Source organism: Stenotrophomonas sp. STEN021, assembly GCF_056760175.1.
In genome coordinates this window covers 1-57,671 of record NZ_JBRREH010000015.1, presented here as the reverse complement: position 1 = coordinate 57,671, position 57,671 = coordinate 1, and the positions used below count along the sequence as shown (strand labels likewise).

At 62.8% G+C, this 57,671-nt stretch carries 48 protein-coding genes (1 of these 48 running past the window's edge); 20 read left to right on the top strand and 28 right to left on the bottom strand.

Annotated features, from left to right (window positions below; genetic code table 11):
- From ACVOL0_RS05050 to ACVOL0_RS05030, 5 genes are all read left to right on the top strand, one after another.
- Positions 1-609: the 3' portion of a C13 family peptidase gene (locus tag ACVOL0_RS05050; protein ID WP_481548150.1), read on the top strand. Its footprint begins 387 nt before the window's first position; the window shows 609 of its 996 coding nt (coding positions 388-996); its start codon lies off the left edge, out of view; its stop codon occupies positions 607-609.
- 87 nt (positions 610-696) lie between these two features.
- Positions 697-2,073: an ATP-dependent RNA helicase DbpA gene (gene dbpA / locus ACVOL0_RS05045; protein WP_481548149.1), complete on the top strand. Its 1,377-nt coding sequence runs from the start codon at positions 697-699 to the stop codon at positions 2,071-2,073.
- 36 nt (positions 2,074-2,109) lie between these two features.
- Entirely contained in the window at positions 2,110-3,201 is a 1,092-nt protein-coding gene (locus ACVOL0_RS05040) for a sensor histidine kinase (RefSeq protein WP_481548148.1), read from the top strand.
- Positions 3,198-3,905 (top strand): LytR/AlgR family response regulator transcription factor, encoded by a 708-nt coding sequence (locus ACVOL0_RS05035; protein ID WP_481548147.1) that lies wholly within the window; start codon positions 3,198-3,200, stop codon positions 3,903-3,905. Before ACVOL0_RS05040 ends, ACVOL0_RS05035 begins: the two co-directional genes overlap by 4 nt.
- A gap of 121 nt (positions 3,906-4,026) precedes the next feature.
- Entirely contained in the window at positions 4,027-5,364 is a 1,338-nt protein-coding gene (locus tag ACVOL0_RS05030; RefSeq protein WP_481548146.1) for an acyl-CoA thioesterase/bile acid-CoA:amino acid N-acyltransferase family protein, read from the top strand.
- A gap of 7 nt (positions 5,365-5,371) precedes the next feature.
- On the opposite strand, the gene ACVOL0_RS05025 is transcribed toward ACVOL0_RS05030, so the two are convergent.
- The 6 genes from ACVOL0_RS05025 to ACVOL0_RS05000 form a co-directional block, all read right to left on the bottom strand.
- Positions 5,372-5,716, bottom strand: coding sequence for a hypothetical protein (locus ACVOL0_RS05025; protein ID WP_481548145.1), 345 nt, complete (start codon positions 5,714-5,716; stop codon positions 5,372-5,374).
- A complete protein-coding gene (locus ACVOL0_RS05020) occupies positions 5,716-6,498 on the bottom strand; it encodes a thioesterase family protein (RefSeq protein ID WP_481548144.1) in 783 nt (260 codons plus the stop codon). The genes ACVOL0_RS05025 and ACVOL0_RS05020 overlap by 1 nt, the downstream gene beginning before the upstream one ends.
- A gap of 32 nt (positions 6,499-6,530) precedes the next feature.
- Positions 6,531-7,073, bottom strand: a complete 543-nt coding sequence (locus ACVOL0_RS05015) for an adenine phosphoribosyltransferase (RefSeq protein WP_481548143.1) — start codon at positions 7,071-7,073, stop codon at positions 6,531-6,533.
- 14 nt (positions 7,074-7,087) lie between these two features.
- The gene (locus ACVOL0_RS05010; protein WP_481548142.1) at positions 7,088-8,650 is read right to left on the bottom strand and encodes a protein adenylyltransferase SelO; all 1,563 of its coding nucleotides are present in this window, start codon (positions 8,648-8,650) and stop codon (positions 7,088-7,090) included.
- Between the two features lie 51 nt (positions 8,651-8,701).
- Positions 8,702-9,394 (bottom strand): glutathione S-transferase family protein, encoded by a 693-nt coding sequence (locus ACVOL0_RS05005; RefSeq protein ID WP_481548141.1) that lies wholly within the window; start codon positions 9,392-9,394, stop codon positions 8,702-8,704.
- 166 nt (positions 9,395-9,560) lie between these two features.
- A complete protein-coding gene (locus ACVOL0_RS05000) occupies positions 9,561-9,770 on the bottom strand; it encodes a cold-shock protein (RefSeq protein ID WP_054659637.1) in 210 nt (69 codons plus the stop codon).
- A 309-nt stretch (positions 9,771-10,079) separates the two neighbouring features.
- On the opposite strand from ACVOL0_RS05000, the gene ACVOL0_RS04995 reads away from it, so the two are divergent.
- Entirely contained in the window at positions 10,080-10,565 is a 486-nt protein-coding gene (locus tag ACVOL0_RS04995) for a YaiI/YqxD family protein (RefSeq protein WP_481548140.1), read from the top strand.
- A 3-nt stretch (positions 10,566-10,568) separates the two neighbouring features.
- Here the strand turns inward: ACVOL0_RS04995 and ACVOL0_RS04990 are convergent, their stop codons facing one another.
- Positions 10,569-11,438 carry a pseudouridine synthase gene (locus tag ACVOL0_RS04990; protein WP_481548139.1) on the bottom strand — a complete coding sequence of 290 codons (870 nt, stop codon included), beginning with the start codon at positions 11,436-11,438 and terminating at the stop codon, positions 10,569-10,571.
- 63 nt (positions 11,439-11,501) lie between these two features.
- On the opposite strand from ACVOL0_RS04990, the gene ACVOL0_RS04985 reads away from it, so the two are divergent.
- The 3 genes from ACVOL0_RS04985 to ACVOL0_RS04975 all read left to right on the top strand — a co-directional run bounded on the left by ACVOL0_RS04985 (position 11,502) and on the right by ACVOL0_RS04975 (position 15,535).
- Positions 11,502-12,050, top strand: coding sequence for a YaeQ family protein (locus ACVOL0_RS04985; protein WP_481548138.1), 549 nt, complete (start codon positions 11,502-11,504; stop codon positions 12,048-12,050).
- 6 nt (positions 12,051-12,056) lie between these two features.
- The gene (locus ACVOL0_RS04980; protein ID WP_481548137.1) at positions 12,057-13,247 is read left to right on the top strand and encodes a BaiN/RdsA family NAD(P)/FAD-dependent oxidoreductase; all 1,191 of its coding nucleotides are present in this window, start codon (positions 12,057-12,059) and stop codon (positions 13,245-13,247) included.
- A 218-nt stretch (positions 13,248-13,465) separates the two neighbouring features.
- Positions 13,466-15,535 carry an EAL domain-containing response regulator gene (locus ACVOL0_RS04975; protein WP_481548136.1) on the top strand — a complete coding sequence of 690 codons (2,070 nt, stop codon included), beginning with the start codon at positions 13,466-13,468 and terminating at the stop codon, positions 15,533-15,535.
- 228 nt (positions 15,536-15,763) lie between these two features.
- Here ACVOL0_RS04975 and fabV read toward each other — a convergent pair whose 3' ends face one another.
- The 7 genes from fabV to ACVOL0_RS04940 all read right to left on the bottom strand — a co-directional run bounded on the left by fabV (position 15,764) and on the right by ACVOL0_RS04940 (position 23,521).
- Positions 15,764-17,023: an enoyl-ACP reductase FabV gene (gene fabV / locus ACVOL0_RS04970; RefSeq protein WP_481548135.1), complete on the bottom strand. Its 1,260-nt coding sequence runs from the start codon at positions 17,021-17,023 to the stop codon at positions 15,764-15,766.
- A gap of 189 nt (positions 17,024-17,212) precedes the next feature.
- Positions 17,213-18,181, bottom strand: coding sequence for a protein translocase subunit SecF (gene secF, locus ACVOL0_RS04965; RefSeq protein WP_481548134.1), 969 nt, complete (start codon positions 18,179-18,181; stop codon positions 17,213-17,215).
- 61 nt (positions 18,182-18,242) lie between these two features.
- Entirely contained in the window at positions 18,243-20,087 is a 1,845-nt protein-coding gene (gene secD, locus ACVOL0_RS04960) for a protein translocase subunit SecD (RefSeq protein ID WP_481548133.1), read from the bottom strand.
- Positions 20,088-20,144: 57 nt separating this feature from the next.
- Entirely contained in the window at positions 20,145-20,474 is a 330-nt protein-coding gene (gene yajC, locus ACVOL0_RS04955) for a preprotein translocase subunit YajC (protein ID WP_481513552.1), read from the bottom strand.
- A 128-nt stretch (positions 20,475-20,602) separates the two neighbouring features.
- Positions 20,603-21,742, bottom strand: a complete 1,140-nt coding sequence (gene tgt / locus ACVOL0_RS04950) for a tRNA guanosine(34) transglycosylase Tgt (protein ID WP_312915162.1) — start codon at positions 21,740-21,742, stop codon at positions 20,603-20,605.
- Positions 21,743-21,880: 138 nt separating this feature from the next.
- Positions 21,881-22,942 carry a tRNA preQ1(34) S-adenosylmethionine ribosyltransferase-isomerase QueA gene (queA, locus tag ACVOL0_RS04945; RefSeq protein WP_481548132.1) on the bottom strand — a complete coding sequence of 354 codons (1,062 nt, stop codon included), beginning with the start codon at positions 22,940-22,942 and terminating at the stop codon, positions 21,881-21,883.
- 147 nt (positions 22,943-23,089) lie between these two features.
- Positions 23,090-23,521, bottom strand: a complete 432-nt coding sequence (locus ACVOL0_RS04940; RefSeq protein WP_282271858.1) for an Lrp/AsnC family transcriptional regulator — start codon at positions 23,519-23,521, stop codon at positions 23,090-23,092.
- A gap of 118 nt (positions 23,522-23,639) precedes the next feature.
- On the opposite strand from ACVOL0_RS04940, the gene ACVOL0_RS04935 reads away from it, so the two are divergent.
- A complete protein-coding gene (locus ACVOL0_RS04935) occupies positions 23,640-25,136 on the top strand; it encodes an aminotransferase class III-fold pyridoxal phosphate-dependent enzyme (RefSeq protein WP_481548131.1) in 1,497 nt (498 codons plus the stop codon).
- Positions 25,137-25,343: 207 nt separating this feature from the next.
- Here the strand turns inward: ACVOL0_RS04935 and ACVOL0_RS04930 are convergent, their stop codons facing one another.
- From ACVOL0_RS04930 to ACVOL0_RS04915, 4 genes are all read right to left on the bottom strand, one after another.
- Positions 25,344-26,762, bottom strand: coding sequence for an efflux transporter outer membrane subunit (locus ACVOL0_RS04930; protein ID WP_481548160.1), 1,419 nt, complete (start codon positions 26,760-26,762; stop codon positions 25,344-25,346).
- Complete coding sequence (locus ACVOL0_RS04925) at positions 26,762-27,499, bottom strand: SDR family oxidoreductase (RefSeq protein ID WP_481548130.1); 738 nt, start codon at positions 27,497-27,499, stop codon at positions 26,762-26,764. Before ACVOL0_RS04925 ends, ACVOL0_RS04930 begins: the two co-directional genes overlap by 1 nt.
- Before the next feature lie 130 nt (positions 27,500-27,629).
- Positions 27,630-30,800 (bottom strand): efflux RND transporter permease subunit, encoded by a 3,171-nt coding sequence (locus ACVOL0_RS04920; RefSeq protein WP_481548129.1) that lies wholly within the window; start codon positions 30,798-30,800, stop codon positions 27,630-27,632.
- Positions 30,801-30,906: 106 nt separating this feature from the next.
- Positions 30,907-32,100: an efflux RND transporter periplasmic adaptor subunit gene (locus tag ACVOL0_RS04915; protein WP_481548159.1), complete on the bottom strand. Its 1,194-nt coding sequence runs from the start codon at positions 32,098-32,100 to the stop codon at positions 30,907-30,909.
- Between the two features lie 513 nt (positions 32,101-32,613).
- Between ACVOL0_RS04915 and ACVOL0_RS04910 the strand changes: the two genes are divergently transcribed.
- Together ACVOL0_RS04910 and ACVOL0_RS04905 are read left to right on the top strand one after the other, a co-directional pair.
- A complete protein-coding gene (locus ACVOL0_RS04910; RefSeq protein WP_481548128.1) occupies positions 32,614-33,636 on the top strand; it encodes a LysR family transcriptional regulator in 1,023 nt (340 codons plus the stop codon).
- A gap of 1,236 nt (positions 33,637-34,872) precedes the next feature.
- Positions 34,873-35,094: a hypothetical protein gene (locus tag ACVOL0_RS04905; RefSeq protein WP_481548127.1), complete on the top strand. Its 222-nt coding sequence runs from the start codon at positions 34,873-34,875 to the stop codon at positions 35,092-35,094.
- Between the two features lie 601 nt (positions 35,095-35,695).
- Here the strand turns inward: ACVOL0_RS04905 and ACVOL0_RS04900 are convergent.
- The 5 genes from ACVOL0_RS04900 to ACVOL0_RS04880 form a co-directional block, all read right to left on the bottom strand.
- Entirely contained in the window at positions 35,696-36,184 is a 489-nt protein-coding gene (locus ACVOL0_RS04900; RefSeq protein WP_481548126.1) for a hypothetical protein, read from the bottom strand.
- Positions 36,185-36,386: 202 nt separating this feature from the next.
- Complete coding sequence (locus ACVOL0_RS04895; RefSeq protein ID WP_481548125.1) at positions 36,387-36,998, bottom strand: inorganic diphosphatase; 612 nt, start codon at positions 36,996-36,998, stop codon at positions 36,387-36,389.
- Between the two features lie 4 nt (positions 36,999-37,002).
- Positions 37,003-38,331 carry a purple acid phosphatase family protein gene (locus ACVOL0_RS04890; protein ID WP_481548158.1) on the bottom strand — a complete coding sequence of 443 codons (1,329 nt, stop codon included), beginning with the start codon at positions 38,329-38,331 and terminating at the stop codon, positions 37,003-37,005.
- 59 nt (positions 38,332-38,390) lie between these two features.
- Positions 38,391-39,467 (bottom strand): NHL repeat-containing protein, encoded by a 1,077-nt coding sequence (locus ACVOL0_RS04885; protein WP_481548157.1) that lies wholly within the window; start codon positions 39,465-39,467, stop codon positions 38,391-38,393.
- A 29-nt stretch (positions 39,468-39,496) separates the two neighbouring features.
- Positions 39,497-42,016, bottom strand: coding sequence for a TonB-dependent receptor (locus ACVOL0_RS04880; protein ID WP_481548156.1), 2,520 nt, complete (start codon positions 42,014-42,016; stop codon positions 39,497-39,499).
- A gap of 451 nt (positions 42,017-42,467) precedes the next feature.
- Here ACVOL0_RS04880 and upp point away from each other — a divergent pair, with 451 nt between their 5' ends.
- Positions 42,468-43,100, top strand: a complete 633-nt coding sequence (upp, locus tag ACVOL0_RS04875) for a uracil phosphoribosyltransferase (protein ID WP_481548124.1) — start codon at positions 42,468-42,470, stop codon at positions 43,098-43,100.
- Between the two features lie 53 nt (positions 43,101-43,153).
- On the opposite strand, the gene ACVOL0_RS04870 is transcribed toward upp, so the two are convergent.
- Complete coding sequence (locus ACVOL0_RS04870; protein ID WP_481548123.1) at positions 43,154-43,990, bottom strand: alpha/beta hydrolase family protein; 837 nt, start codon at positions 43,988-43,990, stop codon at positions 43,154-43,156.
- A gap of 223 nt (positions 43,991-44,213) precedes the next feature.
- Here ACVOL0_RS04870 and ACVOL0_RS04865 point away from each other — a divergent pair, with 223 nt between their 5' ends.
- A complete protein-coding gene (locus ACVOL0_RS04865) occupies positions 44,214-44,615 on the top strand; it encodes a PsiF family protein (protein WP_481548122.1) in 402 nt (133 codons plus the stop codon).
- Between the two features lie 78 nt (positions 44,616-44,693).
- Here the strand turns inward: ACVOL0_RS04865 and ACVOL0_RS04860 are convergent, their stop codons facing one another.
- Positions 44,694-45,584 carry an MBL fold metallo-hydrolase gene (locus ACVOL0_RS04860; protein ID WP_481548121.1) on the bottom strand — a complete coding sequence of 297 codons (891 nt, stop codon included), beginning with the start codon at positions 45,582-45,584 and terminating at the stop codon, positions 44,694-44,696.
- A 1,488-nt stretch (positions 45,585-47,072) separates the two neighbouring features.
- Here ACVOL0_RS04860 and ACVOL0_RS04855 point away from each other — a divergent pair.
- From ACVOL0_RS04855 to ACVOL0_RS04840, 4 genes are all read left to right on the top strand, one after another.
- Positions 47,073-47,603 (top strand): fimbrial protein, encoded by a 531-nt coding sequence (locus ACVOL0_RS04855; protein WP_481548120.1) that lies wholly within the window; start codon positions 47,073-47,075, stop codon positions 47,601-47,603.
- Positions 47,604-47,728: 125 nt separating this feature from the next.
- On the top strand, positions 47,729-48,430 hold the full coding sequence (locus ACVOL0_RS04850) for a fimbrial biogenesis chaperone (RefSeq protein ID WP_481548119.1): 702 nt from the start codon (positions 47,729-47,731) through the stop codon (positions 48,428-48,430).
- 32 nt (positions 48,431-48,462) lie between these two features.
- Positions 48,463-51,075: a fimbria/pilus outer membrane usher protein gene (locus ACVOL0_RS04845; RefSeq protein WP_481548118.1), complete on the top strand. Its 2,613-nt coding sequence runs from the start codon at positions 48,463-48,465 to the stop codon at positions 51,073-51,075.
- The gene (locus ACVOL0_RS04840; protein WP_481548117.1) at positions 51,072-52,145 is read left to right on the top strand and encodes a fimbrial protein; all 1,074 of its coding nucleotides are present in this window, start codon (positions 51,072-51,074) and stop codon (positions 52,143-52,145) included. Before ACVOL0_RS04845 ends, ACVOL0_RS04840 begins: the two co-directional genes overlap by 4 nt.
- A 74-nt stretch (positions 52,146-52,219) precedes the next feature.
- On the opposite strand, the gene ACVOL0_RS04835 is transcribed toward ACVOL0_RS04840, so the two are convergent.
- On the bottom strand, positions 52,220-52,672 hold the full coding sequence (locus ACVOL0_RS04835) for a helix-turn-helix domain-containing protein (protein ID WP_481548116.1): 453 nt from the start codon (positions 52,670-52,672) through the stop codon (positions 52,220-52,222).
- A gap of 79 nt (positions 52,673-52,751) precedes the next feature.
- On the opposite strand from ACVOL0_RS04835, the gene ACVOL0_RS04830 reads away from it, so the two are divergent.
- Positions 52,752-53,243, top strand: a complete 492-nt coding sequence (locus ACVOL0_RS04830) for a DUF2938 domain-containing protein (protein ID WP_481548115.1) — start codon at positions 52,752-52,754, stop codon at positions 53,241-53,243.
- Position 53,244: 1 nt separating this feature from the next.
- On the top strand, positions 53,245-54,048 hold the full coding sequence (locus tag ACVOL0_RS04825; RefSeq protein WP_481548114.1) for a class I SAM-dependent methyltransferase: 804 nt from the start codon (positions 53,245-53,247) through the stop codon (positions 54,046-54,048).
- A 280-nt stretch (positions 54,049-54,328) separates the two neighbouring features.
- Here the strand turns inward: ACVOL0_RS04825 and guaA are convergent, their stop codons facing one another.
- On the bottom strand, positions 54,329-55,894 hold the full coding sequence (guaA, locus tag ACVOL0_RS04820; RefSeq protein WP_481528763.1) for a glutamine-hydrolyzing GMP synthase: 1,566 nt from the start codon (positions 55,892-55,894) through the stop codon (positions 54,329-54,331).
- Positions 55,895-55,998: 104 nt separating this feature from the next.
- Positions 55,999-57,456 carry an IMP dehydrogenase gene (guaB, locus tag ACVOL0_RS04815; RefSeq protein WP_481548113.1) on the bottom strand — a complete coding sequence of 486 codons (1,458 nt, stop codon included), beginning with the start codon at positions 57,454-57,456 and terminating at the stop codon, positions 55,999-56,001.
- Between the last annotated feature and the right edge of the window lie 215 nt (positions 57,457-57,671).

The window sequence follows — 57,671 nt, the reverse complement described above, 5'->3', positions numbered from 1 at the left end:
GACAGCATCGGCCATGCCCTCAAGGGACTCGGGCAGAAACTGGATCCGAATGAAGACGTGCTGTTCCTCTACCTGACCAGCCACGGCCTGCATGACAACAGCGTTTACCTGCATACCGGCCGCGACCAGGAAGACTATCTGGCACCGGCACAGCTAGCGCGGATGCTGGATCAAGCCCAGATCGGCAATGCGGTGATCGTGGTCTCGGCCTGTTTCTCTGGCGCCTTCGTCCCGGCACTGATGTCCCCGCAACGCATGGTGATCACCGCCGCGCGCAAGGACCGCCCATCCTTTGGCTGCGGCAATACCGACAGCGCCACCTGGTTTGGCCGCGCCTTCCTTGTCGAGGCCCTGAACGCCACCAATGACTTTGCCCGGGCCTACACGCTTGCGGCAGGCAACGTACGGCGCCGCGAGAAGGAGCAAGGCGAGCTCCCCTCCGAACCGCAGTTCAAGAACGGCAGGACGGTGGCTGCCGTGCTGGAACAATGGCGTGCGGGCTTGCCAGAAACAGCTGCCGTGCCCTATCCCTTCGTTTACCAGCGGCCAGCCGGGGCCAAGACCCTCACACCCAAGAGCAAGCCCGTCACCAACAATCGCAAGAACTGAATCCATTCCTTGGGCGCTGGATGAAGCCGACCGGGCTACCCATTCAGGATGGCAAGCGCCGCCGCCCGGCTTCTGCGAAAATATGGCATGACTGACTTCTCTTCCCTGCCGCTGTCGCCGGCACTCGCTCCTGGCATCGACGCGCTGGGCTATACCTCGATGACGCCGGTACAGGCGCTGGCCCTGCCGCCGATCCTGGAAGGCCGCGACGTGATCGCGCAGGCCCCGACCGGCAGCGGCAAGACCGCCGCCTTCGGCCTTGGCCTGCTCAACCGGCTCGACCTGTCCGTCAGCCGCACCCAGGCGCTGGTGCTGTGCCCTACCCGCGAACTGGCCGACCAGGTCGGCAAGCAGTTGCGCAAGCTGGCCACCGGCATCCCCAACCTGAAACTGCTGATCCTCACCGGCGGCATGCCGCTGGGCCCGCAGCTGGCCTCGCTGGAAGCGCATGACCCGCAGGTCGTGGTCGGCACCCCCGGCCGCGTGCAGGAACTGGCGCGCAAGCGTGCATTGAACCTGGGCCAGGTCCGCAGCTTCGTGCTGGATGAAGCCGACCGCATGCTCGACATGGGCTTCGAGGAGCCGATCCGCGAAATCGCCGGTCGCACCCACAAGGACCGCCAGAGCCTGCTGTTCTCGGCCACCTTCCCGGAAGCGATCCGCGAACTGGCCCGTGCCCTGCTCAACGAGCCGGCCGAAGTCACTGTCGATGGCCAGGCCGAAGCCCCGGCCATCCAGCAGCTGTTCTTTGAGACCGAGCCGGCCAACCGCCAGAAGGCACTCGGCGGCTTGCTGCTGAGGTATACGCCGGAATCGGCGGTGGTGTTCTGCAACACCCGCAAGGATGTCGACGAAGTGGCCAACTCGCTGCGCCAGTTCGGCTTCTCGGCGTTGGCGCTGCATGGCGACATGGAACAGCGCGACCGCGACGAAGTGCTGATGCAGTTCTCCAACCGCAGCTGCAACGTGCTGGTCGCCAGTGACGTGGCCGCACGCGGCCTGGACGTGGAAGACCTGGCTGCGGTGGTCAACTACGAGCTGCCGACTGACATCGACACCTACCAGCACCGCGTAGGCCGTACCGGCCGTGCCGGCCGCAACGGCCTGGCATTGAGCCTGGTTGCCGGCCGCGAGCGCAGCCGTGCCGACGCACTGGAAACACAGCAGGGCAAACCGCTGAACTGGCAGAAGACCCCGCTGGCAACCGCGCGTCCGGCAGAACTGCCGCAGGCGGCAATGACCACCCTGCGCATCGACGGCGGCAAGACCGACAAGCTGCGTGCTGGCGATATCCTCGGTGCACTGACGGGTGATGCCGGGCTGTCGGCCAAGGCGATCGGCAAGATCGACATCTTCCCGACCCGCTCCTATGTGGCCATTGCCCGTGAGCAGGTTGGCAAGGCTTTGGCCCGCCTTGAAGCTGGCAAGATCAAGGGCAAGCGTTTCCGCGTTCGCAAGATGTAAGCAGGCGCCGGCCCAGCCCGGCGCTTGAACGCATATATGTCCACACGGCCTGATCCCGGCACTTCCAGTTCTACTGGAGACACGCATGCCACGGTGTTCCCGTGGCCTGCGGTATGTGCCGGCTGGCTGTTGCTGACCCTGGTCACCTTGCCAGCAGTGCAGCTGACCGGGCCAGCGGCAGGCAGCACCACACCAGCCTCACTGGCTCGCTCGCTGCTGTTCCTGCTCGGCATCTACAGTCCCTGGCTGCTGGCAACACCTGCTCTTTGGCAACTGTGCGCGCGCTGGCCGCTGGGCATGGGCAGCGACGCCCAAGCAGCGGGCAAGCTGTTGGCAGCCGGCATCTGCATCATTCCGGCGCTGTCGCTGACGGGTTGGATGTTTGGTTATCACCTCTCGCAGTTGGCGCTGCCTCGCGCGCTGCCGGACAACTGGCTGCACGCGGTCATCGCCACCAGTCTGTTTGCGCTGCCAACCTACATCGGGGCTATCAGCATCGGTCAGACACTGGCCTATATCCGCCGCTATCGCCGCCGTGGCGAGCTGCTGGCGCAGGCACGCGAGCAAGCATTGCGGGCACGCCTGAATCACCACTTCCTGTTCAACGCACTCAATGCGATCGGCGCGCTGGGTTATCGCGATGCAGAGCGCGCCGACGCTGCCTTGGCGCAGCTGGGTGAGTTGCTACGCAACCTGCTGCAGAGCGAACCGTTCGTCGCCCTGCGCGAAGAAGTGGCGCAGGCGATGGCCTTCATCGAACTGCAGCGACTGCTGCAACAACAGCCCGTGCAGGTGCAACTGCAGGCCAGCGCCGATGCATGGGATGCGCGCGTGCCCAGCCTGCTGCTGCAGCCATTGATCGAGAACGCTGTGCGCTTCGCCAGCAGCTCGGACGCGGACGACGCCATGATCAGCCTGCAGTTCGAGTCACGCGATGATCTGCTTCACCTGCAGATCCGCAACCCGCTTGGCGACGCTGCCGCCGGCATGGGGATAGGCCTGCAAGCCAGCCGCGAACGCCTGCAGGCTATCTACGGCCCGCGCGCCAAGCTGCATGCGCAACGCGACGGTGCGCACTACCAGGTCAGCATCCGGCTACCGCTTGCCCGCAGCGAGCCCACCGCATGATCCGCACCCTGCTGATCGACGACGTCGCACTGGCCCGCGAAAAGCTGCGACACCTGCTGGGCGCACATGCCGATATCCAGATAGTCGGCGAAGCGCCCAGCATCGCCCAGGCCCGTTCGCTGCTGGCTGCCGAACCGGTCGAGCTGTTGTTGCTGGACATCCAGCTGCCCGATGAAGATGGCCTGCAGCTCGCGCGCAGCCTGGCCGCGCCTGCACCGGCGGTCATCTTCACCACCGCCCATGCAGAACATGCACTGGCCTCCTACGAACTGGGCGCGGTCGATTACCTGCCCAAGCCACTGGATGCCAACCGTCTTGCCGTCGCACTGGACCGGCTGCGCAGGCATCTGGCACGCGAGACCATCAACCCGCTGGCACCGCTATGCATCCGCAATGGCAGCCGCAGCGACTACGTGCCCCCCACCGACATCGACTACATCGACAGCGCCGGCCATTACGCCTGCCTGCATGTCGGCAAGCAGGTGCACCTGCTGCGCGAGAGCATTGGCCGGCTCGCAGAGCAATTGGCGCCGGCCGGCTTCGTGCAGGTGCAGCGCGCGGTAATCGTCAATTGCGCACGCGTGCGCTGTCTGCTGCCACGCCGCAATGGCGATGCGACGTTGGAACTGCTGGATGGCACCAAGCTGCCGTTGAGCCGGATTCATCGCGAAGCATTTGAAGCGAAGATGCATCAGCGCAGCTGATCACGCATCGCGCACGGCTCATGCCAAGCCCGGCACGGCCTGCGCCATTGGTGGCGTCCAGCTGTTCCGTTGCATTTCCAGCAGCGGCAACATCGCGGGCCGCTCCTCGCTCACCGCACCCATGCTCAAGCATCTCCTGCTTCCGCTGCTGCTCAGCTGCAGCTCCCTGGCCCTTGCCGCCGAACTGCGCGTACATCCCGTGGACGGCCCAGCCGATCAACCGGTGCAGATCAGTGTTACCGGGCTGCTGCCAAGCCAAGCGGTGAAACTGCAGCTCTCCATGCAGGACAGCAACGGCAACCGCTGGCTGGCGCATGCCAACTACCGTGCCGATCACAACGGCATCGCCGATACCGCCACTGCTGGCGCCGAGGCCGGCAGCTACGCAGGTGTCGATGCGACGGGATTGTTCTGGTCGATGCGGCCGGAATCGGGCAAGGGCCGACCCACGCCACTGCCCATGCGCAATGAAGCCAACGGCCTGCGCCATGCGCCAGCGACGATGCAATTGGAGGCTTTCGTCGATGGTAAACGGATCGGCCAACAGACATTGCTACGGCGGATCAACGCGGCGGACGTCATTGCCACGCCATTGCAACTGCACGGCGTGGTGGGAAATCTTTATCACCCTGCAGGAGCCCTGGACGATGGCCGCCAACATCCTGTCGTGATCACCCTGGGCGGCGCCGAAGGCGGCATCGATACCGCGAATCTGTATGCCGCCTGGTTGGCGTCCAACGGTTTCGTCGCAGTAGCTGTCGCCTATTACCGGATGCCCGGACTGCCCAAGGATCTGATCCGCGTCCCCATCGACCCGGTCAGCGACACGGTCGACTGGCTGCGCGCCCAGCCCTTTGCCGGCAAGGTCGGGGTGATGGGCGGTTCCTGGGGCGGCATCGTGGCGATGGCGGCCGCCGCGCATGATCCGCGCCTGCAGGCAGCGGTGTCGTGGGTAGGCAGTCCTGCGCCATTCCGCGGCATCCGCCGTGATGTGCCGCCTGCCGACTTCCGCGCCGTGGATGAGCCCGCATTGAGCGTTGCTGGCCGCGATCTGCCGTTCTTGCCCTACGTGGAACAGTTCAACTGGAATCAACCTGGCGCGCACGCAGCAGCATTGGAGCAGGCAATGCTGCCGATCGAACGCATCAACGGGCCGCTACTACTGGTCGCAGGTGGCGACGACCAGCTCGGTGTTTCCGGCGAGATGGCGGCATTGGCGATGCAACGCCTGAAGCGCCGCAGCGCGCCGCAAGCGGACGCCCTGCTGTACTACTCCGACGCAGGCCACCTGATCACGCCCTTCCTGCAGCCCACCACCTTCCGCAGCGACACCGGCCCTTACATCCCGGTTGGCGGCACGGCCGAAGGCTATGCCCGCGCCGACCGGGAAAGCGGCCCGGCAGTATTGGCATTCCTGCGTCAGGCGTTGGCCGAAGGGGACATCCGGCTGACCCGCTGAATCCGCTTCAGGCAGCGCGAGCGCGTAGCAACACTCGGAATGCCGCGCCAACAACCGCTACGCTGGCTGCGCCGAACAGCGCCAGCGCAGTGGTCTCGCCCACGCCACGATGGATCAGCAGCAGGTACACGCCGACGCAGCTTGCCTGTGCAAACAAGGGCCAGGCAACACGGCGAAGACCGCTGCGGAACACGCGCCAGACCAGTACCGCACTCAACAACCAGCCGCAGGCAAACGCCACCGGGTCCAGTGCTGGTGAGAATTCGTACACATTGCAGATCACGAACCACGCGCTCCAGCCCAGCAGCGCCAGCAGCAGTGCCAGTCCACCCAACACCCGCAAGGCGCGCATCAGGCAAACACCGCCACACTCTGGCGGCCGCGCATCACCACCCGGCCCTGCTCATCCCAGGCCTGCATGTCCTGCGACGAATAGCCGTCACCCGCATGTTGGCTGAAGGAACGCAGCAGGAACCATTCGCCCTGCGGCGCAGGCTCAAGCAGCTCCACGTTCCAGGTGATGGAGCTGATCGGCGCAGGGGCCCTGAAACTGGTGAATGCTGCTGGCGGCATCGCATCGCCCATCGCGATCAGGGCTACCGCGGGATCTACTCCACTGGCATCCCGATGGCGGATCCAGGTCAACAACTCGGGAACCTCCGCAGCAGACACCGGCATCGCACCACCGGCAGGACGCACCTGGAAGTTCTGGGTAAAAGCCGGCGCGAACGGCATCGCCGCCATATCGAAATCGCGGTACGCGGCAGGTCCCTTGGCCGGCAACTCGCCCGCGAAATCATGCGCGATCGCGCTTTCGCGGGCGCGCCCGAACACCAGCGACAAACGTGCCGCCAAGGCGTCATCGGAGTACACGTCCACACCGACATTCACCACCGACTTGCCCTCGCGCAGCACCGCCGGAACGAAGCGCAGCAGGCCGGCTGCAGGCCCAATGAAGGTCACCTGCATCGCGCGCAACGGCGGCAACGCGCCTGCATGGCCTTGCATCGCCGCGGCCACCGCCAGCGCGCTGAGCACGCCGCCGTAGGCGGTGCGCCCCTGTCGCCAACTGTCAGGGAGCAGCAGCCCTTGCTCACCATCGAAGGAAGACAGCAGCTCGCTCAACGTCGGCATTCGGGACTCCGCAGATTGGGGGGATCAGGTACTCAGTAAACCAGTGTAGCGGCCAGTGGCAAACCAACAGGCCAGCGCTCACGGCCACCAAGGCCGTCCAGCTCCACCAATACCGCGCCGCCAACAACCTGCGCCTCAAGCTGCGCAGCCAATTGCAACGCGGCAAGCAAGGTACCGCCGGTGGCCAGCACGTCATCGACCAGCAGCACGCGCGCACCCGGTGGAGTTGCGCCGACACTGACCTCGATGCGATCGGTGCCATATTCCAGTGCGTATTCCTGCTTCAAGGTCGCGCCCGGCAGCTTGCCCGGCTTGCGCACCGGTACGAAGCCCACGCCCAGCTCCAGGGCCAGCGCGGTGCCGAGAATGAAGCCGCGCGCCTCAACACCAAGTACCGCATGCAGGCCAGCATCACGCCAGGGCTCGGCCATGGCCTGGACAGCGGCACGGAAGCAGGCGCCATCACCCAGCAGCGGGATGATGTCCTTGAACAGGATGCCGGGCTTGGGGAAATCAGCGATGTCGCGGATCGGGCGCGACCACTCGGGGTAGGCAGGAGAAGTCATATCAGTCATTCGTGGAGAGGTGCTCAGGAGCTGCACGACAGCATCGAGCAGCCGGCGCGGTCACGTGCCCATTCCGGGCGTTTACCGGCAAATGCCTCGCGCCCGGGTTGTTCGTCGTAAGGATGCCGCATCACGTCCATCAAGTCCGTGATTCCGGCCAGATCGCCTTGTTCGGCACGGTCGATGGCCTGCTGTGCCAGCCAGTTGCGCAGCACATATTTCGGATTTGCCGCCTGCATGGCATCACGGCGCTGTTGCGGAGGCTGCCCAGCGGTCCGGACCCGCGCAGCGTAGCGCTGCAGCCAGTCGGTCAGTGCGGGCAGCACCCGTTCACGGGCAGCGGGCGAGTAGAAAGCCTGCTCCAACGGGGCAATCTCCGGCGCGTCGATATCAATCGACGCAAGCGCGCGAAACGCCAGCGTCATGTCCATCTCGCCTTCCTGCAGCAGCTGTTGGAGCTGCGTCATCAGTTGGGTGTCGCCCTCGCGGAATTCGCCCAGCCCAAGCTTGGCAACGAGGTGCGCGCGCTCTTCGGCTTCATAGCGCTGACGGAAACCGTCCAATCCAGCCTGCAACGGTGCAACCTCGGCAAACAAGGGCGACAGCGCCTGCGCCAATCGCACCAGGTTCCAGTACGCCACCTGCATCTGCGTGCCAAAGCGGTAGCGGCGGCCCTGTGCATCGGTGGTGTTCGGCGTCCAGTCCGGATCGTAGTCCTCGACCCAGCCGTAGGGACCGTAGTCCAGGGTCAAGCCAAGAATGGACATGTTGTCGGTGTTCATCACCCCGTGCACGAAACCGACCCGCATCCACTGCGCCACCATCACCGCGGTGCGCGTGCAGACCTGTGCAAACCAGTCGGCGTACAACGCCTCGCCGCTGCCCTGCAGTTCAGGGAAATCACGGGCGATGCAGAAATCGACCAGTTGCCGCAGCAGCGCCACATCACCGCGCGCCGACGGCAGCTCGAATGTGCCGAAGCGGATGAACGACGGCGCGACCCGGCACACCACCGCACCGGGTTCGGCCTGCGGATGGCCGTCGTAGAACATGTCACGTACCACCGTATCGCCGGTGCCGACCAGGCTCAGCGCACGGGTGGTGGGCACACCGAGATGGTGCATGGCTTCGGAACACAGGAACTCACGCAATGACGAACGCAGCACCGCTCGGCCATCGGCGCCCCGCGAATACGGAGTCGGGCCAGCACCTTTGAGCTGCAGCTCCCAGCGCTTGCCATCAGCCAGCAACTCGCCCAGGGAGATGGCACGGCCATCGCCCAGCTGCCCGGCCCAATGGCCGAACTGATGGCCGCCGTAATTGGCCGCCCACGGCTGCATGCCCGCAAACAAGGCGTTGCCACCGAACACCTCGGAGAATTCCGGACTGCTGACCGTTGCCGGGTCGAAGCCAAGCAGCTCTGCGACCTCGGCCGAGTACGCCAGCAGGTGTGGCGCAGCCACCGGCGTCGGCATCACCGCCGACCATGCGGCACCCACTACCTCGCGGCGGCGCGCGCCGGTTTCAGGGTCGCCGGGCAGCTCGCGCCGGAAGCGGTTATCAAATTGCGAGGACGTGTCGTTCATTGCCTCAACGTGGGGGCTGGCCGGTCCCGCTGCAAGCTTGGCCCGCCGTACTCAGCGAGAGCCGCCGATCAGATCCAAGGCACCGCCACGCTGCTCGGCACGCTGATAGGCCGGTCGTTCGGCAATGCGGGCCAGGAAGGCCTGCAGCTTCGGGTAGTCGGTCATGGGGCCGGCGCGGACTGCCGCCGCCTGGAGCGGGAAACTCATCTGGATATCCGCCGCACTGAAGCGTTCGCCGGCAAACCAGGTGGACTGTGCCAGGGCCTGCTCCATCCAGTTCAGGTGCAGACGCAGCTGCGGGCTGATGAAACTCTTCATCACCTTGTCGACGATGCTGTGGGCAATCGGCCTGGCGAAAAATGGCAATGGCGCCTTGCGTACTTTCGCGAACACCAGGCTCATCACCAGCGGTGGCATCGCCGAGCCTTCGGCGTAATGCATCCAATAGTGATAGTGCAGACGCTCCGGCGCCTCCACTGGCAAGGGTTGCGGCGACAGGCGGCGCTGCAGGTCATAACGGTCGGCCAGGTACTCGAGGATGGCCCCGGATTCGGCCAGGATCAGCGTGTCGTCCTGCAGTACCGGCGACTTGCCCAGCGGGTGGACCTTGCGCAATTCCGCCGGTGCCAGCCAGGTCCTGGGGTCACGCTTGTAACTGACCAGCTCGTAGTCCAGGCCTAGCTCTTCCAGCATCCACAGCACACGCTGCGAACGCGATTGTTCCAGATGGTGCACCGTGATCATCGCTGGCTCCGGCTTCATTCAATCGACATCGAAGCCGCATCCTAACCAAGGCCAGCAGAACCCAGCATCACTCCGCTATGACGTCGCGCTGGAAAAAACACAAACAAAAACGCCGGAAGCTTTCGCTTCCGGCGTTCCAAGCAACCTTACGGTAGCAAGGGGTCGATTAGACCGCCTGCACCTGGTCAGCCTGCATACCCTTCTGGCCCTGCACGGCGACGAAGGTCACCTTCTGGCCTTCCTGCAGCGACTTGAAGCCGTTGCCCTGGATGGCGCGGAAATGCACGAACAGGTCCGGGCCGCTTTCCGGGGTGATGAAGCCGAAGCCCTTAGCGTCGTTGAACCACTTGACAGTGCCGGTCTGACGATCAGACATGTACTAACTCCTGAAACATAAGTTGAAATAATCGCGGCCACCGGGTATCGGGGCCGAGACTGAGTTGCAGGCGTTGGTAAAGCGGATCGATGAGCCGATCAAGAAGATCAACTGCATCAGGCCACGATTCACGGTGACCCTTGCAAGCACAGTGGGATGGACGATACGCCGCTTTGTTCCAAAAAGCGATATTTGCCGCATTCAGAAACCCGATAGGGTTCAGTTCGGCAATTAAGTTGCTGAAATCAGTCAATTTTCTGGCGATAGCCCGATAACAGCAAAGTCGGCAAATCCAATAGACTGCGCGGCATGAGCCCTGAAGACGCCGTTTCCGCCACCCGTCAGGCCACCCAGATCTGGGTCGATGCCGATGCCTGCCCCGTGGTGATCAAGGAGATCCTGTTCCGCGCCGCCGAACGGGCCAAGGTCGACACCGTACTGGTCGCCAACCAGTGGCTGCGCACCCCGCCCTCGCGCTTCATCCGTGCCATCCAGGTGCCGGGCGGGCCGGATGTTGCCGACGACGCGATCGCCGAACGGGTCAACGCCGGCGACCTGGTCGTCACCCAGGACATTCCGTTGGCAGCGCGTGTACTGGAGAAGAAGGCTGTCGCGCTGAATCCACGCGGCGAGCTCTATACCGCCAACACCATCGCTGAGCGACTGTCGGTACGCAACTTCATGGAAGAACTGCGCGGCGCCGGCATCCAGACCGGCGGTCCGGCCAGCTTGCACGCGCGTGATCGTCAGGCCTTTGCCGCGCAGCTGGACCGCTGGCTTGCGCAGCGCCGCTGAAACTCACGGCAGCTCACGCAAACTGCGAAATTCCCGTAGCTCGCCGTTGAGCGGATCGGCGAACGCCAATCGCCGCGCCAGCAGCTGCAGTGGCTGCCGATAGTCATCCGGTGCGCGTTCAATCAGCTGCGGGTAGACGTCGTCACCGACGATCGGCGCGCCCAGCGCCGCCATATGCACACGCAGCTGGTGCTTGCGCCCGCTCACCGGCTCCAGCACATAGCGCCAGACATCACTACGCCGTTCGATGACATCCACCCGGCTCAGCGCGTTGGCCTGGCCCGCCAGCTCTGCCATGCGGAAGAACGGCTCGCCACGGCCAATGCGGCTACTGCGCTGCAGCGGGAACTGCAGCGTCGGCAAGGCCGGGGCCAGGGCCTCGTAACCTTTGTCGATGCGGCGCTCTGCAAACAGCCGCTGGTAGGCCGCGCGCGTATCCGGGTTGCAGGAAAACAACACCAACCCGGCGGTGCCGCGATCAATCCGGTGCAGCGGCACCAGCTCGCGATTGCCGGTGCTGGCGATCAGACGCGCAAGCAGGGTCTGCCGCACAAAGCGGCCGGCCGGGGTGACTGGCAGGAAATGCGGTTTGTCGGCCACCAGCAGATGCTCATCCTGGTGCAGGATCTGTTCGGCGAATGGCACTTCCGGCTCGTCGGCAACCTCACGGAAGTACTGGATCTCCTGCCCTGCCCGCCACGGCTGCGTCGGCAACAGCGGCTGGCCATCGCTGCCCAGCACCCGTCCGCGCGCAAACCGGTCCAGCCATTGCGCCGGGCTTATCGCCGGAAACCGCGCACACAACCCCTCCAACAGACTGGTCCACAGGCCTGGCGCGAGTTGCAGACGGCTGGGCAGATCACGATCAGGCACGTTGAGACGGGTCCGTTGCGGGGCCAGGCATTATGATGGGCGGTCTTTGTACCCGGTATTCCCATGGCCCTCACCGCCACCATCCGCAAGGCCGAGCTGCAGATCAGCGACATGGACCGCGGCTATTACGCAACCCATAACCTGACCCTGGCCCAGCATCCCTCCGAAACCGACGAGCGCCTGATGGTGCGCCTGCTCGCCTTCGCCCTCAATGCCGAGGACCGGCTGGAATTCGGCAAGGGCCTGAGCAGCGAGGACGAGCCGGACCTGTGGCAGCTGGATTACACCGGCGACATCGAGCAGTGGATCGATCTGGGCCACCCCGACGAATCGCGCGTGCGCAAGGCCTGCAACCGCAGCCGCCGCGTGCAGATCGTCAACTACGGCGGCAACGCCTCCGATATCTGGTGGCAGAAGCAGGGCAAGCACCTGACCCGTTTCAACAATCTGTCGGTGGTCGACCTGCCGTCCGCGTTCGTCGAACGCTGGGGCGAGCTGGTGCAGCGGGCAATGCGCTTCAGCGTGCTGATCCAGGATGGCGAGGTGCAGATCATCAATGATCACATCCAGCTCGACGTTGTCCCGGTCTGGCGCAAGCGCCCGGCGGAGTAAGCAGTAGTGGCAGACAAGGCAATCCGCTGCGACGTACTGGTGATCGGCGCTGGTGCTGCCGGGCTGATGTGTGCACTCACCGCCGGCCAGCGCGGCCGCATCGTGCAGGTGATCGACCATGCCAACAAGGTTGGCAAGAAGATCCTGATGTCCGGCGGCGGCCGCTGCAACTTCACCAATACCGGCACCACCCCAGCGAACTTCATTTCGAACAACCCGCATTTCTGCAAATCGGCACTGGCGCGCTATACGCCGGCCGATTTCATCGAGATGGTCGAACGCCACGGCATCGCCTATCACGAGAAGGAACTGGGCCAGCTGTTCTGCGACATCTCGTCCAAGCAGATCGTAAAGATGCTGCTGGACGAATGCTCCGACGCAGGCGTGCAGATCCGCACCGACTGCGGCGTGCAACAGATCGAACGTAGCGCCGATGGCTTCCGCGTACGTACCGCGCAGGGCCTGTTCCACAGTGCTTCTGTAGTGATCGCCACCGGTGGCCTGTCGATCCCCAGCATGGGTGCCAGCGGCTTCGGCTACGAGGTGGCACGCAACTTCGGCCATGAGCTGCTACCGACCCGCGCCGGTCTGGTGCCGCTGACCCTGAGCGGCACCCACCAGCAGCGCTTTGCCGAGCTCAGCGGCGTTGCACTGCCGGTGGAGGCACGCTGCAATGGCCAGAGCTTCCGCAACTTCATGCTGATCACCCACCGCGGCGTCAGCGGCCCGGCGATCCTGCAGATTTCCTCCTACTGGCAGCCGGGCAACGACCTGCGGCTGGACCTGCTGCCCGATCGCGATGCAGCACAATGGCTGCGGCAGATGAAGCGCGAACGCGGCGCCTCCGAGCTGCGTACCGTGCTGTCGGAGGTCATGCCGCGACGGCTGGCCCTGCGCCTGTGCGAGCAATGGCTGAAGGACAAGCCGATGCGGCAGATGGACGAGCCCGAACTCAAGGCCGCCGCCGGCCTGCTGTCCGACTTCCCGCTGGTAGCCAGCGGCACCGAGGGCTACCGCACCGCCGAGGTCACCCTGGGCGGTGTGGATACGCGCAAGGTCTCTTCATCGACGATGGAGTCACAACTGGTGCCCGGCCTGCACTTTGTCGGCGAGGTACTGGACGTGACCGGCTGGCTGGGCGGCTACAACTTCCAGTGGGCCTGGGCTTCCGGGCGCGCTGCCGGCATGGCGGCATAAGCGGCCGCCGCACCTCGTTCGCGCCGGGATTTCATCCGGCGGTGACGCCCGGCACGTCCAAGCACACTACCCTTCGATATGCGCCCCGGCCCGTGGCTACAACGCCCTGAGGCCGGGTGTGGGACTACACTCACGTGTGTACGTCACAGGCAAGCGATCTGCGCATAGACGCCAGCGCCGTGCATCGTGTATTAAACCCCGTCCCCCGGGAGTCCTGAATGCAGAACGCCAAAGACATCACCTTGCGCTTGCTGATCGTTGACGACAGTGCCGAGAACGCCGAGGCCATCGTCAGCACCTTGCGCAACAGCGGCATCGCGGTGCGCCCGTCGCGGCCGCAAAGTCCCGACGAGCTGAACCAGGCGCTGAGCCAACCCATCGACCTGGTGCTGGCGGCCAACTCTTACGTCATCCCGCAATTGCTGCTGACCCAGCAGGTCGCGGCCAGCGGCAAGGACATCCCGATGATCCTGCTGACCGACAGCATCGATGCACAGATGCTGCTGGACTCAGCCGCCAACGGCATCCGCGCCATCGCGCTGCGCCAACAGCCGGATCACCTGTTGTCGGTGGTGCAGACCGAATGGACCGACCTGCAGGCCCGTCGTGGCCTGCGCCGGATCGAGGCGCAGATGCGCGAGACCGAGCGCCGCTGCGATGCGTTGATCTCGTCCTCGCGCGATCCCATCGCCTACATCCACGAAGGCATGCACATCCGCGCCAACGAAGCCTATCTGGACATGTTCGGATTCGAGTCGTTCGAGGATGTGGAGGGCATCTCGCTGCTGGATATGGTGGCGCCGCAGCATGTGGAGAACTTCAAGCAGTTGCTCAAGTCGCTGAGCAAGGGCGAAGCGCCGCCACCGCAATACGAGGTGGACGCGCGCAACCAGGACGGCGATACCTTCCCGGCGACGATGGAGTTCACCGCTGCCACCTATGAAGGCGAGAGCTGCTTCCAGATCGTGTTCCGCCGCCGCGAGGAGTTTGACCCGGAGCTGGCGCGTGAAGTGGAAGCCCTGCGCCAGCGCGACCAGGTCACCGGCCTGCTCAACCGCCCGACCTTCATGGTGCAGCTGGAGAAGGCCGTGGCCCAGGTTGGCCGCAGCGATGGTCAATATGGCTTCCTGCTGGTCGAACCCGATCACTACGCACGCCTGCTGCCCGATATCGGGCTGGATTCGGCCGATGCACTGATTGCCGCCCTTGGCCAGAAGCTGGCCCAGGCCGTTGGCGAAGACGCACAGCTGGCACGCTTTGGCGAACACAACTTCGCCCTGCTCACTGACGGCGACTACACACACACCTCGCAGATGGCAGAACGGGTGCGTAGCGCCTTTGCCTCCTCGGTATTCAGCATCGGTGAACGTTCGGCCACCGTCACCGTCAGCATCGGCGGCGTGCAGGTCGGCGAGAAGATTGCCAGCGTCGGCCAGGTCCTGAACCGCGCCAATGACTGCGCGCGCGCCGCCATCGAACTCGGCGGCAATACCTTCAAGGTATTCGACCCGGGCGCGGCCGATCGCGTCGAGGAAGAACGCATCCAGAGCTGGGTGCAGCGCATCCGCCAGGCAGTGGCGGGTGACGGCTTCCATCTGCGTTTCCGCCCCGTATTGAACCTGATGGGCGAGCCGATCCAGCTGTACGACACCTCACTGCAGATGGAAAACAATGGCGAGATGGTGGGTCCGGCCAGCTTCCTGCCGATTGCACAGGAACATGAGCTGCTGGCCCCCATCAACCGCTGGGTGGTAGCCAATGCCATCCGTGCGCTGGGCGAGCGTCGACGCGCAGGCCATCGCACGCACCTGATGGTGCGTATCACCCCGGAATCGTTCTCCGACCCTGAGCTGCTGACGGTGATCCGCACCGGCCTGCAGGCCGAAGCGGTGGACGGCGCACAGCTATGGCTGCAGATTCCCGAGGCCAAGGTGTTTACCCATCTGCGCAATGCGCAGCAGTTCCTGGCAGATGTCACCGCGCTGGGGTGCAAGGTCGGCCTGGAACAGTTTGGCTCGGGGCTGGATTCGTTCCAGCTGCTGGCGCACTTCCAGCCCGGCTTCCTCAAACTTGACAGTGCCTTTACCGCTGACCCGACGCTGGCCAAGGAGCAGTTGGAGAAGACCCGGGAAATCACCACCAAGGCACAGTCTGCAGGCATTTTGACCATTGCCGAGTTTGTGGCCGATGCCTCGACGATGAGCTTGTTGTTCAGTGCCGGCGTTGACTATGTGGAAGGTGATTTTGTCGGCCCGCCGACGGCTGAGATGGATTTTGAGTTTGGTTGATGGGTGATTGAGCTGCGTCTTGACGTTCTGCGCCAGGCGCTGCCCTCACCCCAACCCCTCTCCCGGGCTAGCAATGCGTGGGCTCACGACGCACCAGCAGCCGACGCGATCCGAGCCCCTCTCCCGCCTGCGGGAGAGGGGTTGGGGTGAGGGCAAGCTTCTAGCTAAAGATGCAAAAAAGAAGGCCGCGCAAAGCGCGGCCTTCCCACAACTACGAAGCCAGCAAACTCAGACTTCAACAATCCCTGGTATAGCTACATCCGGATTCACATCGGCGTCGTAATCCACGCCATCGATGCCGAACCCGAACAGGCGCAGGAAGTCCGCCTTGTAGCCGGCCAGATCGCTGATCTCGTACAGGTTCTCATTGGTCACCTGCGGCCACAGCTCCAGCACCTTGCCCTGCACTTCCGGCGCCATTTCCTTGTAGTCCGCACGCAGACGGCCTTCGCCGTCCACCAGCGCGATCTCACGGCCCTGCGCGTCCTGCAGCTGCTGGCGGATATGCTCGGCCGCGTTGGCACCGCCCTGCGGGCCGTTGTACAGAATGTCGTACAGGGTATCGAGCTGCTCGATGCAGCCTTCGTGCGTACCCTGTTCCTTCATCACCTTGAACAGCAGCGACAGATACAGCGGCATGGTCGGGATCGCCGAGCTGGCCTGGGTCACCACGGCCTTCAGCACCGATACGCGTGCATCGCCACCCAAGCCTTGCAGCTTGTCGCGGATGGCCAGCACCTTGTTGTCCAAGTCCTTCTTGGCGGCGCCGATCGAGCCGTTCCAATAAATGGCCTGGGTGATCTCTTCGCCGACGTAGGTGAATGCAGTAGTGGTGGCACCCGGTGCCAGCACGCCAGCCTCAAGCAGCGCATCGATCCACATCTGCCAGTCTTCGCCACCCATGACCTGCACGGTGCCAGCGATCTCTTCAGCCGTTGCCGGCTGCAGCGTGGTTTCGGTCAGCACTTCCTTGTCGGTATCCAGGCCACGCAGGGTGATCGGCGCACCGATCGGCTTCAGCGTGGAGCTGATGATCTCGCCGGTCTTGGGGTGCTTGCGACGCGGTGCGGCGAGGCTGTAGACCACCTGGTCGACCTGGCCCAGGTCAGCCTTGATGATCTCGATGACCTTCTGCTTCACCTCGTCGGAGAACGCATCGCCGTTGACACTGCGCGCATACAGGCCAGCCTGGTGTGCGTACTTCTCGAACGCGGCGGTGTTGTACCAACCCGCGGTGCCTGGCTTGGTCTCGCTGCCCGGACGCTCGAAGAACACGCCCAGGGTAGCGGCATCGCTGCCGAACGCGGCCTTGATACGCGCAGCCAAGCCGTAACCAGTGGACGCACCGAGCACCAGCACCTTCTTCGGGCCGTGGGCCAGCTTGGGCTGGGCCCTGATGTAATCGATCTGTTCCTTGACCGCCGCATCGCAACCAGTCGGATGGGTGGTGACGCAGATGAAGCCGCGCACACGCGGTTTGATGACCATGAAAACCTCGGTTGGCTAAACAGAAGACAGCAGCACAAGCAGTTTGCGCGCTGAACCGGGAGGATCGTAGTGCGCTGCCGCATCGAAAACAACCGACGCCACCGCATGGACCGCCCTGCCCTCGCCCGGATTGCGGGCAAAAGAAAAGCCGCGCAGGGCGCGGCTTTTCAGCAAGGCAGTGCGGGGCCGTCAGGGACGACGGGCCAGCTCTTCCTCGTCCTTGGCCTTGGGCAGCAGATCCTGCTTGGTGACCTTGAACGGACCGATGCTCAGCAACGGCACGGCCACGATGATCGAGGAGATGACCACGATCACGGCACCCACCATGTGGGTTTCGGCCAGGCCTTCCATCGACTCGCCACCGAACATGTACAGCGCAAGTGCGGACAGGAAGAACAGCACCGCGGTGATCACCGTACGCGACAGCGTCTGGTTGATCGAACGGTTCAGCACTTCCAGCGGCTCCACGCGCAGGCTGCGGAAGTTCTCGCGGACACGGTCGAACACCACGATGATGTCGTTGATGGCAAAACCCATCACCGACAACATACCGGCCAACACGGTCAGGTCGAACTCGCGACCGAGCAGCGACATGTAGGCAACCGTCAGGATCAGGTCGAAGAACGCGGTGATGCTGGCGACGATGGCGAACTTCCATTCGAAGCGGGCCGCGATGTAGATCAGGAAGCCGATGACCATGAACAGCGTGGCGTAGATACCGTTCATCGCCAGGTCCTTGCCGACCTGCGGGCCAACGAACTCGCCCGGCTGCACGGTGGCGAGGTTGTCCGCTGCGGTCACCGCAGTACGGACCTTCTCGGCGACCTGCTGCGCGGCATCGGCAGCATTGTTGTGCTCGCCATCCGGCGGCAGGCGGATCATCAGGTCATTACCGCCACCGACGCTCTGCACCTGGGCATTGTCGAAGCCAGCCTTTTCCAGACGCTCACGCACCGTGTCGGCGTCGATGCTCTTTTCAAAGTGGGTACGCACCACCGTGCCACCGGTGAACTCCAGGGCATAGTTGAAGCCCTTGAAGCCGATGATGGCGAACGAGGCCAGCAGCAACACCACCATGATCGCGAGCACCGGCTTGCGGTGACTCATGAAGTCGATGTTGGTGTCGTTCGGAACGATGTGAAGTGGAAACAGTTTCATGCAAGGAGTTCCTTGGAAAACCCGCACCGGTCAGGTGCGGGCTTCTGCGAAGAGATTCGCGTCAGATGGCCACGGAGGTCAGCTTCTTGCGCTTGGCGTAGATCAGCGTCGCCAGCGCACGCGATACGGTGATCGCAGTGAACATGGAGGCGAAAATACCGATGATCATGGTCAGCGCGAAACCCTTCAGCGGGCCGGTACCGAACGCGTACAGCGCCACACCGACGATCAGGCCCGTCAGGTTGGCGTCGAGGATGGTGCCCGAGGCGCGCTCGTAACCCTCCGCGATCGCCTTCTTCGCAGGCATGCCCAGTCGCAACTCTTCACGGATACGTTCGTTGATCAGCACGTTGGCGTCGACCGACAAGCCGACCGACAAGGCCAGACCGGCGAAGCCCGGCAAGGTCATGGTCGCGCCGAACATCGACATCACCGCCACCACGATCAGCAGGTTGAACAGCAGTGCCACCGAGGTGATCACGCCGAACATGCGGTAGTAGATGGCGAAGAACACCAGGGTGAAGATGAACGAGAACACCACTGCCTTGACGCCGCGGTCCACGTTCTCCTTACCCAGGCTCGGGCCGATCACGTATTCCTCGACGAAGTCCATCGGCGCCGCCAGCGAGCCGGCACGCAGCAGCTTGGCCAGGCCGTCGGCCTCGGTCTTCTCCAGACCGGTGGTCTGGAATTCCTTGCCGAACACACCATTGATGTTGGCGATGGAGATCACTTCTTCCTTGACCCGGAAGCTGCGCTGCTCCACGCCATTGACCATGGTCACCTGCGGAATCCGCTCGGTGTAGACCACGGCCATCGGCTTGCCGACATTGGCGCTGGTGAAATCAAACATGCGCTGGCCGCCGACGCTGTTCAGCGTCACGCTGACCGACGGCAGGCCGTTCTGATCAGTGGAGGTTGCGGCCTTGACCATCTGGTCGCCGGTGACGATGGTGCGCTTGTTCAGCAGCACCGGGCGACCGGCGCGGTCGCGGTACAACTTGGCTTCCGGCGGGATGCGGCCAGTGCTGGCGGCATCTTCGGCATTGCCATCAACCACGGCGCGGTATTCCAGCGTCGCGGTGGCACCGATCATGCGCTTGGCTTCGGCGGTGTCCTGCACGCCCGGCAGCTCGACCACGATGCGGTCTTCGCCCTGGCGCTGGATGATCGGCTCGGCCACGCCCAGTTCGTTGACGCGGTTACGCAGGGTGGTCAGGTTCTGCTCGATGGCGCCGGAGGCGATCTGCAGCATTTCCGCCTGCGGCACGGTGGCGGTGATGCGATCACCACTTACCGAATAACTGAAAGTCGGCTGTGCCTTGGCCAGTGCCGCGCGTGCCTTGTCGGCATCGGCAGCGTTGGTCAGGGCGATGGCGATATCGCTTTCGCCGCGACGCTCGACCGAACGATAGGAAACGCGGTTGTCACGCAGGGTGGTACGCACATCTTCGGCGAAGGCTTCGAAGCGCTTGTCCACCGCGGCCTTCTGGTCCACCTGCAATGCGAAGTGCACGCCGCCAACCAGATCCAGACCCAGCACCATCGGCTTGCCGCCGAGATTGGCCAGCCAATCCGGAACGGTCGAGGCCAGGTTCAGGGCGACGGTGTAGTTCTCGCCGGCCGTTTCGCGCAGCACCTCATTGGCGCGCGACTGGGCATCCAGCGAAGTCAGGCGGACGATGAGATTGTTCTCGCCCTCCTTCTCCACCGACTTGGCGGTAACACCGGCCTCGCTCAGCGCCTTGCTGACGCGCTCTTGCAGCGCCTCATCAATTTGCCCACCACGATTGGCGGTGATCTGAACGGACGGATCCTTCTGGTAGATGTTGGGCAGCGCGTACAGCGCGCTGACCGCCAGAACGATCAGAATCAGGAAGTACTTCCAGCGCGGAAATTCAAGCATTGCAGGATCCTGCGTGACGCCGGTGCGGCGTCACGACGTGACGGAAAGGGATCAGTCTCAGGCAGCGGACTTCAGCGTGCCCTTGGGCAGGACGTTGCCGACCGAGCCCTTCTGTACGCGGATGCGGACGTTGTCGGCCACTTCCACGGTGATGAAGTTGTCGCCGATGTCGGTGACCACGCCAGCAATGCCGCCGGAGGTCAGCACTTCGTCACCCTTGGCGATCTTCTCCAGCATTGCCTTGTGTTCTTTCTGACGCTTCATCTGCGGGCGGATCATCAGGAAGTACATCACTGCGATCAGCGCGATGGGCAGCAGGAAGGTGCCCATGCCCGGTGCAGCCGGAGCGGCCTGGGCGACGGGGAGCAGGATAGCCATCAGAGTCATTTTGTAATCCTTGATGTTGGGCGGCACCCATGCAGGCCGGATGGCCTGCGGCAGTTACCGCGAAACGGGGGTCAGCCGTGAAGTATGCCACGCGTCCGGGAGCGCGTCCCGGACCGTGTGAAGCGCCGCTACTCCCCCGACAACGCCGGGACGCTCAGGCCCCGGGCTGCATAGAAGGACTCGCGGAAGGCCAGGAAGGTTCCCGCCTCGATGGCCGCGCGCATGTCGGCCATCAGTTTTTCGTAATAGAACAGGTTGTGCAGGGTACCCAGCATCGGCGCCAGCATCTCGTTGCAGCGGTCCAGGTGACGCAGGTAGGAACGGGTGTAGCCGCCAGTACAGGCGTGGCAGCCGCAACCGGGCTCGATCGGGTTCATGTCCCGCTCGTACTTGGCATTGCGGATGCGCACGGTGCCGAACGAGGTGAAGTAGTGGCCATTACGGGCATTACGGGTTGGCATGACGCAGTCGAACATGTCCACGCCACGGGCTACGCCTTCGACCAGGTCCTCCGGCCGGCCCACACCCATCAGGTAGCGCGGGCGGTCGGCAGGCAGGATCGGATGCATGTGGTCGAGCATGGCGTTGCGCTCGTGCTCGGGCTCGCCCACCGCCAGGCCGCCGATGGCATAGCCATCGAAGCCGATCTGCTGCAGGCCTTCGGCCGAGCGACTGCGCAATTCGGTGTGCACCCCGCCCTGGACGATGCCGAACAGTGCTGCGTCATTGCCCATCGCGTCATGTGCGTTACGGCTGCGCTGGGCCCAGCGCAGGCTGAGCTCCATCGACTTGCGCGCCACCGGCTCGGTCGCCGGGTAAGGAGTGCATTCGTCGAAGATCATGACGATGTCCGAATCCAGCACCTTCTGGATTTTCATGCTCTCTTCCGGGCCCAGAAAGACCCGGGCACCGTCGGTCGGCGAGGCGAAGGTAACGCCTTCTTCGGTGATCTTGCGGCGATGCGCCAGCGAAAACACCTGAAAACCACCAGAGTCGGTCAGGATCGGCCCATTCCACTGGCAGAAGCCATGCAGGCCGCCGTGGTCGGCGATGACATCCAGGCCCGGGCGCAGGTACAGATGGAAGGTGTTGCCGAGGATGATCTCGGCACCGAGCGCGCGCACCTGCTCCGGCAGCACGCCCTTGACCGAGCCGTAGGTGCCGACCGGCATGAAGGCCGGGGTCTGCACGGTGCCGCGCGGGAAGGACAGCTGACCGCGGCGGGCGCGACCATCGGTGGTCTGGAGCTTGAATTGCAGTCGGGACATGAATGAAGAGCTGTAATGGGCCGAAATGGGGAGTTGCTGGCGCGTTGGCTGCGGACAGTCTACTTGTGCGAGCTGATCGGCGCTGATTCAAGGCCGCCGCGTCCTGCCAGCCGCACCACACCGCCGGTCCGGGCAGGGCTAGCTGGCCTGCCCAGCCGCCTCGGGTGCCGCATCCTTCAGCGGGAACAGCAGCATCGCATCGCCATAGCTGAAGAAACGGTACTTCTGCTCTATGGCGTGCGCATAGGCCTCGAACACCCGCTCCTTGCCCGCAAACGCGCTGATCATCATCAGCAAGGTGCTTTCCGGCAGGTGGAAATTGGTGACCATCGCATCGACGCTGCGGATGCGGTAACCCGGGGTGATGAATATCTGCGTTTCGCCCGCGTAGGGATGCAGCTCGCCCTCGCGCATGGCGCTCTCCAGCGCCCGCACCACCGTAGTGCCAACGCCGATCACGCGGCCGCCGGCAGCACGGGTACGCCGCACCTGCTCGACCAGCTCGGCGCCGACATTGAGCCATTCGCGGTGCATCACGTGCTGCGAAAGATCGTCCACCCGCACCGGCTGGAAAGTACCTGCGCCGACATGCAAAGTGATGTGGCCGAACTGCACGCCACGCTCGCGCAGCTGCGCCAGCAGCGCTTCATCGAAATGCAGGCCCGCGGTCGGCGCAGCCACGGCACCCACCTGCTTGGCGAACACCGTCTGGTAGCGCTCGCGGTCATCCATACCCGGCTCACGGTGGATGTACGGCGGCAGCGGCAAGCGGCCTTCGTGCACCAGCCAGGACTCCAGCGACTCCGGAATATCAAAGCGCAGCACATAGAACTCGCCGTCGCGACCAAGCACCTCGGCTTCGCCACCTGCGTCAAGCTGAATGCGGCTACCGGCCTTTGGCGACTTGCTGGCACCGATCTGCGCACGCGCCTGCTGTCCGCCGAGCAACCGCTCGATCAGGATCTCGACGCGGCCGCCACTGGTTTTCTGCCCGAACAGGCGTGCCGGGATGACACGGGTGTCGTTGAACACCAGCAGATCGCCGGGCTGCAGCAACTCGGCCAGATCGCGCACCTGACGGTCAGCAAAAGCAGCCGGTGCCGGCGGAACCAGCAGCAGGCGGCTGGCCGAACGCTCGGCCAAGGGCGCCTGGGCGATCAATTCCTCAGGCAGGTCATAGGTGAAATCGGACTTCTTCAAGGCCGGAACTTCGTACGGGGAGCCGGGTATTGTAGCCCTCGTCGGCGGAAGGGCTGGTTTTCAGGTTTCGACTCCGCTGCAATCACAGCATTGAATCAAGCGCCAAAAAGCTGAACTGACGGTCCGCGGGACAGCGGCCCACCTGCCTCAGCGCTCAAACTTCGTGGAAAGAATAATCGCGCTGTTGGTCCGCTCCACCCCATCGACTGCACCGATGGCATCGGTCACCACGTCCATCTCACTGACCCCGCCGACCACCACCATCGCTATCAAGTCATGGTTTCCACTTACCGAGTGCAGCGAGCGCACCTCGGTGATATCACGCAGCGCCTTCACCACGGCCGGCATCTTCTTCGGCAGCACGGTGATCAGCACGTGGGCACGCACCTGGCCCTGCTCGTAGTCCTCGTGGGTGCGCACCGTATAGCCGGCAATCACCCCCAACTGCTCAAGCCGGTCGATGCGGCTCTGCACCGTGGTCCGGGACAGGCCAAGCCGGCGGGCGATCTGCGCAGTGGAAGCCCGCGCGTCCTCACGCAACACAGACAACAGGCGTTCGTCGGCAGGAGAAATATTCACATTGCGAACCAGCTTCGTCGATTCGACGAAATTACCCGAAAATCCGTCGAGATCATAGCTGCCATATGTCCAGAATCTCCAGATAATGGGTATATACAAGAAACTTCTGGAGATGAGCATGACCGTACTCGGCCCCCTCGCCCCGCTTCGCGCGCACGCCGGCAGCCGCCTGACCCAAGGCCTGGACGATGCCAGCGTCGAACGCCTGGCCATCGCTCACCCGGACCTGGCCGGCGCGATCACCGCTGCCGCCAGCGAATATGCCCGCATCAAGGACGAAGCCGCCGACCTGCTGGATCTGGACGAGCACGACCAGATCGCCGCCATGCAGGCCGGTTTCGTCAACTTCTATGCCGACGACGCCGTCGTCCCGTACATCGCCCTTGCCGCCTGCGGCCCGTGGGTGGTCTCGCTCAAGGGCGCCGTGCTGTATGACGCCGGCGGCTACGGCATGCTCGGCTTCGGCCACACCCCGGCCGACGTGATGGCCGCTGCAGCCAAACCGCAGGTGATGGCCAACATCATGACCCCGAGCCTGGCCCAGCGCCGCTTCGTGCGGGCCATGCAGAAAGAGATCGGCCACAGCCGCGGTGGCTGTCCGTTCTCGCACTTCATGTGTTTGAACTCCGGCTCCGAAGCGGTTGGCCTGGCCGCACGTATTGCCGACATCAACGCCAAGCTGCAGACCGATCCGGGCGCACCGCATGCCGGCGCCACCATCAAACGTGTTGTGATCAAGGGGAGCTTCCACGGCCGCACCGACCGCCCCGCGCTGTACTCGGACTCCAGCCGCAGGGCCTATGACCAGCACCTTGCCAGCTACCGCGGCGAGAACAGCGTCATCACCGTTGCGCCCTACGACGAAGCGGCAATGCGCAAGGTATTCGCCGATGCCAAGGCAAACAACTGGTTCATCGAAGCGGTGTTCCTGGAGCCGGTGATGGGCGAAGGCGACCCGGGCCGCGCGGTGCCGGCAAGCTTCTACAAGCTGGTCCGCGAACTCACCCGCGAGCACGGCAGTCTGTTGCTGATCGATTCCATCCAGGCTGCATTGCGCGCACACGGCACCCTGTCCTTCGTTGACTACCCGGGCTACGAGACGCTGGACCCGCCGGACATGGAGACGTACTCCAAGGCCTTGAACGGCGCGCAGTTCCCGCTGTCGGTGCTGGCCGTCACCGAGCATGCCGCCAAGCTCTACCGCAAGGGCGTGTACGGCAACACCATGACCACCAACCCGCGTGCGCTGGATGTGGCTGTTGCCACCCTCGCCCGCCTGTCGCCGGAAGTGCGCCAGAACATCCGCCTGCGCGGTGAGCAGGCCGTGCAGAAGCTGGAAGCGCTCAAGGCCAAGCTCGGCGGCCTGATCACCAAGGTGCAGGGCACCGGCCTGCTGTTCTCCTGCGAGCTGGCCCCGCAGTTCAAATGCTACGGCGCCGGCTCCACCGAAGAGTGGCTGCGCATGCACGGCGTCAACGTGATCCACGGTGGCGAGAACTCGCTGCGTTTCACTCCTCACTTCGGCATGGACGAGGAAGAGCTCGACGTGCTGGTGGAGATGGTTGGCCGGGCACTGGTTGAAGGTCCGCGCCGGGCGCAAGCTGACGCTGCCTGAGTTCAGGGGCGATGCAATGCAAAGAGGCGGCCATTGGCCGCCTCTTTCCTTTTGTTGCGCTGGAAGCTCCCCTCTCCCCAACCCCTCTCCCGCAAGGGGAGAGGGGCTGACGCTGCAGTCGCACGTATCGCTTGTGCTCGCAATAGTTTGAGCCCCTCTCCCCTTGCGGGAGAGGGGTTGGGGAGAGGGGAAAGGGCGTAGCCCTTCTCAACGCACGCTGGTGACCGCCAACGCAGGGCCCGGCTGTCCACCCCAGCCGCCCAGCGCCTTGTAGACAGCAACGACACTGACATTCACCGAAGCTTCCGCTGCCGCCAACGCATCGTCGGCAGCCAACTGATTGCGCTGCGCATCCAGCAAGGCCAGGAAGTCTTCCGAGCCCTCGCGGTAACGCAGCTGCGCAAGCGATTCGGCCTTGCGTGCGGCCTGTGCCTGCTCAGCGACGATACCCAACCGCGCCTGCTGCTTGGCATATCGGGTCAGCGCGTTCTCGGTGTCTTCCAAGGCCAGCAGCACTGCCTTCTCGTACTCGGCGGCCGCGCCATCGGCCTGCGCCTTGCTGGCACGCAGGCGTGCCCGCACGCTGCCGAAGTCGAATGCCGCCCAGCTGATTGATGGGGTCAACGACCAGGCCTTGTTGTTGCCATTCACCAGGCCCGAAGCATCACCGCCGAGAAAGCCGACGAAGCCACTCAGGCTGATGCGCGGGAACAGATCGGCCGTTGCCACGCCAACACGCGCCGTGGCTGCGGCCAAGCGCCGCTCAGCCATGCGCACGTCGGCCCGCTGCCGCAGCAGGTCGCTGGTATCGCCCAGCGGCAAGGCCTTGGCGAACGCCGGCACCTCGCGTGGCTGCAGCAGTGTGTCCAGCGAGCCAGGACGCTGCCCAACCAACACGGCAAGACGATGACGTGACTGCACCTCGGCAACTTCCAACAGCGGAATATCCGCCTCGATCGCCTTCAAACGGGCGCGACTGCTCTGCACGTCCAACTCACTGCCTGCACCCAGCTCCAGCCGGGTTTCGGTCAGCCGCTGGGTCTCACGCAGATTGAGCAGCGTGTCGCGGGCAACGGCAATCCGCTTCTGTGATCCGCGCAGCTCGAAGTAGTTGCGCGCCACTTCGGCTGCCACCATTACCTGCGCGTCGGCCAGATTGTCCCGCTCCGCGCCAAGGTCAGCACGCGCGGCTTCCGCTGCACGACGCTTCCTGCCGAACAGATCCAGCTCCCACCCGGCATCGAAGCCGAGCTGGTAGGTTTCGCTGAAAACACGTTCACCACCCAACGAGGCATCCGGCTGCGTGCGCCTGTCCTGGCTGCCACCTGCAGTGATATGCGGCAGCTGATCCAGGCGCTGTTCGGTGAACACCGCACGTGCAGCGCGTACGCGGGCCATGGCGATCTGCAGATCCAGGTTGTCGCCCAGCGCATCGTGCACCAGCTGACCCAGAACCGGATCATCAAACTGTGCCCACCAATTTGCTACTGGTTGTGCGGTAGAGAACGCCGCATCTGCTGCGCCTTGCAGGCTGACCTGCTCCACTGGGGCTACCTTGTAGTCGGGCCCCACCGTCATGCAACCAGCCAGCAAGGCACTGGCCATTGCGGTCACCAACAGGCGCATCACCACGGCAGCACCTCGCCAAGGTAGCTGAAGCTGCCGGTCGGGCCGTCGTCAGCAATCAAGGCCATGCCCACGCTGGAGCGCGCGCCTTCGGCGACGTCGATCTCACCTTCGCCACCGTTCATGTCGGTCTTGACGTAGCCCGGATGCACCGCGTTGACCTTGATCGAGCCTTCGCGCAACTCATGCGCCAACTGCACCGTCCACGCGTTCAGCGCGCTCTTGGAAGCGTTGTAGGCCGGCACGATGAAACCATAGATCGAAGAGCCCGGCTGCGCATGCAGGGTCAACGAGCCGAGGATGCTGGACACATTGACGATGCGTCCGGCTGGCGCAGCGCGCAGCAGCGGAAGGAAGGCCACGGTCACCTCAACCACGGCGAACAGATTGGTGTTGAAGGTGCCGCGCCAGGTTTCCAGCGACTGGCCGCTGGCACCGGCCTGCAGGTCATCAACCAACACGCCGGCGTTGTTGACCAGGATATCGAGCTTGCCGTGCTGTTGCGTCACGCGCTCAACCGCTACCGCGATACTGTCGGTGTCATTGACGTCGAGCTGGATGGCTTCCACCGGCAGGCCTTCTGCCTGCAGCTCCTGCGCCTTTGCGGCGGCAGTGTCGTAGTTGCGCCCGGCCAGCAGCGTATGCACGCCCGCGGCTGCGAGCTGGCGTACGGTCTCAAGACCGATGCCGCGAGTGGCGCCGGTAACCAGGGCAACTTTGGTGTTCTGGGTATTCATCTGCTTTTCCTTGGGGGAATGAATTGATACAAGCCCGATAACATTTCAAACCGTCCCTGCCAGTGAAGGCGACAAGGACCTGCGGGAGGCAACACATCTGCAGCCTCCCGCAACGGAGTTACACCTGCCATCAATGGTGGATGGTCGGCTCACCATGCTGTACCAGCTTGCCGCCACCGTTACGTGACACGAACTTGCGCAGCGCCACGTAGAACACCGGGGTCAGGAACAGGCCGAACAAAGTCACACCCAGCATGCCGGCAAACACGGTAATGCCCGTCACCGAGCGGACCTCGGCACCTGCGCCATGCGACAGCACCAACGGCACCGTGCCGGCGATGAAGGCGATCGAGGTCATCACGATCGGGCGCAGACGCAGACGGCAGGCTTCCAATGCCGCCTCGACGATACCCTTGCCACCCATCTCCAACTCACGGGCGAACTCGACGATCAGGATCGCGTTCTTGCACGCCAGGCCCATCAACACCACCAGGCCGACCTGTACGAAGACGTTGTTGTCACCGCCGGTGAGCCACACCCCGAACAAAGCCGACAGCAAGGTCATCGGTACGATCAGGATCACCGCCAGCGGCAGCGACCAGCTCTCGTACAGCGCGGCCAGCACCAGGAAGGCCAGCAGGATCGCCACCGGGAACACGATGAAGGCAGCCTTGCCCTGGGTGGCCTGCTGGTAGCTCAGGTCAGTCCATTCTGTGACCATGCCGGCCGGCAGCACCTGCCCGGCAATCTCGGTCAGCTTGTTCATCGCCTCGGCCGAGGACAGCATGCGCGGATCGGCTTCACCGGCCAGATCAGCCGCCGGATAACCGTTGAAGCGCAGCACCGGATCCGGGCCATAGGTTTCCTTGATGGTCACCATCGAGCCAATCGGCACCATCTCGCCGCGATCATTGCGGGTACGCAGTTTGCCGATATCTTCCACGCTGTCGCGGAACTGACCATCAGCCTGCGCGATCACCTGCCAGGTACGGCCGAACTGGTTGAAGTCGTTGACGTAGGCCGAACCCAGGTAGGTCTGCAGCGTGTCGAACAACTCGGTCAGCTGCACACCTTGTGCCTTGGCCTTCACACGGTCGACCTCCGCATCCAGCTGCGGCACGTTGGCCTGATAGCTGGTGATCGGATAAGCCATACCCGGCGTCTGTACGACCGCGCCCTGCATGCTCTGCACAGCGTTCTGCAAGGCGCCATAGCCAAGATTGCCACGGTCTTCGATGAACATCTGGTAGCCGTTGCCGTTGCCCAGCCCGAGGATCGGCGGCGGCATCATCGCGAAGGCAAACCCTTCCTGCAGCCCGGCGATCTTCTGGTTGATCTCGGCATTGATCTGCGCAGCGGTACGGCCCTTGCGCTCATTGAACGGCTTGAGCGGAATGAACGCCACGCCGGTGTTTGGCGTATTGGTGAACTGCAGCGCATTCAAGCCGGGGAACGAGATGGTGTGGGCAACGCCATCGGTCTCCTGGGCAATCTTGGCTACCTTGCGCAGCATTTCATCGGTACGGGCAATCGACGAGCCCTCCGGCAGCTTCACACCGGCGATCAGGTACAGCTTGTCCTGGGTCGGAATGAAGCCTGGCGGCACAAGTTTGAAGATCACGCCAGTACCAACCAACAACACCGCGTAGACCACGAACACCGCGCCGCGACGACCGAGGATGCGCGACACGCCGCGCTCATACTTTTCGGAACTGGTCTTGAAGAAGCGATTGAACGGACGGAATACCCAGCCGAACAGCTTGTCGATCAGTCGGCTCGGCGCATCCTTGGCCGCGCCATGCGGCTTGAGCAAACGCGCGGCCAAGGCCGGCGACAGGGTCAGCGAGTTGATCGCCGAGATCACCGTGGAAATGGCAATCGTCACCGCGAACTGCTTGTAGAACTGGCCAGTAACACCGGACAGGAAGGCCATCGGCACGAATACCGCACACAGCACCAACGCAATCGCGACGATCGGGCCGGATACTTCCTTCATCGCCTGGTGCGCAGCAGCCGTCGGTGACAAGCCTTCCTCGATATTGCGCTCGACGTTCTCCACCACCACGATCGCGTCATCGACCACGATGCCGATCGCCAGCACCAGGCCGAACAGGCTCAGCGTATTGATCGAGAAGCCCAACAGGTACAACGCGGCAAACGTACCGACCACCGACACCGGCACTGCGATCAGCGGAATGATCGACGCACGCCAGGTCTGCAGGAACAGGATCACCACCAGCACCACCAGCGCGATGGCCTCCAGCAACGTGGTCACCACGGCCTTGATCGAGTCACGCACGAAGATAGTGGTGTCATACACCGCCTCGTACTTCACGTCGGCCGGGAAGCTCTTCTGCAGCTCGTCCATGGTGCCGATGACGGAATCACGGATCTCCAGTGCATTGGCGCCCGGGGCCTGGAAGATGCCAATGCCAACCGCGTTCTTGCCATCCAGCTGCGAGCGCAAGGTGTAGTCGCCCGCGCCCAGCTCGATGCGAGCGACATCGGACAAGCGCACGACTTCGCCATCGGTACCACTCTTGAGCACGATGTCACCGAACTCCTGCTCGCTGCGCAGGCGGCCCTGTGCATTGATCAAGGTCAGGAACTGGCTATTCGGCATCGGCTCGGCACCAAGCTGGCCGGCAGATACCTGCACGTTCTGCTCGCGCATCGCACGCACCACGTCGCTGGCGGTCAGCCCGCGCGAGGCAACCTTGTCCGGGTCCAGCCAGGCACGCATGGCGTAGTCACCACCACCGAAGATCTGCGCATCGCCGACGCCGGGAATACGCGCCAGTCCATCCTTGACGTGCAGGCGGGCGTAATTGCGCAGGTACAAGGTGTCGTAGCTGCCCTTGGGCGAAGTGAGGTGCACGACCATCAGGAAGGTCGGCGACTGCTTCTGGGTGGTTACGCCCTGCCGGCGCACATCTTCAGGCAAGCGCGCCTGCGCCTGCGCGACGCGGTTCTGCACCTTCACCGCCGCTTCGTCCGGATCGGTGCCCGGGCGGAAGGTGACGGTCATCTGCAGCACGCCATCGGAGCCGGCCACCGACTTGAGGTACATCATGCCCTCAACGCCGTTGATCGCCTCTTCCAAGGGCGTCGCCACCGTCTCGGCGATCACCTTGGGATTGGCACCGGGATACACGGTGCGCACTACCACCGACGGCGGCACCACTTCCGGGTACTCACCGATGGGAAGGAAGGGAATGCTGACCAGGCCAGCGGCGAAAATCACGATCGACAACACAGCCGCGAAGATCGGCCTGTCGATGAAAAACCTGGAAAAATCCATGGGAAATCCTTGGAAAAAGCTGGCGCCAGGCCGCAGCCGCCCTGCCCGCTCCCGACCGCAGCAGGCAAAAACGGCCGGCAGCCGCGCCGGCGAAGGTAATAGCGGCTTAGTTGATGCTGCTCACGGCCTGGGTTGCTGCAGCAACACGCTGCATCGCAACCGGCTTGGCCTGTACCGGCATGCCGGGCATGAACACCTTCTGCACGCCGTCGACGATCACCTTGTCGCCAGCAGCCAGACCCTGTTCAACGATGCGCAGGCCCTCGGCATTGCGACCAAGCTGCACATCACGACGCTGCGCCTTGTTGTCCTTGTCCAGCACGAAGACATACTTGCGGTCCTGATCCGTGAGCACCGCCTTGTCGTCCACAAGTACCGCCTGGAACTGGCCGCTGCCCAGCAGCTGCACGCGAGCGAACAGGCCAGGAGTGAACTGACGACTGGCGTTGTCCAGCAGCGCACGCACGCGGATGGTGCCGGTGCTGCGGGTGATCTGGTTGTCAAGGAAATCGACTTTTCCCTCGTGCGGATAGCCCTGCTCACCGCTCAGCCCAACCTTCACCGGCAAGGCCTGATCGCGCTCACTCGGACGTTCACCATTACGTGCCATCTGCGCATAGCGCAGGTAGGTAGACTCGTCGGCGTCAAAGTACACATGCACCGTATCCAGCGATACCAGGGTGGTCAGCACACTGGCTGCATCACCTGCGGTAACAAGATTGCCCGCGGTGACCATTGCGCGCCCGGCGCGGCCATCAATCGGCGCACGCACCTTGGTGAACTCCAGGTTGAGCCGCGCTGCATCCAGGGCCGCCTGCGCGGCCTGCACCTGCGCGCCGGCCTGATCAGCGCTGGCGCGGCGTTGCTCCGCGGTTTCCGCAGCAATGGCCTGTTGCTCGGCCAAGCGACGCGCACGCTCGGATTCGCTGCGTGCCAAGCCCGCCTGGGTGCGTGCACGGTTCAATTCAGCCTGCGCCCGGTTGAACTCGGCCTGGTAGCTGCGCGCGTCGATGGTGAACAGCACATCACCCTTCTTCACCTCTTCGCCTTCGACATAGTTGACCTTGTCGATGTAACCGGACACACGCGGGCGCAGCTCAACGCTCTGCACCGCCTCGATACGGCCACTGAACTCGTCCCACTGTGCAACCTGCTTGATCAGCACCGGCGCGACACTTACTTCGGGAGCTGGCGGAGCCGCGTTTTCAGCGTGGCCACCGCTGCAGGCAACCAGGACAGCCAGACTCAGCGCCGACATGCCTGCCAAGGCAACGCGGCGCAGCGTGGGTGATGGGGAGATACCTTTCATTTCGTGCTCCAAGGGGGAGGTGATCAGGGGATTTCAGGACTACAAAGCGGAGCTCAACATCGCCAGCGCCGCGGCTCGCAGCGCGATTTGCTGCGCAACGGGGCCTTGGCCGGCGTAAACAGGACTGTCTGCGGCAGGATCACTGTCCCGCTCGCGGAAATTTTTGGCCCACCAATGGGACAACTCCACCCAGAAGCCGCCACAATTCGGCCGCGCTCTTACGCCACGCAGGTGTCGGGCAACGCACGGACGAGTGCTCAAGCAACGCCTCAAACTGCAATGGATTCAATCGATTGCCAGCCAGCCTGGACGGCAAAGCATTGCGGTAACTGGGCTCGCGGCGCGGCGCTGGCAGGGCCATGGGGGAGCGCATACGCATGACGACATGTCCGGATTGAGTACAGGCGTACAAGATATACCCCTAATCCAGACTTGATTAGTACGGATTGAAGGGAATAATCATCCCGTCGCCGGCACAATTCCGTTGCCGCAAGAGTCCTACCCATGGCCAACGATCTCAACGACACCCTGATCTTCGTCAAAGTGGTTGAACAGGGCAGTTTCACTGCCGCTGCGCGACTGCTCGGCCAACCCAAGACCACGGTCAGCCGCAAGGTGCAGGAGTTGGAAACCCGCCTGGGCGCGCGTTTGCTGCACCGGACCACGCGTCGGCTCGGACTGACTGAAGCCGGTACGGTCTACTACGAGCACTGCCAGCGCATCGCCCGCGAACTGGACCAGGCCGAGAGCGCGGTCAGCCAGCTGCAGTCCGGCCCGCGCGGCTGGCTGCGCTTTACCGTGCCGTACTCCATCGGCACCTGCTGGATTGCACCGCTGCTGGGCCAGTTTCAGAGTGAATACCCGGAGATCCGGGTGGATATGCATCTGGGCAACGAAACCCTGGACCTGATCTCCGGTGAAGTGGATCTGGCGCTGCGCGTCGGCGCACTGCCCGACTCCAACCTGATCGCCCGCAAGCTGGGCAGTCTGCGCACCCAGGTATTTGCCAGCCCGGCCTATATCGCCGTGCACGGCGAGCCCCAACACCCCGATGAGCTGCAGTTCCACCGCACGTTGGCGATCCGCAAGACACATCAAGGGCAAACCCAGCGTTTTACCTGGACGCTGGCCGAGAATGGCGGAGAGATGCGCGAATTTCCGGTCAACCCACTGCTGGTGGCAAATGACCCGTCAGCCCTGAATGCCGCCCTGGTGGCCGGCGAGGGCCTGATGTTGAGCAGCGACGTGATGGCCAAGCCCTTTGTCGAATCTGGCATGGTGCGGCAGATCCTGCCCGGCTGGACCGGACCGGATTACGACTTCAATGCGGTATTTGCCGGCGGCCGCCTGGTCTCACCCAAGGTCCGCGCATTCATTGATTTCCTGGTCGCCAAGCTCAACTTCGACGCCAACTACATGATGTTGCAGTGCCCGAATGCCAAGCGCCTGGCCGATATCGAGCAGGAGTATCAGCAGCGTTCAAAGGGTCACCCCAAGCTGCGCGTGGTGGAAGCACTCAGCGCCTGATAGCAGTCCCAAGCATCAGGCTGTAACGCAAGCCAGCGCAATGCGAGACACACGCAACCAGCTGACAGCTGGATCAGATGCCGACAGGGACCGAAAACCAGGCGGAAGATGGTTGACGCTCTCATCACCCATCAACGGGATCGATTACCCAAAATACGGCCCTTGCTTTTTCGTCAGCGCGGGAAATGAGAGGAATGACTGAGCCATCATTTTGATACTGTGCTGGCGAAGCAGTCCGAGCGACGTTCTGAGCGCAGCTCGGGCAAGGCATTTCATATAAGTCGAAGCCACGATTTGATGTGCAGCCGAAGCGTACTGGCGGGTACATCGCTCGATGTCGCTCAAGCAGCAACGCGGGAATGAAACTGCAATCCAATCGACACTAAAGCCATTACTGCTCGGCGATCAACCCTACGAAGGCTGTTCGATTGATGCACCACGAGAAGCGCTTCGGGATAAGCGGCGCTTCCGCCCATCCATCGTGAGTGACGATTTCAGTCCAGCGGCATTATCGATCGAAGTTGATCCGAGGCTGCCAGCCATGCGAGCCAATCGGCTGCTGGAACAAGTCGACGTCTAGCGCGACCACCCACATGGAATTGTCGTTTTTCGAGATGCACCGCAAATCCAGGCATCCTTTTGCTGCTGATCGATGGGTACACATTCCATTATTTTTGCCCACCAAGCCTACGTAGCAACCGCCCAATTTGGCCACTCATCGCTTGATTGAACATCGAACACGATGACCCGCCCCGCCTTGGCTACGCCTTCCAAAAACCGAAGATCCGTGCGACACCCGCGCTCGCTCAAGCGAGCAATCCCCCTTGCAAGAAGCTGCATCGGTGTGATTTTCAGCGAAATTTTCGCGCAGGTTATAAACAGCAACGCCGTCAACCATGGCCAGTTCCACATTATCACCCCTGTCAAAATTGACAGTTAATTTTTAACTGGGTACAGCATCCATGCCGGAGCAGGGATTTTGAGCAACGCTCAACCGAACCGTTGACAGCCACAAAGTGCGCATGCAATAAAACAGCCTGCGTGAACTCAGGCAGTTGCTGATGTGAAAATACATGACCTCCCGCTTATGCTTGGCTAGAACCCGGGCAATCCGCCCATGGATATCCGGGCTACGCCCCAGGCCAGGCAGCAACTGCGACCGGCAACGAAATGGCAGCAAACACAGACCAATGCGCGAGACATACTCGCCACCAATATTGGATCAACGATAAGCTCATGACTACAACTACCCGCACAAACACTATACCGCTACTGGTATTGGCGGTTTTCGCTATCGCAAACGCGATCGATTTCATATTTTATGGCCAGCGGCCCTACAACCTTGCGGCCTTGATCGGAATCCTGCTGATGGCATTCGGCATCTTGAATGGAAAGAAAGCAGCGTCCAGCTTGGGAGCAGCCTTGGCCATAATCGCCATCGCTTCAAAATACATCTGACACACAGAACAACCAATAAAGCCCTCAACAACCAGCGCATAACCGTATACGTTCGGCAGCTGGCCCGGGACAATATGCCGCCAGAAGGAAATGGCCCAACACCAGCACAGTTTCGCAGAATAGAAGCCATCGCCCGACAACGAAGTTTCACGGCGTGTGGCAGCAGCCGCACATCCCGCAAGTTCGACAACCCAAACAGCGTTCGTATCACCTCAGAATCACCGCTGATTTCCCGCATTGTTCTGATCGACTTCCGGCTCGCACTCGCAGCAGCCGTTATGGAGCACCGCTGGGATCGCTCAAGATCATTTCACCGACAATGCGGTCGCCACCAAGGCTCTACTCAGCGCATCAGATACGAACGGAAATGCTTGAAACAGTGCATCAAGCAGTTAGCACACCTTCCGACGTCCGCACCATCGCTCAGCATCGCCAAAGGCCCGTCATACCGGCAAGTCACGGGCTTCGAACGCGCCCCGAACAAACTGCCAAGGGTGGAACTACCCGGGCATCGGCAAGCGCAACGCAGACAGAATCACAAAGCCCGGCAGCTCATCCAAACGATGCGTGCACAGCTCCCGGGCAATGGATAAGTGCTTCGTCAGTAGCTGCGGTAATACGGCCACAGCGGCACGACCTGCACTTCCTTGCAGCCGTCATAGCGGCTGCAACTGCCGAAGTAACCCGGCCCGGAGTAGCGCTGGCGGGCATCGCGGTTGTGGGGACTGTTGTAGAAATCCGGACGCGAGAAATGACCGGAACCGTAGTAACGGTAAGGCGTCTGGCCGATGCTCGATTCGGTACGGAAGGTCTGCGCCAGCGCCTGTGCGCCGTCATTGTCGACGTAACCGTTCTCGTTGTCGTAGCGGACCAGACGGTAATAAATGGTCTCGCCACCCTGCTTACGGCTGTGCAACTGCTCCATCTGGCCACCGCCAGCATCGGCATAGGCCTTGCCACCCTCGAACAGAACTTCGCTGGGGTTGACGATCTCTTCTTCCAACGGCGGGGCCGCCGTCGCACTCGCAGCTACTGCAAGCAACATGGCTGCTACAGCCAATTTGTTCCACGCCTTTCCAATGATGCGCATGACCACCCTCCTTGATTGGGCACCTGCCGTTACCGACAGTCCGCCGTGATCGCTCGGCCAACACCCTTGGCCGAGCCGTCATTGCTGCCTGCTGCCATCGCGGCCCAAGGCCTTACCGGCACCAGCACGGCAGCACATTCGGACAAATCCGTGTTCATTATAGGAGGAAGCCGCATCCAGAGCCGTGAAACCGGCGGGATACTCAGCGCGTCGGCCCGACCTGCTGATATTCCAGCAGTGCCTGGCGTATCACCTGCCGGGCCTCGCCCGCATCGCCCCAGCCGTCGAGCTGGATGTCGGCGCCAGTTGGCAGCTGCTTGTAGGTGCGGAAGAAGGCCTCGATGCGTTCTACGTCCATGACCGGCAGATCCTCCAGCGCACGTACCTTCGCATAGGTCGGGTCGACCGCATCCACCGGCACGCCAACGATCTTCTCGTCGGCCTTGCCCTTGTCGACCATGCGCAACACGCCCAGCGGGCGAAAGCGGACGACGGCGCCTGGCTGGATCGGGAAGCGGGTCAACACCAGCGCATCCAGCGGATCACCATCACCGGCCAAGGTCTGCGGCATCGAGCCGTAGTTGGCCGGATAGGCGACCGGCATCGACAGGAAGCGATCCACCCGCAGCTCGCCATGCTCACCGAGTTCGTACTTGATCGCGCCGCCAGCGGGAATCTCCACCGCCAGCAGCACTTCCTCCGGCGCATTCTCGGGCTGCGGCAGGGCGAAGGGATGCAGCAGCTGACCAGCCACCAGCACCGGTGACGCGACGGCTAGCACCACGCCACAGAGAACTGCCTGCATCACCTTCATCCACCTACTCCCAGCACCGGTCGTCGCGGCCCTTGGGCGACACCGCACGCAGACAATCACGCTGCGGGATGCGTCCTTCGGTGATCTCGCTGAACTGCTTGCCGCCATCGGCACTGCGGCTGATCCGGAAAGCGTCGTACAGGCGGCCGGTTGCCGTGCGTGCCTCGTAGTGCAGCCCCTTGTCATCCAGTCGCAACACCTGGAACAGCTGTGTGTCCTCGGCGGTAGGCTTCATGGTAGCGCGCGCTTCCGCTGACAAGCGGTACTGCTTGGGACCGGCGACGGACGAGATGTACTGCGGCAAAGTTGCGCCTGCATCGGCACGCCGACCATAGGTGTGATCGTGGCCCTGCAGCACCAGATCGACCTTGTGCCGCTGCAGTACCGGACGGATCTCACTGGCCAGCACCGAGCTGTCACGCTCGGCGCGCAAGGGATACAGAGGCTGGTGCACGACCACAATGTTCCAGGGCTGACGACTGCTGTTCAGAACGCCCTCCAACCAGCTGGCCTGCGCTTTGGCAGTACCCAGATCCAGCGCCGAAGTTCCATCCAGCACCACCACGCGCAGGCCCTGGTAGTCGAACCAGTAGGTCGTAGCGGCAGCAGCCGCTGCTCCGTTGCCCGGCAGCGCGAAGGTCACCGGCCAATGCTTGCCCAGCACACGCCTTTCCTGCGGTGTGTCCTCGAACTCTTCAAAATACTCGTGGTTGCCAGCGGCCGGCGCGACCGCCATGCCCGGTAGCAGCCAGCCACCGGCGGCAAACCACTCGCCCCATTCGTTGTCGTCCTCGCCATCGCCACCACTGACCAGATCGCCAGCAAACAGCGTGAGCCGCGCATCCGGTGCGGTCTGCCAGCCCTGCCGTATCACCCGGCTGACATGGCTGAGGTTCTTGTTCTGGGTATCGCCGAAGTACAGAACGGTCAGCGGTTGGCCAGCGGCAGCGGCGGTACGGAAGTGCTGCCATGCACTCCAGCTGCCCTGCCCCTGCACCCTGTAGGCATACAGCGTGTCGGCCTGCAGACCATCGATCAGCACACGATGATGTTGGCCGCTGCCGTTCTCGGTCTGCAGCAGTTGGCTGCTCGCACTGAGCTGTCGCACCTGGCCCATGTCCGGCGAATCGCCAGCCACGGTGATTTCCAGCAACGCTGGCTGTGCCAGCGGCGCAGTGCGCCAAGCCACTGCGAAACCGCTGCTGGCATCCTGCGCTGGCGAAGCAACGATGCGGTCAGGGAAGCCACTGGCCGCGTATTGCCGGCTCCCCGCCGGCACCTGCGTGTTGGGCTCCGCAGCTGGAGCGGCCCCCACCGCTCCAGCTGCGCCCATCAGCGCTGCGCTGATCAAAGCCAGCAGCGGCAACCGCTGGCGGGAACGCCCCTGCGCCGTCACTGGCCACAGTCCTGCGGCAGCGACAACGCCTTGGCGATATCACGCCAATCGAAGGCCACCACACCTTGATCGTCATGCACCGCGTACAACGCGCCCTGCGGGAAGCGCGCCGACACCTGCTGGCTGTTCCAGATGCCGTCGGTATTGGCCACCGTATTGCCGTGGAACGAGCCCACCGGCGCCAGCGTCTTGCGATCAAACAGATGGAAGGTGCTGCGCTGCTTGCCCTGCTCGGTGGTGATCCACCAGCCACCATCACCGCAGGTCCGCAGCATCACACCTTCGGCCTGGGCCTTGAACAGGCCGCGACCAAAGGTCTCGCCGCTGAAGTCGCCCGCCAGGTTGTAGACCTTGAACTCACTGGCATAGGTTTCGTCTTCTTCGGCGATCAGCAGACGGTCGTTGGCGGGATCTCCCCAGATCGACTCGACCACGCGCAAGGCACCCTTCGGCGATGTGTCGCCGATGCTGCGCACCAGCTTGGCCTGCACCTCATCGCCATTGACGGTGACGTGGTAGCGACGCACGCGCTCGTCCAGACGCTCCAGCGCCGGCAGGATGTCATTGCCCGCGGCATCCTCGCCATCGTCGTAGGAGTCAGTGACGTACAGGTCATAACCGCCCTGCACCGGATTCACCCACAGGCCATAGGGCTTGCGCAGGTCGTTGCCGGCGAACACGCCCAGCGGCTTGAAGTCCGGCAGCTGCAGCACCTGCACACGGTGATTGTCGCGCTCGACGATGAAGACCAGGTCATCCTGCACCGCGATGCCATTGGGGCGATCGAACTGACCAAGGCCGGTGCCGGTTGTGCCGATGTCGCGCAGGTGCTTGCCGGTCTGGCCGTCATAAACCACCAGCTTGTCGGTGGCCTTGGCGGTGGCGATCAGCCACAACCGGCCATCGGCGCCGCGCCAGCTGGCCGGCGAGTCGATGTTGTCAGCCGGCGTCATCGGCGTCAGGAACGCTTCGGCAACCAGTGTGGACGGCGCGGCGGTCGCACCTTCAGCAACATCGGCGGCGGTCGGCGGCGTGGCGGATTTGGGTGTCGGCTGGCAGGCGCTCAACACCAGGGCAACGGCGGTCGCAACAAGCGCAGCCCTCACAGTGCCACCTTCACGCCGATCGCGTAGGTGCGGCCGTATTCCTCGTTCTGCAGGGTGCGTGAGGAAACGCCCTGATACAGCTCCAGCGGCTCATCCAGCAGATTGGAGGCTTCAAGATACAGACTCACGTTCTTGCTTACCTTGTAGTCAAAACTGAAATCCAGCTGGGTATGTGGCGCGACATAGATGTCGAAGGCACGGCTGTCACCGATGGTGTCCAGGTATTCGCTGCGATAGACGCCGGCCAGGCGCGTACTGAGTCCACCCCACTCATAACCGATATGCGCGCTGTAAATGTTCTTTGACGCACGCGGCAGATTGAAGTCCTCGTCCTGGCGGTCGGCGATACCCGGGTCAAAATCGGTATCCAGCCAGGTGCCGCTGGCACCGACCAGCAAGCCAGACCATGCACCCGGCAGAAAGCTCAGTTGCTGCTGCCAGTTGAACTCTGCGCCGAACACCTTGGCCTTGTCGCCATTGATGGATCGGGTCACGTCAAAGCCCGGATACTCCAGGTCGGTCTTGCTCTCGACCTGCACGATGTAACCATCGATGGACTTGTGGAACAGGCCCAGCGAGATGATGCCGCTGTCGCCAAGATAGCGCTCGAAGGACAAATCCAGATTGGTGGATTCATACGGGTCAAGATTCGGATTGCCGATGCGCGCTTCCTTGTCGTCGCGGTTTACGGCCAAACGCGGCGAGACGTCACCAAACGACGGACGTGCGACGGTCTTGTTGAGCGAGCCGCGCAGCACCCAGTCACTATTGGTGTCGTAGCGCAGGTGCAGACCTGGCAGCACGCTGGTATAGCTGTTGTTGGCGATACGCGGCGTTACAACGACGGTCTTGCCATCGCTGGCGATATCCACGTCATTGCCGGTCGCATTGAACTGGGTGTTCTCCACGCGCACACCACCGATCACGCGCAGTGCGCCGATATCCCAGGTGCCCATTGCATAGGCCGAAAAAATGTCTTCATTGGCAACATAGTCCTCTTCCAGCGAGGTCATCTTGTTGCCGGCAACGTCACCGGACTTGGCGCTGTACTTGTTGCCGTTGGCCGCCCACCACGCGCGCATCGCCGCCGAGCTCATGCCTTGACCGAGGCTGCCACCGCGATAATCCAGGGTCTTGCCGTTCCAGCTGGACAGATCGACCGCCGGGCCCGTACGCAGCTCCACCTCATCCACATTGACATCGCGCTCGCGCCAACGACCCAGCACACCGAACTTGTAACTGGCCTTGTCACCATCGAAGCGGATGTTGAGCTGCGCACTGCGTTCGCTGTCGTCGATCTGCTTGGGCGATAGCACCACGCGATCGAACACATAGTTGCCGTTCTCCATCCAGCCGCTGTCACTCAGGCTGATGCCCGGTATGCCACTGGTCTGGTCGAGGGTGGCCGACATGTCGGCACCGTCGTAGTCGAAGCGCGCCTCCATCTCGTCATTCACGCGCTCGCGGGTCTTGGTGTAGCCAAGCTTGTAATCCAGCACAGCGCCGCTCAGCCGGTTCTCACCGCCGAAGCTGACGGCCAAGGTGTTCTCCTCCTTGGTGCGGTATCGCATGCGCTTGCTGATGGCATCCGCCGGCAGATCGTCCACCTGGTAGCGACCGCCGCCCAGCGCGGTGATCGAGTCCGCATCGCCAAAACCGAAGATCGTGCGCTGACGCGTTTCGGCATCGTCGAACTGGCTGTACAGGGTGCGCAGGTAATAGCGATTATCGTCATCCGGCCGCCAATCGAAGTTCAGATTGGCACCGGTGCGTTCGCGTTCGATGGTGTATTTGCGGCGCTGCACCTCGACTGCAACCAGATCATCCTTGGCGCCGCCATCGAACTTGTCGTATTCGACCTCGGTATTGTCGGACTCGAAGCTGCGCTTCTGGTAGTTCACGCCGAGCGCTACACCGAAGGTTTCTGCAAACACTTCGCTGTAGTTGAATGCAGCCTTCGGGCTGGTTTTGCCCGACAGTTCCTGATGACTGGCTTCCAGCTTGCCCTTCAAAGAGCGGCCATCGCGATCGAAGGCCGATGCCGATTCCACCACCACCGCGCCACCAATTGCATCACCCGGCATATCCGGCGTGGCCGACTTGATCACCCGCAGACGCTCGGTGGACTCGGACGGAATCACGTCCAACGGCGCCGCCCGTGAGGAATCCTCCGGCGTGCCGATGGCAATGCCGTCGATGCTGACGCTATTCAACGCCGCATCCAGGCCACGGATCACCACGAAGCGCCCCTCGCCCTGATCACGGGTAACGCTCACGCCCGGTAGCCGCTGCAGCGACTCGGCGACATTCATGTCCGGGTAGTCACCCATCGAGTCGGAGGCAACCGCGTCCTGCACGCCATTGGCGTCGCGCTTGAGTTCAACGGCGCGTATCTGCGCTTCGCGCTGCGCGCGTACCTCAATGCGCTCCAGATCGATAGCGGCCGCGGCACCACTGGCAAACGTGGTCGCGCCATCGGCCGTTGCCTGTTGTGCATATGCAGGCGCAGCAGCCATGCAGGCCACCGCGGTCGTCACCGCCACCACCAAGACGCTCTTGCGCACTACCGCCCCCAATCTGTGTAAAGGATGGGTGTGCACGGTATGTCCGTTCAGTTACGTGACAGTTACAATGGCAAAGCGGGAATGTTTCAGCCTGTCATCGCGCAAGCGCAAGGAATTGATCAACCCGCTTCTTCAGTGCGAATCTCTCCCCGCCGGGAATTCCATTGCACCCCGCCTGCGCTGAAGCAACACGACATCCACCGCTGCAGGCAGTTCCCTGCGACACCTCGCCTCCCTGTGTCGTGGCCGGCTGCAAGTCCCGAGCGTTGCCCACCGCTCAGCCAGAACGGCAAGCCGGCCGCATTTGGCCCGATTTGTCGGTTGCCTGCAGGCGCGCGGCGGCTGCGGAGGCGCGGACCCAGAAGCGTTAAAATGGCGGCTCTTCTCCAGTCCGATCACGCCCATGAAAATCGTCGAAGTCCGCCACCCCCTGGTCCAACACAAGATCGGCCTGCTCCGCGATGCATCCATGAGCACCAAGGATTTCCGCGAGGTGGTCAACGAACTGGGCACCCTGCTGGCTTATGAGGCCACCGCCAACCTGGAAACTGAAAGCCACACCATGCCCGGCTGGGCCGGTCCGGTGCAGGTACAACGCATTGCCGGCGCCAAGATCACCGTGGTGCCGATCCTGCGTGCCGGCCTGGGCATGCTGACCGGCGTCCTGTCGCTGATTCCGGCCGCCCGAGTGAGCGTGGTTGGCCTGCAGCGCAATGAAGAGACCCTGCAGCCGGTGCCCTACTTCGAGCGCCTGACGGGCCGCCTGGAAGAGCGCGACGCATTGATCCTGGACCCGATGCTGGCAACCGGCGGCACCTTGATCGCCACCATCGACATGCTCAAGCGCGCTGGCGCACGCCGCATCAAGGGCATCTTCCTGGTCGCCGCACCGGAAGGCCTGAAGGCACTGGAAGCCGTGCACCCGGACGTTGAGGTGTATACCGCCGCCATCGACGAGCGCCTCAACGAGAAGGGCTACATCCTGCCGGGCCTGGGCGATGCTGGCGACCGCATCTTCGGCACCCGGGTTGGCTGAGGCCGGTCCGCGCATCACGTGGCTGCGGGCATCTGCCGGCAGCCACGCCAACGTCATCGCCGCAGCCAGTGTTCACCCGCAGCCGGCGGAGCGGCCAATACTCCACGCGCCGACGCGTTTCCAAGCAACTCGGCCTGGAGGAACGCAGTGCCCAGTTGCCGGGCTCTTTCAAACAGTTGCTCCGGCTCTCCACCGATCAGATTGTGATCGCCGCCCGCCAGCACCACCGCGGTCTTGTCACCGGCCGGTGCGGTTTCAACTGCATACAGATGATCCGCCGGATCCACGACGAAGCCCGGCACCCGGTCCTCGTCACCGCTGACAAGCAGCAGCGGCACTGCCAGCGTTGCATAGGATTCGGGCCCTATCAGCCCAGGAATCTTTCCGGGCGATGAGTAACCCAGTACAGCCACCACCGAGGTATCACGCAGCGCCCCCAACTGCGCCAGCGCGCCTCCCAGTGCAGCCGAAATCAAGGTCCCCAGGCTGTGCCCCGCTGCGGCCACCGGCACCCCAGGCCAATGTTCGGAGGCGTAAGCACTGGCCGCGCGCATGTCGGCGAAGCGTTCGCCCAAGCCCTGCTGCAGTGAGAACTTTTCCCGTCCTGGATACTTGACCGAATCCACGTGCAAGGGCGCCAGCACCACGAAACCGGCGTCCGACCACGCCTGCATCAGTCGCTCGTAGCGCTCCGGCCAGGCACCGTGCCCCGAGGAAAACAGCACCACCCCACGTACCTGCGCAGGCCCCCATATCGCCATCGTGGTCGCGCGATCAGGACGAACCTGCAGCGGCACCACCTCGGCGGGAGCAGCAACCGCCAACGCGGCTGGAGCCAGCAACATGATGCAGGCCAATACGGCACGGCGAAGCAAAGAAAGACGTTTCAAGGCGATATCCCGGCAGAAAGTGATGCGACGACTGTCGCTGCTGGCAACACCCGGATTCAGTGCCGGAAGTCAGTTTCTGCAGTGCCGGAAGTCAGCACGGGGCGCCTGCGCCACGCAAATCCCCGGGTCCCATCGACGATTAAAAAAGTTTCATCGTCGGTTGACGAAGATTTACTCCCCCGCAGGCGGATGCTCCCTACCACCACCCGCGAAGGAGCTCACCATGTACCGCCCCGCCCTGCTCGCCTGCCTGCTGCTGGTCACCGCACTTCCCCTCGCCGCAAACGCTGCAACCGCCGCTACGCGTACCCCACAACAACAGCGCATGGCCGACTGCTCGGCCAAGAACAAAGGCATGAAGGGCGACGCCTACAAGCAGGCGCAACGCAGCTGCCTGACCACCCACGCCGCCCCGGCTGCGGCGGCAGCACCTGCAATGGCAGCGCACTCGCCAATGACGGCACCGTCGCCGGCTGCTCCGAAGCCCATGCCGGCTGCACATACCGCTACCGCCGCAACTACCCCGCAACAACGCATGGCCAGTTGCAACACGGATGCTGCAAGCAAACACCTGGTGGGCGATGCCCGCAAAACCTTCATGAGCAGTTGCCTGCGCACCCACTGATCACCATCTGCAGACAACAAAAAAACGGGGCCTATAGGCCCCGCTTTTTTCGTTCGCGTCACATATTGCCGGGAGCGCTCAGGCAGCCAGTGAACGCGCTTTCAACTCACCCACCTCATGGGCAGTACCAAAGCGGCCCTTTTCGTCACGTACCACCTGCGCCATCGCACATTGCGGATCATGGGTGAAAAACAGGTGTACGTTGCGTGCAAGCTTGTCTTCCAGGAAAGCGCGCTTCTCGTCGATCAGCAGCTCGGCATTGCGGTCGTAGCCCATGGTGATCGGCACGTGCACCCAGGAGCGGCCGGGGATCAGATCCGCACAGAACACGACGCCACCACGCGACTGGCCGTTTACCCGCTCAGGGCCGACGATCTCGGCCAGCATCAAGCCTGGCGTATGGCCATCGCTGAAGCTGAAACGCACCGACTCGCCCAATGCTTTTGAATAGGCACCACTGACGACTTCCAGGCGCCCGCTGGCTTCCAGCAATCCCGTCAACTCGGGAATGAAGCTGGCCCGATCACGCGGGTGCGGGTGCTTGGCCCGCTCCCAATGCTCGGCCCCGATCACGAAGGTCGCATTGGGGAACAGCAACTCCGGCCCGCGACCTTCCGACCACGGTGCCAGCAGCCCACCTGCATGATCGAAGTGCAGATGACTCAACACGACCACGTCGATGTCTTCATGCTCAAAGCCGGCTTCGCGCAGCGAGTCGATCAATACATGCCGCGACTCCTGCACACCATAGCGCTCACGAAGCTTGGGCTCGAAGAACGCGCCGATACCGGCTTCGAACAGGACAGTCTTGCCCCCCAGCGGACTGGCCAACAGGGCGCGGCATGCCAATTCAATACGATTGGACTCATCGGCCGCTGCCCATCGCTCCCACAGGGCCTTGGGGGCGTTGCCGAACATTGCGCCGCCATCGAGTTTTTGCGAGTTACCGCGAATCGACCATAGTTTCATATGAAAAATTCTACCCGCTGTGCGTTAAATATTCGCAAGGATCAGGCGGAAGACAACTGCCCGGGCACTGCACAGGCGGGAAACGCAGTGTTGCACCCAGTTCCGGACAAGGCGGTTGCTGATGGGCTGGGTGGAGTTGCTGGGGGTAACAGGCTGGCCTTTGGGGCTTGCGCTTGCTTTGTCCTGCTCTCACCTCTCTGCTGTCATTCCCACGCAGCCAGGATGCAGACCTTGTCGAACACGGTGCCGGCATTGGGTCTACTCCTGCCGACCGGGTCGCCGAAAGGTCGCCGCCTGTCCATCACCACCGGTTCGATGCCAGCACTCCTTTGGGCCCCAGACCAGCGCGCTCATGCGCCGGCACAGAACAAACCCAGCGAAGCGTGCGGCGTGGCACTGGGCCTTCGCCAGCCACGGCTATCGCCCTGCATATGCGCCGCCACACCCCCGTCAGTTGAACTGCCAGCGCTGGAACTCCACGTGCATGCTCCAGCCGACCAGGCAGATGCGTTTGCGCTACCGCACGCAACGGCGGACGCAGCAGGAACACCCGGCCACAAAAACCTGAACAGGTGAACATTCACCCGCAGCAGCCCCAGCCACGCGCGCCCCAGCCTGACGGGCAAACAGCAAGGCCGTGTTTGCTTGGATGCACGCCCTCAATTGGCCGCTAGTTCCGCCAACACCACCCGTGCGTGCGTTCACACATCGAAGCGTTGCATTCGAGGGAACTCCAGGTGCGATCCCGACGCGCATCAGCACAAGTTCCCGGCAACGTCATCACTTATCGCCGTCCACGCTTTGGGAAATACCTACAGCTTGGATCAGGCGGGCAACATAATATTTTCGGCTCACAGCAAAGCTTCAAGGCCAGACAAGTTCCATCAAATTACAAACTGAAAACGCACGACCGGAGATCCATGGCCACCTTCGCTGGCGACTCCAGGTCGGGCACACACTGCGCTGCAATCACGTCGCCAAGGGACGCTGTGCCAGCGCATGATCTTCGGGCTTTCACCTGCTGAGCAGGCAGGCAACAAAACACACGGCAAGAACAAACCAGATCGCAAACAGACGCATTGCTCCGCACTGCGATCTGCCGCCCTGTGGGCGGGCTGTTTGCAGCCCACCCACAGCGCGTCCAGCCACCAACGTCAGAACACACACATCGCCATGTGCGCTGTCCAGCGCCGCCAATAGCGGCGCCATCACCTATGCCGACGATGCTCCCGTCGGATAGCAGCTCCACCGCCACGCTTGCTCGCCGCTCCTGGAGTGAGTCCCCAACCACTCATGCAGAAGTCCGCATGAGCCAACCACCGCGCCAGCTTTGCCAACACGCACGCAGTGGCGTCGCAGCACGGTTGCCATCGCCAAGCGTCAGTTTCAAACCGCATGACCTGCGCTGCAGGGCTCATCGCGGTCAACCAAAACCTCGGCGAAAACACAAACGTCGCGGCCACCATCCTCAACACACAGGAACACCAGATGAATTTCAAGTCCAGCAACATTCTCAAGACCGCAGCACTGGCACTGGCGCTGTCCTGCCTGGTAGCACCGGCAGCGCAGGCAGCATCGGGCTCCATCACCTTCAAGGGTGAGATCGTCCAATCCACCTGTGACGTCAGCACGGCCAGCGTCGACCAGACCGTCACCATCGGCACGTTCCCGACCACGCTGTTCAGGGACGCGGGTGATGTTTCCGCGCCCAAGAGCTTCAACATCACCATGGAGAACTGCGAAGCCGGTACCTACACGCTGCGGTTTGACGGCACCACCCCAACCGGCCATCCGGAGCTGCTTGCGGTGAGCAAGGCAACCGGCGTTGGCATTGAAATTCTGGACAACAACGACAAGGTCTTCCCGATCAACCAGGACTTGGTTGATCCAGCACTGGTCACCGTTGCCGCCACCGGCAAGGCAACCGTCAATCTGAAGGCACGCTACAAGTCGTTTGAGAAGGAAGTCGGCGCAGGTGATGCCGACGCGAACTCGACGTTCTCGATCGAGTACCGCTGATTTCCTCCGCGGGGCCGGCCACGCATCGCCGTTGGCAGCCCCGCGGCCCATCAAGCCAGCACTCCCCATCACTGAACTCCATGGCAAGCCCGATGAACTTCATGCGCGCCCTTTTCTGCCGGACAATGAAATGGCCTGTTGTCCTGACCATCCCGCTATGTGCTTGTTTGTCCGATGTCGCCGGTGCGGCAGTGCAGGTGCAGACCACACGCGTGATCTATGACGCCAAATCCGCGTCGGCTGCAGTGACCTTGGCGAACAAGAGCACTCTCCCCTACATGATCCAGACCTGGCTGGACAGCGGTGATGACACCGTGGCCCCGCAAGACCTTCCTATGGTGATCACCCCGCCACTGATGCAGCTGGCCCCAGGCGAGCAGGCAGTTGTTCGGACCATCTACGCCGGCAGCGGACTACCCGAGGACAGGGAATCACTGCTATGGATCAACGTGCAGGAGATTCCGCCCACTGCCGAGGCCGACAATGTGCTGCAGGTGGCAATCCGCACACGCATCAAGCTGCTCTACCGGCCACTTTCCCTCAACAAGACATTGGATCAAGCCGCGCGCAGCTTGCAATGGCGGATCGACGGCCAACGGCTGGAGGTCCGCAACACCAGCCCGATGCATATCACCTTCTCCCATCTGCAGGGGCTGGCAACCGCAGGCATCGGCAACGACATCGAGCTGGACATGATTGCACCCGGCCAGACGCTTTCGGTCCCGGCGTCCAAACTCAATCTCAACGGTGCGCAGTCATTGCGCTTTGGCTATATCAACGACTACGGCGGCATCAGCGATGTCACCGACGTGCCACTGCGTCGCTAAGTAAACCCCCGACCCACTTCGCGAATTCCTTCATGCTTCGCAGAATCCGTGTAACGCTGCGGAGGGGCAACATCGCCCCGCGCTTGGCACCGCTCGCGGTCGCCCTCAACGCACTTGGTATCGGCAGCGCTGTTGCCACACCAGGTTTCAATCTGGATTTCCTGCGCGGCGACGCCGCCCACAGCGATGTCGCCGCGCTGTCCAGCCCCGGTGCGATCCTGCCTGGCACCTATCTTTTCGCCATCTACCTCAACGGTAGCGAGGTGGCTCGTGAAGAAATAATGTTTGCGATGTCAGCAACCGGCCAGAGCCAGCCCTGCCTCCCGCACAGTCGCCTCAAACAATGGGGCATCCGACTGGAAGATGCGGAGGTTGGCGCAGCCGGTGCATATGGCTGCGTTGCACTTGCCCGCGCCATTCCCGATGCGCGCGTCAGCTACAACGGCAACCAGCAGCGGCTGGATCTACGTGTGCCGCAGGTGGATCTTGTCAACCTGCCGCGCGGCCATATTCCGAAAGCGCTGCGTGACCAGGGGATCAATGCACTATTGGTCGACTATGCCTTCAATGGGGCGCACAACCGCCACGGAAAACAGCGTCGTGATGATTACTTCTTTGCATCGATCAACAGTACGCTCAACGCTGGCATGTGGCGCTTCCGCCACACCGCCAGCGGCAGCCGTTCAAGCAGGGCCGGCGGGACACACTGGACAACACAGGGAGCCCGTGCAGAAACCGACTTCAGCTCATCGCACAGCAGACTGACGATTGGCGATACCTATACCGCATATGGTGTTTTCGACAGCGTCCGCTTCCGTGGCCTGCAGATATCCAACGACGACGAAATGCTGCCATACAGCCAGCGAAGCTACGCTCCGGTTGTACGCGGCATCGCCGCCAGCAATGCGCGTGTGGAGATACGTCAGGATGGAAGCCTCATCTATGCATTGAATGTCGCCCCGGGTGCTTTCCAGATCGACGATATCGTCCCCAATCGCCTGAGTGGCGAACTGGAAGTCTCCATAGTCGAAGCGGATGGCTCCCTGCAACGCTACAAACAGTCCTTCTCTGCAGTCGAGACCATGCTGCGACCAGGCCTGTTGCACTACGAGCTCAGCGCCGGCGAATTGCGCAACGGCCATGACCGCTACCAGCCGCGCTTCGTACAGGCCAGCGCGGCGCGTGGCTTGGCATCGGACACCACACCGTATGCGGGACTTCTAGTGTCCGACAACTACAGTGCAATGGCCGTTGGGGCAGCCCAAAGCCTTGGCCGGTTCGGCTCAGCGTCGATCGATGTGACTCACGCCCGCACTCGGCTTGCGCAAGGCAAGCTCAGCAACGGCCAAAGCTATCGCTTCCTGTATTCGAAGTCGCTGAATGCACATGGCACCGAATTTCGCCTGGTAGGCCATCGCTACTCGACCTCCGGCTACTACGATTTCAGCGATGCAAGCGCGGAGCGTGCGCAGTGGCGTCACGGCTACTACGAGGCCAGCTACGAGGACCTGGTCGACTCTGCCGACCAAGCAACACCATGGACTCAACCGCAACAGCACTTGATCCAAAGCCGGCGCTACCACAACAAACGCAAGCGGCTGGAGATCGCGCTGAACCAACGCATATCCGATGGCTATTCCCTCGATGCCAGCTACAACAATCAGAGCTATTGGGGCGCAAATGCACGTGAGCGCGAGCTACAACTGGGTTTGAATGGTCACATTGGCACAATCAGTTTCGGCGCGTTCGCCAGGCATAGCCAAGGGCGCTACAGCCGTGCCGAGCGTTCGTTCGGCCTGACCCTATCACTGCCGCTGGATCGCCTGGGTCGGCGCCGTAGCAGCAGCTCGGCGTCCTACAGTCACTCACGCAGAAGCGGCGCAAGCTACCAATCCGGCCTCAACGGCTCCCTGCTTGATGGTGACCGACTGGGATACGGCGTGAGTATTGGTAAATCCAACGTCGGCAATATCGGTTCGGCAAACCTTCGCTACATGGGCAGCAAGGGGGTGGCCACGATCGGCAGCACGCTTGCGGACAACTACTCACAGATCAACTGGGGCCTGCGCGGCGGTTGGGTTCTGCACCGCAATGGCCTGACCTTTGCACAATCACTGCACCGTACCAATGTTCTTGTGCATGCGCAGGATGGTGCCGGCCTTGGTCTGGAGAACCAGTCCGGGGTCCGGCTGGATCGGCGCGGCTACGGTCTGGTCAGCGGTATCAGCGCCTATCGCAGCAATCGGGTGGCCCTGCGCACCGACGATCTTGGCGCCGACATCGATGCCAGCAGGATTTCCCGCAACGTCGTCCCCACCCGTGGCGCATTGACGCGGGTGGACTTTGAAACCCGTCGTGGCCTCAGTTTGATGATCCGCCCCATTCTGGCCGAGGACATCCGCGTGCCGCTCGGAACAACGGTGTTCGACAGTGACGGACTGAGCCGCGGCATCGCTGGACCCAAGGGCGAGATTTTCGTCGGTGGTGTGCATCCTGGTGACCGACTCTCTGTGCGCTGGGGCACCCGTCCTGATCAGCGCTGCGAGATGCGCCTGGAAAAAACGCTGGCATCCCCATCTCCCACGAACTTGCCGGGCTATCGGCACATCGAGTTGCCCTGCGTTCCACCAAGCCAATCACAATGACCTTGAAGATGAAAAACAAACCGTGCGTGGCACTTGCAGCATTGATGTTCCTGTTGGCGCTGCCAAGCGCGGCGTGGGCCTTGTCCTGCAAGGATGCCATGACCGAATCAGTCAACCAGGTCATACCGCTACTCGACGAAATCACGATCTCAAAGGGCGACGCGGTTCGCGGCCGGCTGCTATGGCGCTCGGACGACTACACCGTGAGTTTCCGTTGCGTAGACGCGCAAGGCGCGCCGCAAGGCGAAGACGCGTTCTTCTATTGGGACCCGGACCGGACCGTTGCCCAGATCCACCCGTCGATCGAGGTTGGCGTGACCATCAAGAACGTCGACCACAGCCTCAGCAGAGGCGACATCCGATTGCTGGCAGGTCAAGGAACCGCGCCACCGGCAAACCGCAAGAACTGCAGAATGTACTGGAACAACGCCAAAGCCAAACGATGTGCAACGTCGATGGTGTTGTATGTCACCTTTTCGATCTACATCAAGGCGACCGGCAGCCCACCGCCCCAGAGCGGAAACATCAACAACCATGGGGTCTACGATCTATTTCAAGTGGACGGCGAAGGCGGCCTGAATACCATACCCAACTCAAATTTCCGCGCAGGGGTATCCGGGCTGGGGAAAATTCACTTCATAGCCTGCAGCCCGAATATCGCGATCATCGGAAACTCGGGAAGTACCGTGGATTTCGGCCGCATCCCGATTGCAGACATCAACAAAGGGGCGATCCAGTCGCAGGTTCCCTTCCAGATCCAGGTCGACATGACCCATCCCGGTGCCGGTAATGAATGCAGCAATCAAATGTTGATCGCCTCGATCAGCACCCTCAACACCGTGAAGGACGGCAGCCTCATCATTCCCAAACTCAATGGCGGATTCGGCATCGCGATATCCCCTGCGGATACACCGAGCCGTTTCATCCAGTTCAAAAAATCCATGCCGTTGGGGCCGGTCAACAATACACTGATGAACTACGACTTCCTCGCTTCATTGATCTGGACCGATGACACCGCAAAGCTGGGGCCGTTTTCCGCAACCGCGACGGTCAATGTAACGTTCCGCTGAGGCAATCCCGGAAACACCAGGCGTGCCGCCACCAGCGGGACAGCCAACTGCTGGCACCCAGATCTTCTGCACTATCACTGCTTGGCACTGCCCGCTCGCGGGCTGCGTCTCGCCGCCTTCAAACTGGTCGCGCCCTGCTTCAGCCGACCAGCGACCGCAGCCTTGAGCAATCGCTGGAAATTCGGGCATTCGGCATGATTCACCGCAGGGCATGCCGCTGCATGGCGCAGCCCTGCGCTCATCGCCCGCAACCGCTTGACGGTCGCATCTATCTCATCGGCCTTGGCCAGCAACAACGCCCGATCCACGCGCGGAGCCTCCTGCGGCGACAGCATGGCCTGGATTTCGTCCAGCGACAGACCGCCAGCCTGACCCAGCGCGATCAGACCCAACTGATCGAGCACGCTGGGCGCAAAGTGGCGCCGACCACCGGCGCCACGGCTCGCAACGATCAGGCCCTTGTTTTCGTAGAAACGCAGCGTGGATGACGGCAGCCCCGTTCTTCTGGCGACCTCGGCGATATCCATTGCACCCTCTTGACTTGAAGTTGACTTCAACTTTTACCATGCCGTTGTAGCCAACTGCATCGATTGCAAAGGAACGGACATGGCGTGGGAAGATTTGACGCGGATGGTACTGCTTGGGATTGGAGCGACGGCGGTGATGGATGTCTGGACCCAGATCCTCAAGCGACTGGGCTATCCCACACTGGACTTCGCATTGCTTGGCCGCTGGGCAGGACACCTGGCCTGCGGCAGGTTCGCACACACCAGCATCCGGCACGCAACCGCAATTCCAAGCGAGCGACTGCTCGGCTGGATCGTCCACTATGCCATTGGCATCGCTTTTGCGGCGCTGTTGCTGGCAGTGGAGGGTTCGTCCTGGATGTACCAACCCTCCTTGTTGCCGGCCTTGGCCGTGGGCGCGGCAACCGTGGTGGCGCCGCTGTTGGTCATGCAGCCGGCGATGGGGGCAGGCTTCATGGCATCGAAGACACCAACACCTTTGAAGAACTGCCTGCGCAGTCTGGCTACGCATACGGTGTTCGGGCTTGGGCTCTATCTTTCCGCTACGCTGATTGTGTTCTGTGAGGGCTGATATGACGACCAACGAAATCCGCTTTCGCGACGGCGCCACCTACGAGCGCTACATGGGGGTATGGAGCCAGCTTGTCGGCGAGGTATTTCTCGATTGGCTTGCCCCTGCACCACATCAGCAATGGCTGGATGTCGGCTGCGGCAACGGCGCCTTCACCGGGATGGTCATCGGGCGCTGCGCGCCGGGCTCGATCCATGGTGTAGATCCATCCCAACAGCAGCTTGCCTATGCGCGAGCCCAATCAGCGCTGCAGACAGCTGTGTTTGACCAGGGCGATGCGATGGCCCTGCCCTACCCGGATGCTGTCTTCGATATCGCCGTGATGCCGCTGGTTATTTTCTTTGTCGCCGAGCCGGCCCGGGGCGTGGCTGAAATGGCGCGTGTCGTTCGCCCGGGTGGCAGCGTCACCGCATATGCCTGGGACATGCTGGGTGGCGGCTTTCCCTATGAGATGTTGCTGGCGGAGATGCGTGGGCTTGGCCATACCGTCCCGTCACCGCCCAGTCCTGGGGCTTCACGAATCGAGGCACTGCGGGAGTTGTGGAGTGGCGCTGGCCTGGAAGCGATTGAAACCCTCGCAATCGAGGTATCCCGCACATTCGCAGACTTTGAAGATTTCTGGTCCACGGCGCTCGGCGCACCCAGCGTCGGCTCGACACTCGCGGCCATGACCGCTGAGGAGCGCGCCTTGCTCAAGGATCGGATCAGCACCCGCCTGATGAGGGATGCCGAGGGGCGTATCCGCTGTCGCGCGCGCGCCAATGCAGTGAAAGCTCGTGTGCCGGATCAGGCTCGCCCTGGGTAGTGCAAGTTCCCGTACTGCGCGTATTGCAGCTGATAGGACGGCCAGGCGCTTGTCTGCAGGAGCGGCCCATTGCCGCGAAGCTGAGGGTGTTCGATCCCTCCAGGCACCCATGCCATCTGATGATGTACATGCTTCGCGGCTGACGCTGCTCCTACAAAAGAAAAATCCGATGCCAAGGATCTGGCATCGGATTCCGGACTGCTCTGTGGACCGAACCGCGCACTACGAGGGCATTTGACTTAATGCCGTCAGTTGCTACCGCGCCGTGCGAGGCACACCATCACTCCCACTCGATCGTCGCCGGCGGCTTGCCGGAGATATCGTAGACCACGCGCGAGACGCCACGCAGTTCGTTGATGATGCGGTTGGAGACGCGGCCGAGGAAGTCGTACGGCAGGTGCGCCCAATGCGCGGTCATGAAGTCGATGGTCTCGACCGCACGCAGTGCGATCACCCACTCATAGGCACGTGCATCGCCAACCACACCCACCGACTTGACCGGCAGGAATACGGCAAACGCCTGGCTGGTCTTGTCGTACAGATCGGCTGCACGCAGTTCTTCGATGAAGATCGCGTCCGCCTTGCCCAGCAGCTCGGCGTACTCGCGCTTCACTTCGCCGAGGATGCGCACACCCAGGCCCGGGCCCGGGAACGGATGGCGGTAAACCATCGTGCGCGGCAAGCCGAGCTCGACGCCGAGGCGACGCACTTCGTCCTTGAACAACTCGCGCAGCGGCTCGACCAGCTTGAGCTTCATGTCTTCCGGCAGGCCGCCCACGTTGTGGTGGCTCTTGATGACGTGCGCCTTGCCGGTCTTGCTGCCAGCCGACTCGATCACGTCCGGATAGATCGTACCCTGTGCCAGCCACTTGGCGTTGCTGAGCTTGTTCGACTCTTCATCGAAGATCTCGACGAACAGGTTGCCGATGATCTTGCGCTTGGCTTCCGGATCGCTGACGCCTTCCAGTGCCTTGAAGTAACGGTCAGCGGCATTCACGCGCACGACCTTGACGCCCATGTTCTCGGCCATCATCTGCATGACCTGGTCGCCTTCCTGGAAGCGCAGCAGGCCGGTGTCGACGAACACGCAGGTCAGCTGGGTGCCGATGGCCTTGTGCAGCAGCGCTGCGACCACCGAGGAATCAACGCCACCGGACAGTCCGAGGATCACTTCATCGCTGCCAACCTGCTCACGCACGCGGGCGATCTGGTCGTCGATGATGTTGGCCGCGGTCCACAGCGTGGCGCAGCCGCAGATATCGGTGACGAAGCGCTTCAGCAGCGCCGAGCCCTGCTTGGTGTGGGTCACTTCCGGGTGGAACTGCACGCCGTACCAACGCTTGTCTTCGTTGGCCATCGCGGCCACCGGGATGCGGTCGGTCACGGCGGTGATGGCGAAGCCCGGCGGCACGTGGGTGACGTGGTCGCCGTGGCTCATCCACACGTCCAGGCGCGGCTCGCCATTGTGGTCGGACAGGCCGCCCAGCAGCGCGTCGTTGCCGAGCAGCTTCACTTCGGCATGGCCGAACTCACGCTGGTCAGCCGCTTCGGTGCCGCCGCCCAACTGCTTGGCCATGGTCTGCAGGCCGTAGCAGATGCCCAGCAGCGGCAGGCCGCTGTCGAACACTTCCTGCGGTGCAGCCGGCGCGCCGGGCAGCGTGGTGGTTTCCGGACCGCCGGACAGGATGATGCCCTTGGCACCAAAGGCGGCGATCTCGGCCGGATCGTGGTCCCATGCCCAGATTTCGCAGTAGACGCCGAACTCGCGGATGCGGCGCGCGATCAGCTGCGTGTACTGTGCGCCGAAATCGAGGATGAGGATCTTGTCGTTATGGATGTTGGTCATAAAGCCCGGCAAGTGATCAATGAAAACGGGAGTCGATGCAAAACGAATGGCGGATAGAGAAAGAGGAACGGGACCAGGTCCACGTTCCTCTTCTGCTTACCGCATCAAGCGCGGTAGTTCGGCGGCTCTTTGGTGATCTGCACGTCGTGGACGTGGCTCTCACGTTGGCCGGCACCGCTGATCTTGACGAAGTTCGGCTTGGTGCGCATTTCTTCGATGGTGGCGCAGCCCACATAGCCCATGGTCGCGCGCAGGCCACCGATGAGCTGGTGGATGATGCCGCCAACCGGGCCGCGATACGGCACACGACCTTCGATGCCTTCCGGCACCAGCTTGTCGGCGGTGGCGGCGTCCTGGAAGTAGCGGTCCTTGGAACCCTTCTCCATCGCAGCCAGCGACCCCATGCCACGGTAGCTCTTGTAGGAGCGGCCCTGGAACAGTTCGGTTTCGCCCGGCGATTCCTCGGTACCGGCGAGCAGGCCACCGATCATCACCGTCGACGCACCAGCGGCCAGCGCCTTGCCGATGTCACCGGAGTAACGGATGCCACCGTCGGCGATCAGCGGAATGCGATCCTGCAGCGCTTCTGCAACCAGGTCGATCGCGGTGATCTGCGGCACGCCAACACCAGCGACAACGCGCGTGGTGCAGATTGAGCCCGGGCCGATACCAACCTTGACCGCATCGGCACCACAATCTAGCAATGCCAGTGCGGCGTCGCCGGTGCAGATGTTGCCGCCGATGACCTGTACGTTCGGGAAGTTCTTCTTCACCCAGCGCACGCGGTCGAGCACGCCCTGCGAATGGCCGTGCGCGGTGTCCACCACCAGCACGTCCACGCCGGCGGCGACCAGCGCTTCGACGCGGCGATCGGTGTCACCACCAACGCCGACCGCAGCGCCAACCAGCAGGCGCGTTGCGGCGTCCTTGGCAGCATTGGGGTTGTCGCTCTTCTTCTGGATGTCCTTGACCGTGATCAGACCGCGCAGTTCGAACGCGTCGTTGACCACCAGGACTTTCTCGATGCGGTTCTTGTGCAGCAGCGACAGGACTTCGTCCGAGGCCGCGCCTTCCTTCACCGTGACCAGGCGATCCTTCTTGGTCATGATGTGGCGGACCGGATCGTCCAGCTCGGTCTCGAAGCGCATGTCGCGGTGGGTGACGATGCCGGCCAGCTGGCCGTCGCTGCCTACCACCGGCACGCCGGAGATGTTGTGCGCCTGGGTCAGGGCCAGCACGTCACGGATCGTGGTTTCCGGACCAACGGTGATCGGGTCGCGGATGACGCCGGATTCGAACTTCTTGACCTTGGCCACTTCGGCAGCTTGCTGCTCGACCGTCAGGTTCTTGTGCAGGATGCCAATGCCGCCGATCTGGGCCATGGCGATGGCCAGGCGGGCTTCAGTGACGGTATCCATGGCGGCCGAGACAATCGGCAACTTCAACCGCAGGTCGCGCGTCAGCCGCGTGCCGAGGTCAACGTCCTTAGGCAGAACGATGGAGTGAGCGGGGACGAGAGAAACGTCATCGTACGTTAGTGCTTCAGCCTGGATGCGCAGCATCGGCGTGCCCGGTAGATGTGGGGAAGCGCGACATTTTACCCTTGTTTGCCCGCCGATGTCAGGGGGCAAGTGCGACGCAGTGTCGCGCTGGCGGGGAGGTGTTCAGGGACCACGGACTGTAGTGCCGAGCCATGCTCGGCAGGGGCATTACCGGGAAGGCCCCTTGCCGAGCCTGGCTCGGCAGAGGCTTTCCTCGTACAGGATCAATGTAGTGC

Excerpts from the sequence above, each read along its gene's own strand:
- ACVOL0_RS04860 (WP_481548121.1), bottom strand. The coding sequence starts at position 45,584 with ATGAAACTATGGTCGATTCGCGGTAACTCGCAAAAACTCGATGGCGGC.
- ACVOL0_RS05000 (WP_054659637.1), bottom strand. The coding sequence starts at position 9,770 with ATGTCTGATCGTCAGACCGGCACTGTCAAGTGGTTCAACGACGCTAAG.
- guaB (WP_481548113.1), bottom strand. The coding sequence starts at position 57,456 with ATGCTGCGCATCCAGGCTGAAGCACTAACGTACGATGACGTTTCTCTC.
- ACVOL0_RS04835 (WP_481548116.1), bottom strand. The coding sequence starts at position 52,672 with ATGGATATCGCCGAGGTCGCCAGAAGAACGGGGCTGCCGTCATCCACG.
- ACVOL0_RS05025 (WP_481548145.1), bottom strand. The coding sequence starts at position 5,716 with ATGCGCGCCTTGCGGGTGTTGGGTGGACTGGCACTGCTGCTGGCGCTG.
- ACVOL0_RS04905 (WP_481548127.1), top strand. The coding sequence starts at position 34,873 with ATGACTACAACTACCCGCACAAACACTATACCGCTACTGGTATTGGCG.
- secD (WP_481548133.1), bottom strand. The coding sequence starts at position 20,087 with ATGCTTGAATTTCCGCGCTGGAAGTACTTCCTGATTCTGATCGTTCTG.
- dbpA (WP_481548149.1), top strand. The coding sequence starts at position 697 with ATGACTGACTTCTCTTCCCTGCCGCTGTCGCCGGCACTCGCTCCTGGC.
- ACVOL0_RS04850 (WP_481548119.1), top strand. The coding sequence starts at position 47,729 with ATGAAATGGCCTGTTGTCCTGACCATCCCGCTATGTGCTTGTTTGTCC.
- ACVOL0_RS04840 (WP_481548117.1), top strand. The coding sequence starts at position 51,072 with ATGACCTTGAAGATGAAAAACAAACCGTGCGTGGCACTTGCAGCATTG.
- ACVOL0_RS04975 (WP_481548136.1), top strand. The coding sequence starts at position 13,466 with ATGCAGAACGCCAAAGACATCACCTTGCGCTTGCTGATCGTTGACGAC.
- ACVOL0_RS04855 (WP_481548120.1), top strand. The coding sequence starts at position 47,073 with ATGAATTTCAAGTCCAGCAACATTCTCAAGACCGCAGCACTGGCACTG.
- ACVOL0_RS04920 (WP_481548129.1), bottom strand. The coding sequence starts at position 30,800 with ATGGATTTTTCCAGGTTTTTCATCGACAGGCCGATCTTCGCGGCTGTG.
- ACVOL0_RS05035 (WP_481548147.1), top strand. The coding sequence starts at position 3,198 with ATGATCCGCACCCTGCTGATCGACGACGTCGCACTGGCCCGCGAAAAG.
- ACVOL0_RS04995 (WP_481548140.1), top strand. The coding sequence starts at position 10,080 with ATGAGCCCTGAAGACGCCGTTTCCGCCACCCGTCAGGCCACCCAGATC.
- ACVOL0_RS04895 (WP_481548125.1), bottom strand. The coding sequence starts at position 36,998 with ATGAAGGTGATGCAGGCAGTTCTCTGTGGCGTGGTGCTAGCCGTCGCG.
- ACVOL0_RS05030 (WP_481548146.1), top strand. The coding sequence starts at position 4,027 with ATGCTCAAGCATCTCCTGCTTCCGCTGCTGCTCAGCTGCAGCTCCCTG.
- guaA (WP_481528763.1), bottom strand. The coding sequence starts at position 55,894 with ATGACCAACATCCATAACGACAAGATCCTCATCCTCGATTTCGGCGCA.
- yajC (WP_481513552.1), bottom strand. The coding sequence starts at position 20,474 with ATGACTCTGATGGCTATCCTGCTCCCCGTCGCCCAGGCCGCTCCGGCT.
- ACVOL0_RS04935 (WP_481548131.1), top strand. The coding sequence starts at position 23,640 with ATGACCGTACTCGGCCCCCTCGCCCCGCTTCGCGCGCACGCCGGCAGC.
- ACVOL0_RS04910 (WP_481548128.1), top strand. The coding sequence starts at position 32,614 with ATGGCCAACGATCTCAACGACACCCTGATCTTCGTCAAAGTGGTTGAA.
- ACVOL0_RS05040 (WP_481548148.1), top strand. The coding sequence starts at position 2,110 with ATGTCCACACGGCCTGATCCCGGCACTTCCAGTTCTACTGGAGACACG.
- ACVOL0_RS04985 (WP_481548138.1), top strand. The coding sequence starts at position 11,502 with ATGGCCCTCACCGCCACCATCCGCAAGGCCGAGCTGCAGATCAGCGAC.
- upp (WP_481548124.1), top strand. The coding sequence starts at position 42,468 with ATGAAAATCGTCGAAGTCCGCCACCCCCTGGTCCAACACAAGATCGGC.
- ACVOL0_RS05015 (WP_481548143.1), bottom strand. The coding sequence starts at position 7,073 with ATGACTGATATGACTTCTCCTGCCTACCCCGAGTGGTCGCGCCCGATC.
- ACVOL0_RS04880 (WP_481548156.1), bottom strand. The coding sequence starts at position 42,016 with ATGGCTGCTGCGCCTGCATATGCACAACAGGCAACGGCCGATGGCGCG.
- secF (WP_481548134.1), bottom strand. The coding sequence starts at position 18,181 with ATGAAACTGTTTCCACTTCACATCGTTCCGAACGACACCAACATCGAC.
- ACVOL0_RS05020 (WP_481548144.1), bottom strand. The coding sequence starts at position 6,498 with ATGCCGACGTTGAGCGAGCTGCTGTCTTCCTTCGATGGTGAGCAAGGG.
- ACVOL0_RS05005 (WP_481548141.1), bottom strand. The coding sequence starts at position 9,394 with ATGATCACGGTGCACCATCTGGAACAATCGCGTTCGCAGCGTGTGCTG.
- ACVOL0_RS04865 (WP_481548122.1), top strand. The coding sequence starts at position 44,214 with ATGTACCGCCCCGCCCTGCTCGCCTGCCTGCTGCTGGTCACCGCACTT.
- ACVOL0_RS05010 (WP_481548142.1), bottom strand. The coding sequence starts at position 8,650 with ATGAACGACACGTCCTCGCAATTTGATAACCGCTTCCGGCGCGAGCTG.
- ACVOL0_RS04925 (WP_481548130.1), bottom strand. The coding sequence starts at position 27,499 with ATGAATACCCAGAACACCAAAGTTGCCCTGGTTACCGGCGCCACTCGC.
- ACVOL0_RS04930 (WP_481548160.1), bottom strand. The coding sequence starts at position 26,762 with ATGCGCCTGTTGGTGACCGCAATGGCCAGTGCCTTGCTGGCTGGTTGC.
- ACVOL0_RS04845 (WP_481548118.1), top strand. The coding sequence starts at position 48,463 with ATGCTTCGCAGAATCCGTGTAACGCTGCGGAGGGGCAACATCGCCCCG.
- ACVOL0_RS04890 (WP_481548158.1), bottom strand. The coding sequence starts at position 38,331 with ATGGGCGCAGCTGGAGCGGTGGGGGCCGCTCCAGCTGCGGAGCCCAAC.
- ACVOL0_RS04825 (WP_481548114.1), top strand. The coding sequence starts at position 53,245 with ATGACGACCAACGAAATCCGCTTTCGCGACGGCGCCACCTACGAGCGC.
- ACVOL0_RS04830 (WP_481548115.1), top strand. The coding sequence starts at position 52,752 with ATGGCGTGGGAAGATTTGACGCGGATGGTACTGCTTGGGATTGGAGCG.
- ACVOL0_RS04900 (WP_481548126.1), bottom strand. The coding sequence starts at position 36,184 with ATGCGCATCATTGGAAAGGCGTGGAACAAATTGGCTGTAGCAGCCATG.
- fabV (WP_481548135.1), bottom strand. The coding sequence starts at position 17,023 with ATGGTCATCAAACCGCGTGTGCGCGGCTTCATCTGCGTCACCACCCAT.
- tgt (WP_312915162.1), bottom strand. The coding sequence starts at position 21,742 with ATGTCCCGACTGCAATTCAAGCTCCAGACCACCGATGGTCGCGCCCGC.